Here is a 57,671-nt window from a genome sequence, read left to right on the forward strand (position 1 = left end):
TCTGGGTCTGCCGCAACGGCTCCGTCGGCGACGACCGCGACCTCGTCGACATGCGGAACCGCGAGGTGCGGATCACCGCCGACCTGGCCGAGGGCGACGCGTCCGCCGTCATCTGGGCCAACGACCTCACCGCCGACTACGTCCACGAGAACAGCGCCTACTCCTCATGAATCCGGTCATGAATCCCACACACATACCCAAGGCCCGCACCGTCATCGAGGCACTGCCCTGGCTGCGGCGCTTCCACGGGAAAACCGTCGTGATCAAGTTCGGCGGCAACGCGATGATCGACGACGAGCTCAAGGCCGCCTTCGCCGAGGACATGGTGTCCCTGCGCTACGCGGGGCTGCGCCCGGTCGTCGTCCACGGCGGCGGCCCGCAGATCAGCGCGGAGCTCGACCGGCACGGCATCGCCTCCGAGTTCAAGGCCGGGCTCCGCGTCACCACGCCCGAGGCGATGCAGGTGGTCCGCATGGTGCTCGCGGGGCAGGTGCAGCGTGAGCTCGTCGGACTGATCAACCGGCACGGGCCGTTCGCCGTCGGCATGACCGGTGAGGACGCGCACACCATGACGGCCGTGCGGCGCATGGCCGAGGTGGACGGCGAGCCGGTGGACATCGGGCTGGTGGGGGACATCGTCTCCGTCGACACCTCCACCGTCGAGGCCCTGCTCGACTGCGGCCGCATCCCCGTCGTCTCGCCCGTGGCGCGCGGCGCCGACGGCGAGATCTACAACATCAACGCCGACCTCGCCGCCGCCGCCCTCGCCGGGGCGCTGGGCGCGGAGAAGCTCGTCGTACTCACCGACGTCGAGGGCCTCTACGCGGACTGGCCCCGGAGCGACGACGTCATCCGCCGCCTGACCGTCAGCGAACTGGAGGCGATGCTGCCGGGGCTGGCGAGCGGCATGGTGCCCAAGATGGAGGGCTGCCTGCGGGCGGTCCGGGGCGGGGTGGGCACGGCCCACGTCCTGGACGGCCGGGTTCCGCACTCGCTGCTGCTGGAGGTCTTCACGGACGAGACCGTGGGGACGGCGGTCGTGCCCGACCCGGTGCTCCCGTCCCCCGAGGAGGTGCTCGCGTGAGCGCGAACGCACAGGAGCTGACCGCGCGTTGGCGCGGCGCCATGATGGACACCTACGGCACGCCGCCGCTGGCGCTGGTGAGCGGGTCCGGGGCGACGGTCCGGGACGCGGACGGCCGCGAGTACACCGACTTCGTCGCCGGTATCGCCGTCAACTCCCTCGGGCACGCCCACCCGGCGGTGGTGCGGGCGGTCGGCGAGCAGATCGCCCGGCTCGGCCACGTCTCCAACCTCTACGTGGCCGAGCCGCCCGTGGCGCTTGCCGAGCGGCTGCTGGGGCTGGCGGGCCGGGAGGGCAGGGTGTTCCTGTCCAACTCCGGCGCCGAGGCCGTGGAGGCGGCCTTCAAGATCGCCCGGCGGACCGGGCGTCCGCACGTCGTCGCGGCACAGGGCGGCTTCCACGGACGCACCATGGGCGCCCTGGCCCTCACCGGACAGCCCGCGAAACAGGAGCCCTTCCTGCCGCTGCCCGGGGACGTGACGCACGTGCCGTACGGGGACGCCGAGGCGCTGCGCGCCGCGGTGACCGAGCGGACGGCGGCCGTGGTGCTGGAGCCGGTCCAGGGCGAGAACGGCGTGGTGCCGGCCCCGGCCGGCTACCTCCGCGCCGCCCGGGAGATCACCGCGGCCACCGGGACGCTTCTCGTGCTGGACGAGATCCAGACCGGCATCGGGCGCACCGGGCACTGGTTCGCCCACCAGGCCGAGGGCGTGGAGCCGGACGTGATGACGCTGGCGAAGGGACTGGGCGGCGGCCTGCCGATCGGGGCCACGGTCGCCTTCGGGGCGGCCGCGCGGCTGCTGACCCCCGGTCAGCACGGCTCCACCTTCGGCGGCAACCCCGTCGCCTGCGCCGCCGCCCTCGCCGTCCTCGACACCATCGAGAAGGACGACCTGCTGTCCCACGTCCGGCGCGTGGGGGAGCGGCTCCGGGCGGGCGCCGCGGCGTGCGGGCACCCGTTGCTGCGCGAGGTGCGCGGTGCCGGGCTGCTGCTCGGGCTCGTCCTCGGCCGGCCGGTGGCGCGGGAGGTGCAGCAGGCCGCGCTGGAGGCCGGCTTCCTGGTGAACGCGGCGGCCCCGGACGTGGTCCGGCTGGCGCCCCCGCTCGTCGTCACCGAGGAGCAAGTGGACGCTTTTGTCCGGGTATTGCCGGACGTTCTGGGCGTCTGAGCGGGCCGGGTCGCAGGGCCGGGTGGAGCGCGGGAACGCGTGCCGCCCGGCCCTCGCGTCGTCCTCGAAGGGTGTCGGCAGGTCGTCGAGGGGGTGTCGGCAGGCCGTCAGAAGTGTCCGGTGGGACGGAAACCGACTCCCCGGACTTGCCACTGACCTGGCGAGATAGTTAGGTTAGGCATACCTAAGCATTGTGGTCCTGGGTCGCCTCCCGGCCCGGGGCCCGGGCCTACAGGTTCCCATGGCCCGCCCGGAAGGCGGAAGGGCCGGCGGGGACCGAGCGGCACAACGAGAGGACGAGCATGTCGGCACGGCGCGGGGAGACCGCGAACACGGCGGGTGGACCCATCGAGGATCTGGTCGGCATAGGCTTCGGCCCCGCCAACCTCGCCCTCGCCATCGCGGTCGAGGACCACAACCGCCGCAACCCCGGCAGCGCGATCCAGGCGGGCTTCCTGGAGCGGCAGGAGTCCTTCGGCTGGCACCGCGGCATGCTCCTCGAGGGCGCCACCATGCAGGTGTCGTTCCTCAAGGACCTGGTCACCATGCGGGACCCCGGCAGCCGCTTCTCCTTCCTGCACTACCTGCAGGACCGCGGCCGGCTCGCCGACTTCATCAACCAGAAGTCCTTCTTCCCCACCCGCGTCGAGTTCCACGACTACTTCGAGTGGTGCGCGGCCGAGTTCGCCTCCGCCGTCGACTACGGCCGCACCGCCGTCACGGTGCGCGCGGACGCGGGCGACGGCCCGGTGGAGAGCGTCGAGGTCGTCTCCCGCTCCGTCGCCGACCCGGCCGACGAGACCGTGCGCCGCACCCGCAACCTCTCCCTGGGCACCGGCCTCACCCCCGCCGTCCCGGACGGCGTCCGCCTCGGCGACCGCGTCTGGCACAACCGCGACCTGCTCTTCCGCGCCGGCGAGCTCACCGTCCGGCCGCACCGCCGGTTCGTCGTCGTGGGTGCCGGCCAGTCCGCCGCCGAGACCGCCGAGTACCTGCACCGCACCTTCCCCGACGCCGAGGTCTGCGCCGTCTTCTCCCGCTACGGCTACAGCCCCGCCGACGACAGCCCCTTCGCCAACCGCATCTTCGACCCCGCCGCGGTGGACCACTACTTCGACGCCCCCGAGGACGTCAAGCAGGGGCTGCTGGGCTACCACGCCAACACCAACTACTCGGTCGTGGACGGCGAGCTGATCGAGCAGCTCTACCGCACCACCTACCAGGAGAAGGTCCAGGGCCGCGAGCGGCTGCGCATCCTCAACACCACCCGCCTCACCGGTGTCGAGGAGATCCCGGGCGGTGCCCGCGCCGTCGTCCGCTCCCTGACCGACGGGGAGACCTTCACCCTCGACTGCGACGCGGTCGTCCTCGCCACCGGCTACCGCCCGGCCGACCCCCGCGAGCTCCTCGGCGACCTCGCCTCCGAGTGCCTCACCGACGAGCAGGGCCGGCTGCGCGTGGACCGCGACCACCGGGTGATGACCACCGACCGCGTCCGCGTCGGCATCTACGTCCAGGGCAGCACCGAGCACACCCACGGGATCACCTCGTCGCTGCTGTCGACCCTGGCCGTACGATCCGGGGAGATCTGCGACTCGCTGCTGCTGCGCCGCACCGAACGGGACGTCCTGGCCGACGGCATGGCCGCGACGGTCTGACCGGTCCGCACCTTTTCCCGAAGGAACGTTTCGATGCCCTCCACCACGCCCTCCACCACACTCGACGACCTGCGCGCCGACATCGCCGACGTCCTCGGCGAGGACCCCGCCGACCTTCCCGACGACGAGGACCTGCGCGACCTCGGACTCGACTCGATCCGTCTGATGACCCTCGTGGAGCGCTGGCGCGCCCGTGGGCTCACCGCCGACTTCACCGAACTGGCCGAGGCCGAGCCCACCCTGACGGGCTGGCACGCGCTGCTGACCGCCTGACCCGTCCCCTCACCGCACCACCCAAGGAGAACCATGAACACCCGTGCCGTCGCCCGGCGTTCCCGCCGCGCCGTCGCGGCCGCCCTCGCCGCCGCCGCCCTGCTGACCGCTGCCGCGTGCGGCAACGAGAAGTCCGACGACGCCAAGCCCGCGGCCGGTGACGCCAAGGACAAGCGGGTGATCGAGGCGACCAACGGCAAGATCACCGTCCCGGCGGACGCCAAGCGCATCGTCAGCCTCTCCTACGCCACCGGCGCCCTGCTGGACCTCGGCGTCGAGCCGGTCGGCACCAGCGCCCTCGACGCGAACAACCCGATGGAGCTGCTGCCCTCGCAGGTCGAGAAGGGCAAGAAGATCACCTCGATAGGCTCCGGCATCGAGACCAACATCGAGAAGGTCGCCTCCCTCAAGCCCGACCTCATCATCGTCGAGGGCGCCAGCGCCTTCGACTGGAACATCAAGCGGCTCCAGGGCATCGCCCCCACCCTCTACTTCGGCATCAAGACCCCGGGCGACCTCTACGCCGCCCAGGAGAAGATCGCCAAGGCCGTCGGCAAGGAGGACGCCTTCGACAAGCTGAAGGCGGACTACAAGAACAAGGCCGACAAGATCAAGGCCACCTACGGGGACAAGCTCAAGTCCAAGAAGTGGGCGCTGGCCACCTCCTACGGCAACGGCGAGTTCATGGTCGACACCCGCACCTCGTGGGTCGGCCGCATCCTGGCCGACGTCGGCGTCTCCTTCGCCAAGGCCGCCGACGACGGCAAGGAGCACGAGGTGACGTACTCCCAGGAGAAGATCAACGTCCTCTCCGACGCCGACGTCATCCTCGTCCCGAAGAACTTCGCCACCGGCGAGGTCTCCAAGGAGGTCAAGGACCTCCAGGACAAGCCCTCCTGGAAGCTGCTGAAGGCCGCCAAGGACGACCACGTGCTGCCCGTCACCTACGCCACCAGCGACCGCTACGGCACCTCCCTCGACGTCCTCGACCAGATCGAGAAGATCGCCAAGGGCCTCTAGGCCCCCTCGGTCGCCCCGGCCCGTCGGAACCCCCGCCGGGCGGGCCGGGGTCGCACCACCCCTGATGCTTCCTCGCCGCCGCGCGCACCGCCGCGGCGGTTTCTCCCGCACCACGAACGACCCGGAAGGCGCCATGCCAGAGGTGACCAGCGACGCAGGACGGACCCTGGAGCTCACGCGAGCCCAGGAGGGTGTGCTGTCGGCGCAGCGGATCGACCCCGAGAACCCCGGCTACAACGTCGGCCAGTACGTGGAGCTCAGGGGCGAACTCGACGTCGCCGCCCTGGAGGAGGCCCTCCGCCGCACCCTCGCCGAGGCCGGTGGCCTGCACGTCCGCCTCGCCGAGGAGGACGGCCGCACCGTTCAGGTCCCCGTCCCCTTCGACGCCGCCGCCTGGCACCTGCCCCGCCTCGACACCACCGGCGCCGCCTCCCCGGTCGACGCCGCCGTCGAGCTCGTCCGCGCCCAGCTCAACTGCCCGCCCCGGCTGGACGCCGCCGACGGCGAGGCGCCCGCGCTCACCGGCTCGCTGCTGGTGACCGTCGCCCCCGGCCACCACCTGTGGTTCCAGTACTTCCACCACCTCGTCGTCGACGGCTACAGCGTCGCCCTGTTCACCCGCCGCGTCGCCGCCGTCTACACCGCCCTGGTGCGCGGCGAGGACGTCCCCGACAGCCCGTTCGAGCCGCTGGCGACCCTCGTCGGGGCCGACCGCGCCTACCTCGCCTCCGACAAGCCCGCCGCCGACCGCGCCTACTGGGCCGGACGGCACGCCGGCCGGCCGCGCGTCGCCGGCCTCACCGAGCAGACCGCGCAGGCCTCCTGGACCTTCCTGCGGCACCGCACCAGCCTCTCCGCCGAGCGCTCCGCCGCCGTCCTGGCCCTCGCCGAGTCCGTCCGCTGCACCTGGGCCGAGGCCGCCACCGCCGCCGTCGCCGGCTACCTGCACCGGATGACCGGCACCACCGACGCCGTCCTCGGCATGCACTTCATGGCCCGCAGCGCCCGCGGCACCCTGCGCGTGCCCGGCATGGCCGTCAACGTGCTGCCCGTCCGCCTCGCCGTCCAGGGCACCGACACCTTCCCCGAACTGATCCGGCGCGCCGCCGGCGAACTCAAGGACGCCCGCCGCCACCAGCACTACCGCGGCGAGGACATCCGCCGCGACCTGGGCCTCGTCGGCAGCGACGAGCGGCTGTACGGGCCGATGCTCAACCTCAAGCCCTTCGACCTCGACCTGGACTTCGCGGGCATACCCGGACACACCGTCAACCTCGCCTCCGGGCCCGTCGAGGACCTCTCGGTCTCCGTCAGCAAGAGCCCCGACGGCATCCTCCACCTGGAGTTCGACGCCAACCCCGCGCTCTACGACGCCGCAGCCCTCGCCGGCCACGCCGAGCGCTGCGCCGGCCTGCTGGCCCGCCTCGCCGCCGACCCCGCCCTCACCCTCGATACGGCCCAGCTCCTCGCCGACGCCGAGCGCGAGACGGTCCTCGGCACCTGGAACGCCACCGACCGCGCCGTGCCCGCCTCCACCCTCGTCGAGCGCATCGCCGCACGCGCCGCCGCCACACCCGACGCCACCGCCGTCGTCTTCGAGGGCACCACCCTCACCTACCGCGAACTCGACGCCCGCGCCGAGGCGTTGGCCCGCACCCTCACCGCCGCCGGGGCCGGCCGCGACGCGATCGTCGCCGTCGCCGTGCCGCGCTCCGCCGAGCTGATGGTCGCGCTGCTCGGCGTCCTGAAGTCCGGCGCCGCCTACCTGCCGCTGGACACCGACTACCCGGCCGACCGGCTCGCCGCCATGGCCGAGGACGCCGCCCCCGTGCGCGTCGTCACCGTCGCCTCCGTCGCCGACCGGCTCCCGGCCGCCGCCCGCGAGGTCGCGCTGCTGCTGGAGAACGTGGAGGACGCTGAGGACGTGGCCGGGGCGGACGCCGAACCCACCGCCCCCCGGCCCGACGACGCCGCCTACGTCATCTACACCTCCGGCTCCACCGGCCGCCCCAAGGGCGTCGTCGTCACCCACCGCGCCATCGTCAACCGCCTGGCCTGGATGCAGCACGCCTACCGGCTGCGCCAGGACGACCGGGTGCTGCAGAAGACCCCCGCCAGCTTCGACGTCTCCGTCTGGGAGTTCTTCTGGGCCCTGTGCGAGGGTGCCACCGTCGTCCTCGCCCGCCCCGAGGGCCACAAGGACCCCGCCTACCTCGCCCGGCTCATCGCCGCGCAGAAGATCACCACCGTCCACTTCGTGCCGTCCATGCTCCGCGCCTTCCTGGAGGAGCCCGCCACCGCCGGCTCCTGCGCCGGACTGCGCCGGGCCTTCTGCTCCGGCGAGGCCCTGCCCGGCGACGTCGTCGAGCGCTGGCACGAGGCGCTGCCCGGCGTCCCGCTGCACAACCTCTACGGCCCCACCGAGGCCGCCGTCGACGTCACGTACCACCGCACCGGCCCCGGCGCCGGCGTCGTCCCCATCGGCCGCCCGGTGTGGAACACCCGGCTGTACGTCCTGGACGCGGCCCTGCGCCCGGTCCCGGTCGGCGTCCCCGGCGAGCTCTACCTCGCCGGCGTCCAGCTCGCCCGCGGCTACCTGCGCCGCCCCGGCCTGACCGCCGGCCGCTTCGTCGCCGACCCGTTCGGCGGCGCCGGCGAGCGCCTCTACCGCACCGGCGACCTCGTCCGCTGGGGCGCCGACGGCTCCGTCGAATACCTCGGCCGCACCGACGACCAGGTCAAGGTGCGCGGCTTCCGCATCGAACTCGGCGAGATCGAGGCCGCGTTGGAGGCCCTGCCCGGCGTCGCGCAGGCCGCCGTCACCGCCCGCGAGATCACCCCCGGCGGCGCCCGCCGCCTCATCGGCTACACCGTGCCCGCCGCCGGCGCCGCCCTCGACCCCGAGGAGCTGCGCACCGGACTGGCCGCCACGCTGCCCGAGCACATGGTGCCGCCGGCCCTGGTCGTCCTCGACGCCCTCCCGCTCAGCCTCAACGGCAAGCTGGACCGCAAGGCCCTGCCCGACCCCGAGCCCGCCGCCGCCACCGCCTCGCGCGCCCCGCGCACCGAGGCCGAGCGCGTGCTCGCCGGCGTCGTCGCCGAGATCCTCGGCCTGGACACCGTCGGCGCCGACGACAACTTCTTCTCCCTCGGCGGCGACAGCATCTCCGCCATCCAGCTCGGCAGCCGCGCCCGCCAGGCGGGCTGGGGCATCACGCCCCGCGTGGTCTTCGAGCGCAAGACGATCGCGGCCGTGGCCGCGGTCGCCGAACGCCTGGACGCCTCCGGCGCGGTGGAGGACGCCCGCGACGATGCCGACGGGCCTCTCCCCGCGATGCCCATCACCGAGTGGCTGCGCGAACGCGGCGGGCCGATACGGCGCTTCGCGCAGACCACGGTCCTCACCGTGCCGGCGGACCTGGACCCCGGGCGCCTGACCGCGGCCCTCGACACCCTGACGGGGCGTCACGACGCGCTGCGCCTGCGGCTGATACCCGGCGAGGGCGACGGTCCGTCGTCCGCTGCCGACCGCGCTTCCGCGCCGTCGTCCGGCGGCTACGGCGCGACAAGGGGCGGCGCCGGGTCCGACTCCTGGACCACCGAGATACGCCCCGCCGCCACCGTCCCCGGCCACACCCTCCACCGCGCCGACCTCACCGGCCTCACCGGCGACGCCCTCGACGCCGCCGTACAGCGCGAACGCGACGCCGCCGCCGACCGGCTCGACCCCGCCGCCGGCACCGTCCTCGCCGCCACCTGGTGCGACCTCGGCCCCGGCACCCCCGGCCGGCTCGCCCTCGCCGTGCACCACCTCGCCGTCGACGGCGTCTCCTGGCGCATCCTCCTGCCCGACCTGCGCGCCGCCTACGAGGGCCACGACCTCGCCCCCGCGAGCACCCCGCTGCGCCGCTGGGCCCGCGGCCTGCACGACGCCGCCGCGAGCGACGCCGTCCGCGCCCAACTCCCGCTCTGGCGCGAGATCCTGGCCCCCGGCACCGGCCCGCTGCTGGGCGAGCGGCCCGTCGACCCGGCCCGCGACACCGCCGCCACCGGCCGCACCCTGCGCCTGACCCTGCCCGCCGACCGCACCGCCCCGCTGCTCACCGACGTGCCCGCGCTGCGCCGCGCCGGCGTCGACCACGTCCTGCTCACCGGCCTCGCCCTGGCCGTCGCCGCCCGCCGCCGCGACCGGCAGGGCAGCGGCGCCCGCGCCGACCTGCTGCTGCGCCTGGAGGGCCACGGCCGCCAGGACCACCTCGTGCCCGGCGCCGACACCGCCCGCACCGTCGGCTGGCTCACCAGCGAATTCCCCGTCCGCCTCGACCTGGACGGCATCGACCTCGACGACGCCGCGTCCGGCGGCCACGCCGCGGGCCGCGCGCTCGGCCTCGTCAAGGAAGCACTGCGCGCCCTGCCCGACGACGGCACCGGCTACGGCCTGCTCCGCCACCTCGACGCGCAGGCCCGCGCCGAACTGGCCGCCGCGCCCGCGCCCGAGCTGCTCTTCAACTACCTCGGCCGGTTCAGCCCCGACGAGGGCGAGTGGACCACCACCGGCGACGCCTTCGCCGCCGCCACCGACCCCGGGCAGCCCGCCCTCCACGCCCTGGAGATCGGCGCCTTCGTCCACGAGCGGCCCGCCGGGCCGGAGTTGACCTGTGTGCTCACCTGGCCGGAGGGCGTCCTCACCGAGGAGGCCGTCCGCGACCTCGCCGACCGCTGGTTCACCGCCCTGGACGCGCTCGCCGCCCACGCCGCCGGCGCCGGCACCGCACGCCTGACCCCGTCCGACGTCCCGCTCGCCGGACTCGGCCGCGACGCGCTGGACCGCGTCCTGGACGCCCGCCCCGGCACCGAGGACGTCCTGCCGCTCTCCCCGCTCCAGGACGGACTGCTCTTCCACTCCCTCTACGAGACCGGCGCCGACGACCTCTACACCTCGCTGACCGGCCTGGACCTGACCGGGCCGCTCGACGAGGAGGCGCTGCGCCGCGCCGTCGACGCCGTCGTGCACCGCCACCCGGCCCTGCGCGCCGGATTCGACCACACCAGCACCGACCGGCCCGTCCAGACGATCGCCGCCCGGGCCTGTGTCCCGTGGACCCTGCACGACCTCACCGGCACCCCGCAGGCCTCCCTCGACGAGGCCGTGGACGCCATCGAGACCGCCGAGGCCACCCGGCCGTTCGACCTCGCCCGGCCGCCGCTGCTGCGCTGCGCCCTGCTGCGCATCGCCGACGAACGCCACCGTCTGGTGCTGACCCGCCACCACATCGTCATGGACGGCTGGTCCACCCCGGTCATGCTGCGCGAGATCCTCGCCGCCTACGCGGCCGGCGGCGACGCCTCCGCCCTGCCGCCCGCCGCCTCCTACGCCGACCACCTCGCGTGGCTCGGCCGCCAGGACGCCGACGACCGCGCCGCCGCCTGGCGCACCGCGCTCGACGGCCTGACCGCGCCGACCCTGCTCGCCGACGCCCTCCCCGGCGACGGGGCCGACGGGACGCGGGCCGGCGAGGTGGACCTCCCGCTGCCCGCGGCCACCGCCGACGGCCTGACCGCGCTGGCCCGCAGCCACGGCCTGACCCTCAACACCCTCGTCCAGGGCGCCTGGGCGATCCTGCTCGCCCGCCTGACCGGCCGCACCGACGTCGTCTTCGGCGCCACCGTCTCCGGCCGCCCGGCCGACATCCCCGGCGTCGAGTCCATCGTCGGCCTCTTCAGCAACACCATCCCCGTCCGCTTCACCGTGGACGAGGACGAGACCGTCGCCGACGCCCTGGCCCGCCTCCAGGACCACCAGTCGCGCCTCCTGGACCACCAGTACGCCTCGCTCGCCGACATCCAGGCCCGGGCCGGGCTCGGCACGCTCTTCGACACCCTGCTGGTCTTCGAGAACTACCCCATGGACGCCGACGAGCTGACGGCCGGCGGCCTGCGCGTCACCGGCATCGGCAACCGCGGCGCCACCCACTACCCGCTCACCGTCCTGACCCTGCCCGGCGACGCCCCGCAGATCACCGTCGAGTACCGGCCCGACTCCTTCAGCGGCGAACAGGCCGCCGAACTGGGCGGCCGGCTGCTGCGCCTGCTCACCGCCATGGCCGAGCGGCCGCAGGCCACCGTCGCCTCCCTCGACGTCCTCGCCCCGGCCGAGCGCGACACCCTGCTGCACGTCTGGAACGCCACCGACCGCCCGGTCCCGGACGGCACCGTCGTCGACGCCTTCGAGCGGCAGGCGGCCGCCACCCCCGACGCCACCGCCGTCGTCTGCGGCGCCGAGCGCCTGACGTACGCCGAACTGGACGCCCGCGCCGACGCGATGGCCGCCCGCCTCGCCGGACTCGGCGCCGGCCCCGGCGCGATCGTCGCCCTCGCCCTGCCCCGCTCCGCCGACCTGGTCGCCGCCGTGCTCGGCACCCTCAAGTCCGGCGCCGCCTACCTGCCGGTGGACCTCGACCACCCGGACGGGCGCGTCGCCCTCATGCTGGAGGACGCCGCACCGCTCGTGGTGCTGACGACCCGTCAGGTCGCCCAGGACCGGCCCGCACTGGGTGCCGACCCCCTGTTCCTGGAGGACGTGCCGCAGGCCGCCGCCCGCCCGGCGGGCATCCGCCGCCCGGCTCCCGACGACCTCGCCTACGTCATCCACACCTCCGGCTCCACCGGCCGCCCCAAGGGCGTCCAGGTGCCGCACCGCGGCCTGGTCAACATGCTCGACCACCACCGCACCACCGTCTTCGCCCGCGCCGTCGAGGCCGCCGGCGGCCGCCGCCTGCGCGCCGCCCACACCGCCTCGTTCTCCTTCGACTCCTCCTGGGAACAGCTCCTGTGGCTCATCTGCGGCCACGAACTCCACGTCTACACCGAGGAGTTCCGCCGCGACCCGCAGGCGCTCGCCGCCCGGCTGCGCGCCGACCGCATCGACACCCTCGACGTCACCCCGTCCTTCGGCCGTCAGCTCGTGGAGTGGGGGCTGCTGGACGGCGACGGTCACCGGCCCGTCCTCTTCCTCCTCGGCGGCGAGGCCGTGGACGAGGCCCTGTGGACCCGCATCCGCGAGACCGACGGCGTCATCGGCCACAACTTCTACGGCCCCACCGAGTACACCGTCGACACCCTCGGCGCCGCCCTCGACGACAGCACCACCCCGTTCGTCGGCCGCCCCATCGCCAACACCCGCGTGTACGTGCTCGATTCGCGGCTGCGCCCGGTCCCGGCCGGCGTCGCCGGCGAGCTCTGCATCGCCGGCCCCGGCCTCGCCCGCGGCTACGGCAACCGCCCCGGCCTGACCGCCTCCCGCTTCGTCGCCGACCCTTACGGTGATGCCGGCACCCGCATGTACCGCACCGGCGACGTCGTCCGGTGGCGCGCCGACGGCACCCTCGACTACCTCGGCCGCGACGACGACCAGGTCAAGATCCGCGGCTTCCGTGTCGAGACCGGCGAGATCGAGGCCGCGCTGGCCGACCTGCCCTCCGTCGCCCAGGCCGCCGTCCTCGTCCGCGCCGCCGCGGCCGGCGTCAAGCGCATCGTCGCCTACGCCGCCCCCGCGCCCGGCGCAGCCCTCGACGCCGCCGCGCTGCGCACGGCCCTGGCCGCGCGGCTGCCCGAGTACATGGTCCCGTCCGCGATCGTCGTCCTGGACGCGCTGCCGCTGAGCGTCAACGGCAAGCTCGACCGCCAGGCCCTGCCCGAGCCGGACGCCGCCCACTTCACCGCCACCGGCGGCGGCCGCGCCCCGCGCGACGAGCGCGAGGCCCTGGTGTGCGGCGTGTTCGCCGACGTCCTCGGCCTGCCCGAGGTCGGCGCCGACGACGACTTCTTCGCCCTCGGCGGCCACTCGCTGCTCGCCACCCGCCTCGTCGGCCGCGTCCGCGCCGCCCTCGGCCACCCGGTCACCGTCCGCGACCTCTTCGAGGCCCGCACCCCGGCCGCCGTCGCCCGCCGCCTCGACGCCACCGGCGCCGACCGGCCCGGGCCCACGGCCCGCCCGCGCCCGGAGGAGGTGCCGCTGTCGCCCGCCCAGGCCCGGCTGTGGTTCCTCCACCAGCTCGGCGGCCCCGGCACCGCCTACACCATCCCCTGCTCCCTGCGCATCGACGGCGAGCTCGACACCGCCGCGCTGCGCGCCGCGTTCACCGACGTCGTCGCCCGCCACGAGGCGCTGCGCACCGTCTTCCCCGACCGCGACGGCCGCCCGCACCAGAAGGTGCTCGACCCCGCCGAGGCCCACGTCCCCTTCGAGGAACGGCACGTCACGCCCGAGCAGCTGGACGGAGCCGTCGCCGAGGCCGGCGCCCGCGCCTTCGACCTGTCCTCGGCGCCCCCGGTCCATGCCACGCTGATCGGCTGTGGCACCGACGTCCACGTCCTGGTGGTGGCCCTGCACCACATCGTCGGCGACGAGTGGTCCGAGGGCGTGCTGCTGCGCGACCTCGACACCGCCTACGCCGCCCGCCGCCGGGGCGAGAAGACCGACTGGGCGGCTCTGCCCGTGCAGTTCGCCGACCACACCCTGTGGCAGCGCGAGCTGCTCGGCTCCGGCTCGGCCGACGGCGAACGCCTCACCGCCTACTGGACCGAGCGCCTCGCCGGCCTGCCCGACGAGCTCGCCCTGCCCACCGACCGCCCCCGCCCGGCCGAGCCGAGCGGACGCGGCAGCGCCGTCCGCCTGACCCTGCCCGACACCCTCCACCGGGCCCTGCGCGACTACGCGCACCGCACCGGCGTCACCCCCTTCATGGTCACCCAGGCCGCCGGCGCCCTGCTGCTCGGTTCCCTGGCCGGGGCGCGGGACGTCGCCCTCGGCACCCCGGTCGCCGGACGGGCCGACGAGGCCGTGGAGAACGTCGTCGGCTTCTTCGTCAACACCCTCGTGATGCGGCACGATCTGAGCGCCCCCGAGGGGGCCGCCGCGCCCACCTTCGACCAGCTCGTCGAGCGGGCCCGCGAGACCGTGCTCGGCGCCCTCGCCCACCAGGACCTGCCCTTCGACCGCCTGGTGGAGATCGTCAGCCCCGAGCGCTCGCTCGGCCGCCACCCGCTGTTCCAGGTCATGGTCCAGCACCGCAAGGAGGCCGCCGGACTGGACGCCCTGCTGGGCGCCCGCACCGAGCTGCTGCCCGACCCGCTGCACGCCGCCCGCTTCGACCTGGCCTTCACCTTCGTCGAGTCCGCCGACGGCGACCGCACCGACCTGACCGTCATCCACTCCGCTGACCTCTACGACCGCGCCACCGCCGAGCTGTTCGCCGACCGGCTGCTGCACGTCCTGTCGCAGGCGCTCGCCGCCCCCGGCCGCACCGTCGACCGGATCGGGACCATGAGCCCGGGCGAGAGCCGGGCCCTGGCGGAGGAGTGGAACGCCACGGAGCACCCGGTGGCCGAGTCTGGGTCTGCCGCAACGGCTCCGTCGGCGACGACCGCGACCTCGTCGACATGCGCTACCGCGAGGTGCGGATCACCGCCGACCTGGCCGAGGGCGACGCGTCCGCCGTCATCTGGGCCAACGACCTCACCGCCGACTACGTCCACGAGAACAGCGCCTACTCCTCATGAGCACCCCCGCCCGCAAGCACACCGCCCTCCCCAAGGCCCGCATCCTCGTCGAGGCGCTGCCCTGGCTCACCCGGCACCACGGGAAGACCGTCGTCATCAAGTTCGGCGGCAACGCGATGGTGGACGACGAGCTGAAGGCCGCCTTCGCCCAGGACGTCGTCTTCCTCCGGCACGCCGGACTGCGCCCGGTCGTCGTCCACGGCGGCGGCCCGCAGATCAGCGCCCAGCTCGACCGGCTCGGTATCGCCTCCGAGTTCAAGGCCGGGCTCCGCGTCACCACGCCCGAGGCCATGGACGTCGTCCGCATGGTCCTCGCGGGGCAGGTGCAGCGCGAACTGGTCGGGCTGCTCAACCGGCACGGCCCCCTCGCCGTCGGCATGACCGGCGAGGACGCCCACACCATGACCGCCAGCAAGCGCTACGCCCATGTCGACGGCGAGCGGGTGGACATCGGCCGCGTCGGCGAGGTCACCGCGACCGACACCGGCGCGATCGAAGCCCTGCTGGCGGACGGGCGCATCCCCGTCGTCTCCTCCGTCGCCCGCAGCGCCGAGGACGGCCACGTCTACAACGTCAACGCCGACACCGCCGCCGCCGCCCTCGCCGCCGCACTCGGCGCGGAGACGCTGATGGTCCTCACCGACGTCGAGGGGCTCTACGCGGACTGGCCCGAGAGCGACGAGGTCATCAGCCGCCTCACCGCGAGCGAGTTGGAGGCCCTGCTGCCCGACCTGGCCAGCGGCATGGTCCCCAAGATGGAGGGCTGCCTGCACGCCGTCCGCAACGGCGTCGGCACGGCGCGCGTGATAGACGGCCGCGTCCAGCACTCGATCCTGCTGGAGATCTTCACGGACGAAGGAATAGGGACGATGGTCGTCCCGGACGCGGAGGGGGATTCCCGGTGAACAACGCCGAACTGACCAAGCGCTGGCAGGGCGCCCTGATGGACAACTACGGCACCCCGCGCATCCCCCTCGTGCGCGGCGAGGGCAGCACCGTCTGGGACGCCGACGGCACGCCGTACCTCGACTTCGTCGGCGGCATCGCCGTCAACGCGCTCGGCCACGCCCACCCGGCCGTGGTCCGCGCCGTCTCCGACCAGATCGCCACCCTCGGCCACGTCTCGAACCTGTACGTCGCCGAGCCGCCGGTGGCGCTCGCCGAGCGCCTGCTCGCCCTGGCCGGCGGCCGCCCCGGCCGCGTCTACTTCGGCAACTCCGGCGCCGAGGCGATCGAGGCCGCGTACAAGATCGGACGGCGGACCGGCCGTCCGCACATGGTCGCCGCGCAGGGTGGCTTCCACGGCCGCACGATGGGCGCGTTGGCGTTGACCGGGCAGCCCGCGAAACAAGATCCCTTCCTCCCCCTCCCCGGCGACGTCACCCACGTCCCGTACGGCGACGCCGACGCACTGCGCGCAGCCGTCACGACGGACACGGCGCTCGTGGTCCTGGAGCCGATCCAGGGCGAGAACGGCGTCGTCGTCCCGCCCGACGGCTACCTCGCCGCCGCCCGCGAGATCACCCGCGCGACTGGAACGCTCCTCGTCCTGGACGAGATCCAGACAGGTATCGGGCGCACCGGCCACTGGTTCGAGTACCTTGCGCAACGGGTCGAACCCGACATCGTCACCCTCGCCAAGGGCCTCGGCGGCGGCCTCCCCATCGGCGCCACCCTCGCCTTCGGCGACGCCGCCGGCCTGCTGACCCCCGGTCAGCACGGCTCCACCTTCGGCGGCAACCCCGTCGCCTGCGCCGCCGCCCTCGCCGTCCTCGACACCCTCGCCGCCGACGGCGTCCTCGACCACGTCCGGCGGACGGGCGCACTCCTGCGTGACGGGATCGCTGCGCTCCGCCACCCCCTGGTCGACCGCATCCGTGGCGCGGGCCTGCTGCTGGGTATTGTCCTTTCCGAGCCCCTCGCACCGGACGTGCAGCGGGCAGCGCAGGAAGCCGGCCTCCTGGTGAACGCGGTCGCACCCGACGTGGTGCGGCTGGCTCCACCGCTGATCATCACGGAAGATGAGGTGGACGCGTTCCTCCGGGCGCTGCCCGGCGTCCTCGACGCCGCCACCGCAGTCACGGAGTGAGGGGTGCGTGGGACGAAGACGTCCCAGCAGAACAACGATCCGGAGACTGACGAGACGATGACCGAGGCGCAGGAGACCGAGCCCGTTCACAGCGGACAGGCCGTGCCGCAGACCCGCACCGCGCGCCACCGCCGGATCGTGGACATCCTCGGCCGGCAGGCCGTCCGCTCACAGAGCCAGCTGGCCCGGCTGCTGGCGGACGACGGCCTGACCGTCACCCAGGCCACCCTCTCCCGCGACCTCGACGAACTCGGCGCGGTCAAGATCCGCAACACGGGCGGCGAGTTGATCTACGCCGTCCCGTCCGAGGGCGGCGACCGCACGCCGCGCGCGCCGCTCGGCGAGTCCGCGACGGAGGCGCGCATGGCGCGGCTCGCGGGCGAGTTGCTGATCTCGGCCGAGGCGTCGGCCAACCTGGTCGTGCTGCGTACGCCGCCGGGCGCCGCGCAGTTCTTCGCCTCGGCGATCGACCAGGCCGGGGTGCACGAGATCATCGGCACGATCGCCGGCGACGACACCGTGCTGCTCATCAGCCGCGACCCGATGGGCGGCCAGGCGCTGGCGGACCATCTGCTGCGGCTCGCGCAGAAGGAACGCTGAGCCGCCCGGATTCCGGCCCCCCGGAATTCAGACCATAGTTGCGGCATCGTCGACCATCGGCGCTGTCCGCCGGCCGGGCGGCGACGGGACCCTTGGGACATGGCGGTCTCCTCCCCGAAGCCCCGGACCCACCTGGCCCCGGCCGCAGGACTCTTCGTCCTCGCCCCGCTGATCGGCGAGTGCCTGCTGGGCAATCTGACCGTGCCCGAGATGGCGTTGCTCCTGCCGCTGCTCGCCCCGATGTACGGGGCGGGAGCGCTCCTGGTGAGGGAGGCGGCGCGGCGGGCAGGGCGCGGGCACACGTCGATGCTGGTGCTGGGGATCGCGTACGGCCTGGTCGAGGAGGGCCTGGCCGACCAGATGCTCTTCAACCGTCACTATGCCGGTCACGACCTCATGGGCGATACGTACATTCCGGCGCTCGGCATGGGCGGTTGGCTGACCGTCGCCGTGGTGACGATGCACGCGGTGTGGAGCACGAATGTGGGCATCGTCCTCGTCGAGTCCCTCGTGGCCGGTGAACGGGCGGGCGAGCCGTGGCTGGGGAAGGTGGGGCTGGCCGTGACGGCTGTGGTGTTCGCGGGCGGATCGGCCCTGGTGGGGTACGGGAACTACGTCGACGAACGCTTCGTCGCCTCTCCTTGGCAGTTGGGTGGTACGGCTTTTGTGGTCGTGGTGTTGGTGGTCTGCGCCTTGCGCGTCGATGCCACCGCTTTGTTGCGGCTTCGTACGGCCGAAGTGCCCGCGCCGTGGGCGGTGGGCGCTGCGGCGCTGATCGCGGGCGGTCTTTTTCTCGGTACGGAGTCGTTTCCCGGCTGGTGGGCGGCGGGGGCGGTGGTTGGGCTGGTCGCCCTGGCCGCGGTGGCGGGCCATTGGTACGTGTGGGGCCCGCGGCATCGACTGGCCCTGGCGGGCGGGGCGTTGCTGGCGTATGCGGGGGCCGGGTTCTTCACGGAGCCGGAGTCGGCGGCCAAGGGGGTGGCGGACTATGTGGCGAATGGGGTGCTGGGGGTGGGGGCGGTGGGTTTGCTGGTGGTGGCGGGGCGGAGGGTTGGGTGGGGGTAGGGGGGTTTTGCCCCGGTCCCGCCCTTTCGCCGTTTCTTCCGGGGCTAGCCCCGGACCCAGGCGAGGGTGCCGCCGCGCAGGGCGGAAAGGAAGGTGGTCCAAGGGACGGTTCCAGAGACGATCGCCGGGCCTACGCCTGTGCCGGGCCGTTTGCTGTCACGTATCCGTATGGGGCCGGGTAGGTTGTCGGCGACCTCCACACAGTCATGCGGGGTGTTTCCGCTGTACGAGCTCTTACGCCAAGTCATGAGTATCTGTCCTCAAGCACCCTTTGGACGAAGGACAAGGATGCATCTGCACTCAAGGCGTCAACGTGAAGCTGGTCGTAGAGGCTGACCAGCAGCTCGACCTTCTTGGGGTCAGTGATGAAATGCCCGTTGTCGGTGTCTTGCTCGTGAGCCAGGATGCTTCCATCCGTGAGTGTCCACAGAATGACCATGCTGGTGTCCAGTACGAACAAGCGGTTTTCCTTGAACGGCAGTACCTGAAAAGTAATACGGGGGCGCTCGCATGCCTTCAGCAGGTGCAGGAGCTGGTCGCGCATGGCGTCGGGCGGGCAGACGGCCCGATATAGGGCTGACTCGTCCACGATGCACCGCAACCACGGGTGGTTGGGGCCCTCAAGGACATCCTGAATCGTCATACGAGCTTCGATCTTCTCGTTGAGATCCCCGCTGAAGAACGGGGTCCCCGAACTCAGGATCCCCGCAGCGTACTCCCGGGTCTGGAGAAATCCCGGGATGACGAACGTGTACGTCTGGATCTTCTTCGCTCGCGACTCGATGTCGGCCAAGTCCTCCGGCCACTTCTGATGCCAAGGGCGCTTGAGGAACGGGTGCATCTCCACCAGGAGGCCGCCAGCGCCCAACGCCTTGTCCAACAACTCCGTGATGTCCCTGGGCGGTACGTCCTCCGCCCGCTCGAACTGGGCGATCCGGCTTCCAGAGAGGTTCACCTCCTCGCCCAGCCGGGCCTGGGTCCAGCCACGCGCGATGCGCAAGTCGCGGATCTTGCGTGCGAACCACTCGTTGAGATTGGTCGGTTCAATCCGCTTTGGTGCGGGCACGTTCGTTCGCCCCTCCGTTGAAGCCGGGCATCCCTGAAACCAGCCCGGCTCTTCTACAGCAGTTACTCCTGGTCACGCTACCGCCGCGCACAGATGCTTGGAAGGCGATCCGGAACGATCGATCCCACCGAGAGGAACAGCGCATGACCATGCCCTCGCCACCCCAGCGCACCCCCGCCGTAGGGGAGTTGGTCCACGACGCCCGCCGCGACCGCATCGGCGAGGTCACCGCCAACGGCAACGGCAGGCTGCACCTCCGCGCGCTCGCCGGGGACGAGACATGGGAGGCGCTGCCCTGCGACGTACAGCCCACGACCCCCGCCCCGTGGCCCTTCCGCTGCGAGCGCTGCCAGGAGATCCGCCGGGAGCGGTCCGTCGCGCTCCAGGGCGGCGACCTGCGACTGGCGGTGGCGCTCACCGAGAAGATGGGCGTTCACCTGCGCCAGGTGCACACCTGACGGTCAGCTGCTCCGGCACTTCGTCCGGGGCGGACAGCAACACCCGGACTGGTGACGGGAGATCGCGTCCGCCGAGTGGTGCAGCCGTCGGGGTGCGGTAGCGGGCGATTTGGTCATGCGTGGGCGGCGGACGGCCGGTTCATCACGACCAAAACGCCCGCAATTCAAAGGTCAACGACCACACAGGCACCTCGACGCCCTGGGGGCACGGCTTGCCGACGTGCGGCAGATCACGGACCCGCACCCGGCTCCCGGATGACCACAACCCGGCACCCGGCCCCCGATACCGTCTCCAGAGCGCCCCGCTCGGCCCACGTGCCCCACGGGCATCCGCCGGGGGCCACCCGCGCGCGGCCACGCGGGGCAACCCGGCCGCCCCCTTCGCCGCAGCCCGCCGCTTTGGGCCCGGAGGGCCCGAGACGAAACGGCCGGCCGGCCATGCACCATGCCGCCCCACGGGGCCGGGCCGCCAGAGTTGCGCGATGGCCGCCCCATGAACAGGGGCTATGCGGAGATCGCTGCTGCACCGCTCGGCGGGACGCCATCGACGGGAATTCAGGAGAAGGCGACCGTGAGGAGAAGGCGACCGCGAGGGGAAGTGCTACCGAGCCGTTATCGGATCGCGCGGCCGGAGCGGGATCCGATAACGGCTCGGCAGCATCGGGGAGACCGTGCGCTCCCAGCGGAAACACCGTGGAGTGGACGTCTTCGGGCCGGCAGCACGCTGTCCGGGCGGAGCGGACGAAGGACGAAGGGCGGGGAGCAGGGCGCGAGGAGCGGGGAACGGGTCGTCACCGAGACGTCGTCGGGCCGGTACTTCTCCGGGCCGGTGGGCTGAGCCGAGTGGGCGTTGCCAGGGCGGGGGGCGAGGCGGACTCTCGGAGTCGGAGTCGGAGTCGAGAGAAACTCGGAGTCGAGAGAAACTCGGAGTCGAGAGAAACTCGGAGTCGAGAGAAACACTGAAGGGCCCCTGCCCTACGGCAGAGGCCCTTCATGAACCGTCGGGACGGCGGGATTTGAACCCACGACCCCTTGACCCCCAGTCAAGTGCGCTACCAAGCTGCGCCACGTCCCGGTTTGCCCGCTCCCTCCGGTTTTCTTCCCGGTGGGGCGTGCAGAAAGAAAATATCCTGTTCCGGGCCGTGATCCAAATCCGGGGTCAGCGGGAGGCTCCGAAGAGCCGGCGGAACAGCCCCACGGGCTGAGTGCCCGGCTCGCCGCGCTCGGCATCCGGCGGGGTCTCGTGGGCGGGGCCGTGGGCGGCGAGGGCGGTCAGGGCCCGGACGCGGAGCTTCGGGTCGGGGTCGTCGACGAGGCGGCGGAGGCAGCGAAGCCTGGCCGCGGGGCGGTGGGCGGTCAGCAGGCGGAAGGCGGAGACGCGGACGTGCCGGGGGCGGTCGTCCGCCAGCCGCTCGTACAGCCACTCCTCGGGGAGCCGGGCGGCGACGGGTTCGAGCGCGGTGGTGGCCTCGCGGACGACGGAGGCCGACGGGTCGTCCAGCAGGGGCGTGAATCGTTCCTGCTCGCTCGTGCCCAGCGCGCGCAGCGCCGCGACGGCGTTGGCGCGCACGGCCGGGCGCGGATGGTCCAGCAGCGGCCACAGCAGCGCGGTGTCCGCCCGCGTCCCGCATTCGCCCAGGCCGGTGGGGGCGCCGGGGAGGACGTCGGGGCCGGTGCAGGCTGCCCGGTGCAGGGGCAGTGGGTCGATGCCGTGCTGCCGCAGCACCCAGCGGGCGCAGGCCCGGACCAGGCCGGAGCGGTCGGTGAGGAAACGGGCCGCCTCGTCCGTGTCCCCGGTCCGCTTGAGCGCCGTCACCCCGGCGGCGCGGACACGCGGGTGCCGGGTGGCCAGCAGCGGCCGTAGGACCTCGCCGTCCTGGGCGCGGGCGAGCGCGGCGTCCGCGCAGAGGTCCTGCACCACGGCATCCCGGTCGGTCGCGGCGATGCGGACGAGACGGGCGGGGGAGAGGTGGTCCTGCTCGATGGCGGCCCGGTGGCCGAACCGGCGCGCGTCCCGGTCCGGGCTCGCCAGCAGCGCGTCGATCAGCCCGGGGGAGCGGACGTGCTCCGCGAGCAGGTCACGGGCATGCGCGCCGTGCTTGCGCCCCGCCGCGCGCAGGGCGACGGCCGTGCCCAGCGCCACGGTCTCCGGCGCGGCCGCCGGCAGCGCGCGGTCCAGCAGCGTCCGCGCCCGCTCCCGCACCGGCCCGGCCCAGTCCGCGCAGCGCAGGATGACCAGCGACAGGAGGGCGGCGGCCCCGGGGTGCCGGAGCGCGGCCTCGCGGACGTGCCCGCTGGCGTGGCAGAGGGCGATCGCGAACGCCGCGTCGCCCGGCGCCGGTTCCCCGGCGTGCAGCCAGGCCGTGGGCAGCTCCTCCCGCATCAGGTGCAGCCGCACGCCGGAGTCGAGGGCGGCCCACTCGCGCGGATCGGCGGCGTCGAGCGGCACGGGTGCCCCTGCCCGGGCGGCTTGGAGGGTGGTGCGGGCCAGCTCGCGCTCGCGGCTCATGGGGGAGTACCCCGGTTTCGGTTGGTTCGATCGTTCGGGTGGTGATCCTAGAGCTGGGGCGGGTGGGGAATCGAACGGGTTCCGCTCAGCGCCTGCGCTCGAAGGTGTCTGTCGGGATCTCGACCGTGTTGCCGTCGGCCAGCTGGAGGCGGATGGTATCGCCGTACTTGGACAACTCGCGGGTGGCATACGTGCCGTCCATGGGGCGGGTCAACAGATCGCACTCGCCTCGGAAAGGGTCGATGATCAGGTACATGGGCACGCCGAAGCGGGCGTACTGCTCCGTCTTGATCACGTAGTCGTTCTTGTCGTGCTTCGAGGAGACGACCTCGATGGCGGCGAGCAGGTCCTCGTGAGAGTAGGGCTCCTGTGCCCCTGCTTCGACGATGGCCACATCAGGGCAGCGTTCGGTTTCGCCCGGAAAGTTGACGATGACGTCCGAGTACGCGCGCTTCCTGCCGAGAGTGGCCCTCGCCGCCTCGATCACGTCGGCGATCGTCTCGCTCTGAACGCTGCTCTGTGGCGTCATGACGATCCGGTCCCCCACTGCCTCGATCTTGAAGCCCTCTATCACCGACGACGCACGCTCGATGGCGTTGTGCAGGGACTCCATCCGCGCGTTGTGCAGGGACTCCATTCGCGTAGCCATGATCTGCCTCCCCTACTCGGGCCTCTCGATGCTCGCATCGTAGAACGCCCCGCCGACATCCACTCCCGACCGATTCACCCTCCCGGGTCATTGACGAAACATACGACGGACTGCATAGTTATACCCATCACCGCATGCACGTAAGGAGAACCCCGTGACCGAGCGCGTCGTACTCGCCTACTCGGGCGGCCTGGACACCTCCGTCGCCATCGGCTGGATCGCCGAGGAGACGGGCGCCGAGGTCATCGCCGTTGCCGTGGACGTCGGCCAGGGCGGCGAGGACCTGGACGTCATCCGCAAGCGCGCGCTCGCCTGCGGTGCGGTGGAGGCGGAGGTCGCCGACGCCAAGGACGAGTTCGCCGAGGAGTACTGCCTCCCGGCGATCAAGGCCAACGCCCTGTACATGGACCGGTACCCGCTGGTCTCGGCCCTCTCGCGGCCCACGATCGTCAAGCACCTCGTCGCCGCCGCGCACAAGCACGGCGCGACCACCGTCGCCCACGGCTGCACCGGCAAGGGCAACGACCAGGTGCGGTTCGAGGCCGGGATCGCCTCGCTCGCGCCGGAGCTCAAGTGCATCGCCCCCGTCCGGGACTACGCGATGACGCGCGACAAGGCCATCGCCTTCTGCGAGGCCAAGGGCCTGCCGATCGCGACCACCAAGAAGTCGCCGTACTCCATCGACCAGAACGTCTTCGGCCGGGCCGTCGAGACCGGCTTCCTGGAGGACATCTGGAACGCCCCGGTCGAGGACGTCTACGACTACACCGCCAACCCGGCCACCCCCCGCGACCCCGACGAGGTGATCGTCACCTTCGAGAAGGGCGTCCCGGTGGCGATCGACGGCCAGGCCGTCACCGTCCTCCAGGCGATCCAGCAGCTCAACGAGCGGGCCGGCGCCCAGGGCATCGGCCGGATCGACATGGTCGAGGACCGGCTGGTGGGCATCAAGTCCCGCGAGATCTACGAGGCGCCCGGCGCCATCGCGCTGATCACCGCCCACCAGGAGCTGGAGAACGTCACCGTCGAGCGCGAACTGGCCCGCTACAAGCGGCAGGTCGAGCAGCGGTGGAGCGAGCTGGTCTACGACGGCCAGTGGTTCTCCCCGCTCAAGCGGGCGCTGGACGGCTTCATCGCCGAGGCCAACGAGCACGTCAACGGCGACATCCGGATGACCCTGCACGGCGGCCGGGCCGTCGTCACCGGCCGGAAGTCCGCCACGTCGCTCTACGACTTCAACCTCGCCACCTACGACACGGGTGACTCGTTCGACCAGTCGGCGGCGAAGGGCTTCATCGACATCTTCAGCCTGTCATCGAAGATCGCCGCCAAGCGGGACCTGGCCTGACGGTCCCGTCCGCCCGCAGCGGCACCCCACCACCCACGAGGAGCACGCAAGTGAGCAACGGCACCACCGACGACGTCCGGCTCTGGGGCGGCCGTTTCGCCGACGGCCCCGCCGAAGCCCTGGCCAAGCTGTCCGCGTCGGTCCACTTCGACTGGCGCCTGGCCCCGTACGACATCGCCGGCTCCCGCGCCCACGCCCGCGTGCTCCACAAGGCGGGCCTGCTGACCGCCGACGAGCTGGAGAAGATGCTCGACGGCCTCGGCCGGCTGGAGAAGGACGTCGCGGACGGCACGTTCACCGGCACCGTCGCCGACGAGGACGTGCACACCGCCCTGGAGCGCGGCCTGCTGGAGCGGCTCGGCCCCGAGCTCGGCGGCAAGCTGCGCGCCGGCCGCTCGCGCAACGACCAGGTGGCCACGCTCTTCCGGATGTATCTGCGCGACCACGCGCGGATCATCGGCGGGCTGGTCACCGACCTCCAGGAGGCGCTCGTCGGCCTCGCCGAGGCGCACGCGGACGTGGCGATGCCCGGCCGCACCCACCTCCAGCACGCCCAGCCGGTGCTCTTCGCGCACCACGTCCTCGCGCACGTCCAGGCGCTGTCGCGGGATGCGGAGCGGCTGCGGCAGTGGGACGGGCGGACGGCGGTCTCGCCGTACGGCTCGGGCGCCCTGGCCGGCAGCAGCCTCGGCCTCGACCCGGAGGCCGTCGCCGCCGACCTCGGCTTCGAGCGCGGCTCGGCCGCCAACTCCATCGACGGCACGGCCGCGCGGGACTTCGTCGCGGAGTTCGCCTTCATCACGGCGATGATCGGCGTCGACCTGTCGAGGATCGCCGAGGAGGTGATCATCTGGAACACGAAGGAGTTCTCCTTCGTGACCCTCCACGACGCCTTCTCCACCGGCTCGTCGATCATGCCGCAGAAGAAGAACCCGGACATCGCCGAGCTGGCGCGCGGCAAGTCCGGCCGGCTGATCGGCAACCTCACCGGCCTGCTGGCCACCCTCAAGGCCCTCCCGCTCGCCTACAACCGGGACCTCCAGGAGGACAAGGAGCCCGTCTTCGACTCCTGCGACCAGCTGGAGGTCCTGCTGCCGGCCTTCACCGGGATGATGGCGACGCTCACCGTCCACCGCGAGCGGCTGGAGGAGCTGGCCCCGGCCGGGTTCTCGCTGGCCACCGACATCGCCGAGTGGCTGGTGCGGCGCGGCGTGCCGTTCCGCGTCGCCCACGAGGTGGCGGGGGAGTGCGTCAAGGAGTGCGAGCGGCACGGCATCGAGCTCGACGGGCTGACCGACGAGCAGTTCGCCGCGATCTCCCCGCACCTGACCCCCGAGGTCCGCACCGTCCTGGACGTGCCCGGCGCGCTCGCCTCCCGCAGCGGACGCGGCGGCACCGCCCCCTCGGCGGTGGCCGTCCAGCTCACGGAGGTCAAGGCCGATCTGGCCGTCCAGCGTGAGTGGGCGGCCGCGCGACGCGGCTGACGCGTACGCGACACGGATAACCCGAATGAGACATCACTGTCTCATTCGGGTTATCGTCGTCTCATGAGCCTCGACCGTGAACACGTACTGAGAGCCGCCGCGGCCCTGCTCACCCGCAAGGCGACGGCGTCCATGGACGAGATCGCCAAGGCGGCCGGCGTCAGCCGTGCCACCCTCCACCGGCACTTCTCCGGCCGCGACGCGCTGGTGCGCGCCCTGGAGGACCACGGCATCGCCGAGTTCGGGCGGGCGCTCGACGAGGCCCGTACGGAGGAGGGCGACGCCGCCGAGGCCGTGCGCCGGCTGATCGCGCGCTCCGAGCCCGTCGCCGGTTTCCTCGCGTTCCTCTTCACCGAGAACCAGCTCTACGAGGCCGGCGTCAACGAGGGCTGGAACCGGCTCGACGTCCGCGTCCAGGGGCTCTTCCAGCGCGGTCAGGAGGAGGGCGTCTTCCGCCTCGACCTCTCGCCCGCCTGGCTCACCGAGGCGCTCTACGGACTCATCGGCGCCGGCGCCTGGGCCGTGCAGGACGGCCGGGTGGCCGCCAAGGACCACACCCGGATGGTCTCCGAGCTGCTGCTCGGCGGCGCGCAGCGGAGGATGGAGCGGTGAGCAGCGAGACGATCACACGGGAGCCGGGGGCCAAGGGGCCGGACGCACCGGGCCGGGGGCGCTGGCTGGCGCTCGCCGTCCTGGTCCTGGCCGTCCTGCTGGTGGCCGTGGACGCCACCGTCCTCGGTCTGGCGACGCCGTTCCTCAGCGAGGACCTGCGTCCCTCGGGCACCCAGCTGCTGTGGATCGGTGACGTCTACTCCTTCGTCATCGCCGGTCTGCTGGTCTCCATGGGCAGCCTGGGCGACCGCATCGGGCGGAAGAAGCTGCTGCTGAGCGGCGCTGTGGCCTTCGGCGCGGTCTCGGTGCTCAACGCCTACGCCTCCAGCCCGGAGATGATGATCGCGGCCCGGGCGCTGCTGGGCGTGGCGGGCGCGACGCTGATGCCCTCGACGCTGGCGCTGATCCGCAACCTCTTCCACGACCCGCGTGAGCGCAGCCTCGCCATCGGCATCTGGGGCGCGATGGCCTCGGCGGGCGCGGCGGTGGGCCCGGTGGTCGGCGGGTTCCTGCTGGAGAACTTCTGGTGGGGCTCGGTCTTCCTGATCAACCTGCCGGTGATGGCCGTGCTGGTGCTGGTGGGCATCAAGCTGCTGCCCGAGTCGCGCGACCCGTCGCCCGGCCCCTGGGACCTGCTGAGCGTCGTCCTGTCGATGGCCGGCATCATCGCCGTCGTCTACGCGATCAAGGAGGGCGCGACGATCGGCGCGAGCCCGGAGGTCGTCGTCGGTGCGGTGGTCGGCGTGGTGGCGCTCGCCTGGTTCGTCCGGCGTCAGCTGCGGCTGCCCGCGCCCCTGCTGGACATGCGGCTCTTCCGCAACCGGGGCTTCTCCGGCGCGGTGCTGGCCGACCTGCTGACCGTGCTCGGCCTGTCCGGGCTGGTCTTCTTCCTCTCGCAGTTCCTGCAACTGGTCCAGGACCGCAGCCCGTTGGAGGCGGGCCTGGCCGAACTCCCGGCCGCCATCGGCGCGGTCACGGCCGGTCTGCTCGCCGGGCAGGCCGCCCGTCGCTGGTCGGTACGGGGCGTGGTGGCCGGCGGTCTCGCGGCGATCGGCGTCGCGCTGGCGGTGGTCGGCTGGCTCTCCACCGACACCGCCTACCCGCTGCTGGGCGCGGTGCTGCTGGTCGTCGGCGTCGGTGCCGGTTTCTCCTTCACCGTCACGGCCGACGTCATCCTCTCCAGCGTGCCCAAGGAGCAGGCGGGCGCCGCCTCGGCGGTCTCCGAGACGGCGTACGAACTGGGCGCGGCGCTCGGCATCGCGCTCCTCGGCTCGATCGTCACCGGCGTCTACCGGGGCTTCACGGTGCCCGCCGGCGTCCCGGACGGGCCCGCGTCCGCCGCGCACGAGTCGCTGGGCGGTGCCGTCGAGGCGGCCGTGACGCTGCCCGCCGACACCGGCGCGGTGCTGCTCTCCTCGGCGCAGCACGCCTTCGTGGACGGGCTGCGGATCGCCTCCGGCGTGGGCGCGGTGGTGCTGCTGGGCACGGCGGTGGCCGCGTGGTTCCTGCTGCGCGGGCAGCGGCTGGAAGAGGGCGCGGCCGAGCACTGAAGCCGAGCGCCGAGCACTGAAACAGAGCACGGAAAGAGTGCTGAGCAGCGCAGGGCTCAGATGAGCCAACCGCACATGGGCCGGGGCGGCAAGCCCCGGCCCATGTGACATTTGCCGACTGCAAGTTCTCTTGACGGCATCTTTACCCGCGCGCAAATATCGCCGCTACCGGTCGGTATTGCCGAACACGGTTCGAGATTCCTCGTGCGGAAGGACCCCCCCGATGCGTCTGCGCGCCAAAATCAGAATGCTGCTCGCCGCCGCGGCCACCGCCGCCGTCACCTTCACCGGCATATCGGCGGCACCGGCCTCCGCCTCGGTCCTCGACATCCCGCCCAAGGGCGCCAACGACTGGTCCTGCAAGCCCGATTCGGCCCACCCCGAACCGGTCGTGCTGGTCAACGGCACCTTCAAGCTGATGGCCGAGAACTGGTCCAAGCTCTCCCCGAAGCTGAAGGAGAAGGGCTACTGCGTCTTCGCCCTCAACTACGGCAACCTGGAGACCGACACCGTCCCGAAGTCGGCGGCCGAACTGCGCGACTTCGTCGAGGCGGTGCGCGGCGCGACCGGCGCGGCCAAGGTCGACATCGTCGGCCACAGCCAGGGCGGCATGCTCCCCCGCTACTACGTCAAGTTCCTCGGCGGCGCCGACAAGGTGGACGACCTCGTCGGCATCGTCCCCTCCAACCACGGCACCAAGAACCCGCTGGCCATCGCGGCCGGCTACACCATCTGCCCGTCCTGCCTCGACCAGCGCGCCGGTTCCGACCTGCTGAAGAAGCTCAACGAGGGCGAGGAGACCCCGGCCGGGCCGGACTACACCGTCATCACCACCCGGTACGACGAGGTCGTCATCCCCTACACCAGCGCCCTGCTGACCGGCCCGAAGGAGCGCCTGACCAACGTCGTGCTCCAGGACAAGTGCCCGCTCGACCTGTTCATGCACGACCAGGCCACCAAGGACCCGGTCGTCCACCAGTGGGTCCTCAACGCCCTGGGACGCAAAGGCCCCGCCGACCCGGGCTTCCAGCCGCGGTGCTTCGGCGGGGCGTGATACCTGAGGAGGCTCGCCGGCGTCAGGCGGCCTTGGACTCCCGCGCCTTGGTGGCGTAGACGTCCACGTACTCCTGGCCCGACAGCCGCATCACCTGGCTCATCACCTCGTCGGTGACGGCGCGCAGCACATAGCGGTCGCGGTCCATGCCCTCGTAACGGGAGAAGTCCAGCCGCTCGCCGAAGCGCACCGTCACCGGCGCGATGCGCGGCAGGCCCTTGCCGGACGGCTGCACCTTGTCGGTGCCGACCATCGCGAACGGGACCACGGGCGCGCCCGTCATCAGCGCGAGGCGGGCGATGCCGGTGCGGCCGCGGTACAGCCGGCCGTCGGGGGAGCGGGTGCCCTCGGGGTAGATGGCGAAGATGTTGCCCTCGTCCAGCACCCGGCGGCCCGTCATCAGGGCCGCGACGCCGCCGTGCCCGCCGTCCCGGTCGACCGGGATCATCCCGGACGCCCCGAAGAACCAGGCCATCAGCCGCCCCTTGAGCCCCTTGCCCGTGACGTACTCGTCCTTGCCGATGAAGAACACCTGCCGTTTGACCACGAGCGCGAGGAAGAGCGAGTCGATGAACGTGACGTGGTTCCCGGCGAGGATGACCGGCCCGTTGCCGGGAATGCGCTCCATGCCCTCGACCGTGGGGCGGTACAGGACGCGCATGAGCAGTCCGAGGAACGCCTTGAGCAGGATGCGGGACAACGGATCCTCCGGGTCGTGGTCTGGACGGTCGGGCCGGGTGGCGCTTGAGGACGATACTCGCGGGTACGAGAGCCCCGCACACCGGGTTAACCGACTCGATACGCAGTGTTGACGTGAGTTTTCACTCCGTTTCGAGCGAAGCCTTCTGTACGAAAGACGGACGCACCTACGATCTGCGCGTCCGAACAGGAACCGCCCACACCGGTTCCACAGCACAAGGAGCGACATCACATGCAGCAGGAGCAGCGGCCGGGCAGACGGATGGTGCTGGGGGCGGCGGCCGCCCTCGGCGCGGGGGCCGTCGCCCTCGGCGGCGCCGGTACGGCGGCGGCAGCCCCGGCGGCCACCTCCGCCACGGGCCGGCGCGGCCACGGCGGTCACCTCCGCGACCTGCCGGTGCCCACCGTCATCGGCCACCGCGGCGCCAGCGGCTACCGCCCCGAACACACCCTCGGCTCCTACCAGTTCGCCCTGGACAACGGCGCGGACGTCATCGAGCAGGACGTCGTCCCCACCAAGGACGGCCACCTCGTCTGCCGCCACGAGAACGACATCACCGGTACCACCGACGTCGCCTCCCGCCCCGAGTTCGCCTCCCGCAAGACCACCAAGACCGTGGACGGCGAGGCCCACACCGGCTGGTTCACCGAGGACTTCACCCTCGCCGAGCTGAAGACCCTGCGCGCCAAGGAGCGCCTGCCGCAGGTCCGCCGGCACAACACCCTCTACGACGGCCGCTGGTCCGTGCCCACCTTCGAAGAGGTCCTCAAGTGGGCCGACCAGCAGGGCCGCAAGCGGGGCCGGCGCATCTGGCTGCACATCGAGACCAAGCACCCCACCTACTTCCGCAAGCTGGGCCTGGGCCTGGAGGAGCGGCTGGCCAAGCTGCTGCGCCGGTACGGACGGGCCGGCCGCGACGGCCACACCTTCCTGCAGTCCTTCGAGCCGAGCAGCCTCCAGCGGCTGGGCCGCCTCGGCGTCGGAGGCCCCAAGATCCTGCTCCTGGACGACCTGCCGGTCCGCCCCTGGGACTTCGTCGAGGCCAAGGACCCGCGCACCACCGCCGACCTGATCACGCCCAAGGGCCTCAAGTGGGTCGCCGGCTTCGCCGACGGCATCGGCCCCTGGCTCGACACGATCATCCCGAGGGACAAGGACGGCCGGCTCACCAAGCCCACCACGCTGGTGCGCGACGCCCACGCCGCCGGGCTGATCCTCCACCCGTACACCATGCGCAACGAGAACAACTTCCTGCCCGCCGACTTCCGGCGTGGCACCGACCCCGGCGCGTACGGCGACGCCTTCGCCGCCTTCAAGACGTACTTCGCCACCGGGATCGACGGCATCTTCTCCGACAACTGTGATACCGCGGCACTGGCGCGGGACGCGTTCCTGGCGGGACGCAAGGGCTGACCGGTCAGCCCACGAAGGTGGCCGACACGGACGGGTGATGCCCCTCCGGGTCGGCAACCGGCGGATCACGGGCCCACGTCCCGCCGGGCATGACACCGAACGACCTCCTCACCTCGCTGCGTCCGCTGCTGGCCGCGGAATGCGCCGCGGAGGCGCCGGCGGCCGGCGTGGACGCGGCCGACCTCGAACAGGCCGTGTGGGTCCGGCTGCTGAGCGAGGGCGCGGCCGCGGCCTGTGCCGCCCCGGGGGAGCGGGACCGGGGGCGGCGGTTGCGCGCCGCGGTACGGGCCGAGGCCCGCGCCGCGCGCCGGCACACCCGGCGCGAGGTGCCCTACGACCCGGTGGCCGACGAGCCGGCCGACCCGGCCGCGGCCTCGGAGTCCGGGGTCGAACGGGCCGTGCTGGCCGCCGAGTCGGGGCGCGAACTGCGCGCCGCGGTGCGGCGGCTGCCCGGCCGCTGTCCCGGCCTGATGCGGGCGCTGTTGTCCGCCGGCGACCCGACCTACCGCGAAATCGCAGGGGAGTTGGGTATCTCACAAGGATCTCTGGGGCCCATCCGTTCCCGTTGCCTGGGATGCCTGCGCAGAATGCTCACGGCGGCGATTGCGCTTCCTGACCCCGGGGGAAAGGAGCGTTAGGCCCGTTGGGCCGTTGGGCAACACGCGCCACGGAAGGCGACCAGGGGAGGCATGCGCACATGGGCATGAGCGTGACCATCGCGACGGCGGGCGAGGACGACGCCGAACAGATCCTCAAGCTCCAGTACCTCTGCTACCAGGGGGAGGCGGAGCTCTACGGCGACTACTCCATCGCACCGCTGACCCAGAGCCTGGCCGCGCTGCGGGCCGAACTGGCCGCCGGATGCGTACTGGTGGCCCGGCTCGGGGACGAGGTCGTCGGCTCGGTCCGCGCCTCCGTCGACGGGGACGGCGTCGCGACGCTCGCGGCGCTCATCGTGCACCCGCGCCTGCGGCGGCACGGCCTGGGGGGCCGGCTGCTGGCCGCGCTCGAGGACCGCCTGGCCGCCGACCACGCGGCCCGCCGCTTCCGGCTCTCCGTCGGCCGCCGCAGCGAGGTCGCCTTGCGGCTGTGCCGGGGGAGAGGTTATGCGCGGACGGGCTCGGCGGAGGCCGGTCCGATCAAGCTGATCACGCTGGAGAAGGCGGTGGCGGAGCGGGCGTATGTGACGGCGGCGGGCTGACCGCCGGGGGTTTTGCCCCAGCCCCGCCCTTTCACCGTTTCCCGGGGAGACCCCGGACCCCATTCGCCCTTCGGGCGAAGTCCTCAAACGCCGGACGGGCTGAAACAGCCCGTCCGGCGTTTGAGGACAAACCGCGCGGAGCGCGGCGAGAAACTGGGGGCACCCCCTCTGGGGGAGAAAGGGCGGGGCCGGGGCTCAACTCCCCCTACAGCAACCCCTCCAACCGCTCCGCCAACAAATCCCACCGCCACCGCTCCTCCACCCACTCACGCCCCCGCGCACCCATCCGACGCCGCAACTCCGCGTCGAGGAGCAGCTCGACAAGCCGGTCCGCCGACTCCCCGGCGGAACCGCCGCGCACGACAAACCCCGTCTCCCCCTCCAGCACCGCATCCGGCGCCCCGCCCGAATCCCCCGCCACCACCGGCAACCCCGTCGCCGACGCCTCCAGGTACACGATCCCCAGGCCCTCCACGTCCAGCCCGCCCCGCCGCGTCCGGCACGGCATCGCGAAGACGTCGCCGGCGCCGTAGTGGGCCGGGAGCTCCTCCCACTCCACCGGTCCGGTGAAGCGGACCGCGTCCGCGACGCCCGTCTCCGCCGCCAGCCGCCGCAGGCCGGCCGCGTACGGCCCGCCCCCGACGATCAGCAGCACCGCGTCCGGCACCCGGGACAGCACCGCCGGCATGGCCCGGATCAGCGTGTCCTGTCCCTTGCGCGGGACGAGCCGGGAGACGCAGACGACCACCGGCCGGTCCGTCAGGCCCAGCCGGGCCCGGATCTCGTCCCCGCCCGAGCCGGGATGGAAGGTCTTCTCGTCGACGCCGGGCGGCAGTTGGACCATCCGGCCCGCCGCCTCGCCCGTCAGGGCGGTCGCGATGCGGGAGCGGGTGTACTCCCCCAGATAGGTGATCGTGTCCGTGCCCTCGCCGATGCGGCGCAGCAACTGCCGCGCGCCGGGCAGCTGGGCCCAGCCCGCCTCGTGGCCGTGCGTCGTGGCGACGATCCGCCGCGCCCCGGCCGCGCGCAGCGCCGGGGCCATCAGCCCCAGCGGCGCCGCGGCCCCGAACCAGACGGAGGAGCAGCCGTGTTCGCGCAGCAGCCCCACCGCGCGCCGGGTCACCCGCGGGGTGGGCAGCAGCATCGTCGTACGGTCGCGCACCACGCGGAACGGCTGCTCGGCGTCGAAGCGGGCGGTGGCCCGGACGCCCTCCTCGCTCCGCTTCCAGGTGGAGGCGTAGACGACGACCCGCTCCGGGTCCAGGCGCAGCGCCATGTTGTGCAGGAAGGCCTGGATGCCGCCCGGGCGCGGCGGGAAGTCGTTGGTGACGATCAGGGTCTTGTGCATCGCCGCCGACAGTACCCCGTGCCCCCGGACGGCGATCGGGCGGCAACCGGGCCCGTGCCCCGCCACGTCACCGCGTACCGGCCCGCCTCCCAGGCATCATGCCTTCCGTGACGGTGCACGTACGGCGAGCGACGCCCCTGACCGGACGAGGTGGACGATGCGGAATCTGATCGCGACGTGGGCCGTCACCCGCGCCTTCCTGCTGCTGTGCGTGTTCGGTGTGATCGACATGCCGGGGTCCGACGTCTCCGTCGACATCGAGGTGATCTACCAGGGCTGGTACGGCGTCCTGCGCACCGGAGTCTTCCCCTACGACGACGTGACCTGGCAGTACCCGCCCGCCGCCGCGCTCGCGGTACTCGCCCCCGGCCTGCTGCCGTTCCTGCACTACGCGGCGGCGTTCTTCCTGGTGTGCTTCGCGGCGGACGCCGCGGTCCTCGCGCTGCTGCTGTACGCGGCCCGGGACGGGCGGCGCAGCCTGCGCGGCGGGTGGGTGTGGGTGGCCGGGGTGCCGCTGCTCGGGCCGATCGTCTACGCCCGGTACGACGTGATGGTGACCGCCGTCGGGGTCGCGACGCTGCTGGCCCTGGGCCGCCGCCCGCGCGCGGCCGGGGCCCTCGCCGGCTTCGGCACGCTGCTCAAGGTCTGGCCCATGCTGCTGCTCATCGGGGTGGAACGCGGCCTGCGCACCCGGTCCGCGTGGAGCTCGGCCCTGGTCACGGCGGTGGTGCTGGCGATGCTGTTCGCGGCGGCCATGCCCGGGGCGCTGGCCTTCCTGACCTTCCAGCGCGACCGGGGCACGGAGGTCGAGTCCCTGGGCTCGCTGGTCTTCCACCTCGGCCGGCACTTCGGCTGGCATGGGCAGGCCCGGCTGCACTACGGCTCGGTGGAGTTCCTCGGCCGCCATGTGCACGCGGTCAGCGCGCTGGCGCTGGGGCTGAGCCTGCTGGCGTTCGGCTGGCTGCTGCTGTGGCGGCTGAAGGCGCGGACGTTCACGCCGTGCACCCCGTCGGACGCGGCGTTCGCGGCGGTGCTCCTGTTCACCACGACGAGCCGGGTGATCAGCCCGCAGTACATGGTGTGGCTGATCGGGCTGGCGGCGGTGTGCGCGTCGGCCCGGGCGTCCCGGCAGGCGGGCCTGCCGGTGACGCTGGTGCTCGTGGTCGCGGCGCTGACGCAGCTGGAGTTCCCGACGTGGTTCTCGCACGTGGTCGCCAGCGACAAGCTGGGCGTGGCGACGCTGACGCTGCGCAACGCGCTGCTGGTGACGGCGACGGTGGTGGCGTGCCGCCGCCTGTGGCGGGCGACGGTGCCGGTGCCCCCGCGGGCGGGCGAGCCGGATCCTCCGACGGAGCGGGCGTCGCAGCTGGCGTCCCGTTAGGGCGTTTCTCTCCCCCACCCCGCCCCTTCCCGGAACCGGGGCTCCGCCCCGGACCCCGCAAAGCGGCTCCACCGCTTTGTCCTCGGACGCCGGACGGGCCGATTACCCCGCCCGAGCACGCGATCCAGCCCGTCCGGCGTCCGAGGACACCCGCGCGGAGCGCGAAGAAACGGCGAAAGCGGGGGTGCCCCCTCCGGGGGAGGGTCCGGGGCACAACTCCCGCGAAGCGGCTACCCCCGCAGTACCTTCCCCGCATACGCCCGCCACCGCTCCGTGAACTCCTGAACGCTCACCCCGAGCACATCGCTCAGCCCCCGCTCCACAGAACCCCTCTTCGCACCAACCGCCCGGTAGAAGTCGACCAACCGCCCCTCCCCCCACCGCTCCGCCACCATCCGGCACGCCAGCCATCCCCCTTCGTACGCCCGCGCCAGCCGCCCCGGCTCCCCCGTGAAGCCGAAGTCCGCGTCCGCGGGCAGCCCCCTGGGCGCCCCCGAGGAGGCGACCGAGCGGGCGAGCTCCGGGGCGACCTGACGCGGCGTACGCCGGGAACCCCGGTACGCGACCCAGTCCGCGAACCCCTCCGAGAGCCACATCGGCATCGCCCGCGGCGTACTGTCCCGCGTCGCGACGTGCGTGGCCTCGTGCGTGAGCACGGTCCGCCGGCCGAAGTCCCCGAGCGCCCCGTACGCCTCGGGGTTGACCACGATCCGCGCGGGCGTCCCGGTCCCGTCCCCGGTGGTGACGGCCGCGATGCCCCGGTAGTCGGAGGCCGGCGCCCCGAGCAGGGCGCCCATCCGCTCCAGCGAGGCGGGCATCTCGACCACGACCCGGTCGAAGGGGCCGTCCTTCCAGGCCGCGCCCACCGCCGGCACCGCCGCGTCCACGAGCGCGGCCACGGACCGCAGCAGGTCCGCCTGCTGCCCCGCCCCCAGGACGAGGCCGTGGGCGCCCCGCACCACCGTGACCCGGCCCTGCTCCCACAGCTGCCGGTCGCCGGACGCCGTGTCGTCGCCGGCCACGTACCACCGTCCGTCCCGCCGCACCGCGGTCAGCCGCACGGGCACGGTGACCGGCGCCGCGTCGTACCCGGCGAGGCGGTAGCGGAGTCGGGCCTCGACGGCCACCCGGTGGCCGGACCCGGCGGCGGGGGCGAAGCCGCCCAGGCGCGCCACCCGGTAGTCCCAGGAGGCGAACGGGACGTCCGCGAGGTTCTCGTAGACCTGCCGCCGCCGGTCGCGGTAGGCCCCCGCCTCCGGGGCGGGGTCCACGGCGTCGGCGTAGGCCCGCTCGTCGTGCCCGCGGACGGCCGCCGCCCAGCGGTCCAGCAACTGCTGCACGGCAACGGAATCGGCCCGGCCGCCGCCGTCGGGACCGACGGTCTCACAGCCGGCCAGGGCGGCCTGGAGCACAAGCAGCAGAGCGGCCAGGCGGCACACCGCCCGGCGCCCGATCCACCGCGTGCGGCCGTCCATGGCCATGCATCGTACGAGCCGGCCGGCCGGATGCCGGTGACCGGGCGGCGGTCAGGGCCGCGGAAGCACGCTCACGGCCGGGTGATGGAGGAGATCGGCATCATGTTGGCGGGGTCGTAGCGCACCCGTGCCCCGGGGTAGGGGGCGTGCACGACCTGCCCGTTGCCCACGTACATGCCCACGTGGCTCGCGTCGTCCCGGTAGATGACCAGGTCCCCGGGCCTGGCGTCGGAGAGCGAGACGTGCCGGCCCGCGTTGCGCTGGGCCTGCGAGGTGCGCGGCAGGCCCACCCCGGCCCGCCCGTAGGCCCACTGCATCAGCCCGGAGCAGTCGAAGGCGGACGGGCCGGTCGCCCCCCAGGCGTAGGGCGTGCCGACCGCCGAGCGGGCGGCCATCGCCGCGGCGGCGCCGCGCGAGGACGAGGCGCCGACGGCCGCGGCGGCATCGCCGCCGCCCGGGAGCGAGGCGGCGAGCCGGGAGAGCGGCGGCAGGGAGCCGGGGCGCTCCGCCCCGCCGCCGGAGCGCGAGGCGCGGGCGTAGTCCTGCCGTTCCTGGTCCGGCAGGGAGTTGAGCAGCCGGCGCGCCGCGGCGAGCTTGCCCTCGACCTCGCGCTTGTGCCGCGCGACGGCCCTGCGGCCCTCCTCCAGCTCGGCGAGGGTGCGGCCGGCCTCGGCCCGCTCCTGGGTCAGGGCCCGCTGGGCGGCCAGCAGGGCGTGCAGCTGCCCGGCCTGACGGCCCGTGACGCGGTCGAGGACGGAGGCCCGGTCGAGGTAGCGCTCGGGGTCGGAGGAGAGGAGCAGCCGCAGGGCCGGGTCCACCGCTCCGGCGCGGTACTGGGCGGAGGCGACCATGCCGAGGGCGGTGCGCATCGCGTTGACCTTCTCCTGGCCGCGGGCGACCCGGTCGGCGGCCTGTTCGACCTTCCGCCGCAGGGCGCCGGCCCGTTCGTCGGCGGCGTTGAACTTCTCGGTGGCCCGCTCGGCCTGTTCGTAGAGCCGGTCGATCTGCTCCTTGACCGTCCCGGTGGCGTCGCCGGCGGGCCCGGGACGGGCGCTGGCGGGTGCCGCCGAGAGGGCGGCCGCCGCGGTGGCCACGGCGGCGGACAGGACGGTGACCCGGACGGTCCGGTTGCAACCGGGGTGTGCGGGCCGGCGATGGGACGCCACGTGCTGCCGTACTCCCTTCACTGCGCGGGCCCCTCGCGCCCGGACGGGCGATCGCTGGCCGGGGCACCGCGCGGCAGACAGTAGCGGCGCGTTCACCCCCGGTTCAAAGACCTCGCGGCGGCGCCGGGCCCCGGTACGCCGGACGCCCCGCCCAAGACGCAGGTCATGGGCGGGGCGTCACGTCCCCGCAAGTCGCCGCGGGGGCGACCCGATTCGCCCGAACGGGCGGATGGGCGCGGGCGGCGGGGGACGTCAGCCGACGCGCACGCCGAACTGGAACGGCATGTTGCTCATCGCCTCGTAGCGGACCACGGTGCCGGTGCGCGGGGCGTGCAGGACCTGGCCGTTGCCGGCGTAGAGGCCGACGTGGTGCTGGTCGCCGTAGAAGATCACCAGGTCGCCGGGCTGGAGCTGGCTCTGGTCGTAGATGCGGGTGCCGTTGTTGGCCTGGGCCTGGGAGGTGCGGTCCAGGGTGACGCCCGCCTGCGCGTACGCCCAGGAGGTCAGGCCGGAGCAGTCGAAGGAGCTCGGGCCGGTCGCGCCCCACACGTACGGCGAACCGATCTTGGAGGCGGCGGCGTTGAGCGCGGCGCCGGCGCGGCCCGAGGCGGGCACGTGCTTGCCGGAGGACGAGGAGGAGCCGCTGTCCCCGCTCTTGGACGAGCCCTCCTGGGCGGAGGAGTCGTCCTTGGCCTGCTCCTTGGCCTCGGCCGCGGACTTGGCGGCCTCGGCCTTCTCCTGGGCCTCCAGCTCCGCGCGCTCCTTCTCGGTGAGCTGGTTGAGGACGTCGCGGGCCTCGGCCAGCTTGCCCTGCACCGCGGACTTCTGCTCGCCGAGCGCCTTGCGCGTGGCCTCCAGGTCGGCGAGCTTGCCGGCGGCCTCCTCGCGCTGCTGCTTGAGGACGCGCTGCTTGACGGATATCTGCTTGAGGGTCTCCGCCTGCTTGGCGCTGACCTGGTTGAGGGTGGACGCCCTCTGAAGGTAGCTGTCCGGGTCGGAGGAGAGCAGCAGTTGGAGCGAGGGGTCCACGGAGCCGGAGCGGTACTGGGCGGTGGCCACCGAACCGAGGCCGTCGCGCAGCTTGTTGACGTCCTCCTGGCCGCGGGCGACGCGGTCCTGGAGCTCGCCGACCTCCTTCTCCAGCTTCTCCTGCTTCTGCTTGGCCCCGTTGAACTTCTCGGTGGCCTGCTCGGCCTCCTCGTAGAACTTGTCGACCTTCTCCTTGGCCTCGCTCTTGGTGGGCTTGGCGCCGGGATCGGCGTGGGCCGCCTGGGCGGAGAGGGCGACGGCAGCGGCGGCGGTCGCGGTGAGGACGGTCACCCGAGTGCGGCTCGGCTGCTTGGGACGACGGTGGGACGCCACGGAGTCGAGCTCCTTCGATTCCTCGGCCGCCGCCCGCGCTCGCGATGGCCGGGCCCGGCGGGAACTTCACCGTCATCCCGAATGGATGATCGCCGGGTGAAGGTTCGAGGACCGACCTTAGTGACCCTCACATGATCGGTTCAAATCCCCTTGCGGAAATTCTCCCCCGGCCGCCCCATCCTTTACCAGGGTTTGCCTCGCATTGCCGGTCCGGCGTGCCCCCTTGGGCCTGCGGTTCCGGCCGGGGGTCCGGGGGTTGTCCCCCGGGAAAATGCAGCACCGGGGGAAACACAAGCCGTAACGAACTTCTGACACGACGATACCTCCCGGACACCTCTCAGGTGCGCGCAAGTCGCTTGAGCAGCAAGGCCGATGCGACCGGCCGCGCCCCCGCCTTGGCGACCCCGTCCGCCACCTCGCGGTCCGTGGAGACCACCACCACCGGCCGGCCCGGCGGCTCCGCCCGCACCAGCTGGCGGATCAGCTCGTCCGCCGTGACGCCCGGCTTGCTGAACAGCACCCGTACCCCGCGCGGCGGCGCCAGCAGCACCGGCGCGGCCAGCTCCGCGCCGTCGAAGACGCACGTCATCTCGGCGCCGGTCTGCGCGGCCAGCATCGCCAGCCCGCCCAGCAGCCGCAGCCGCTGCTTGTCCAACGGCATCGTCGGATAGCCGGTCTTGGTGACGTTGTAGCCGTCCACCACCAGGTGCGCCTGCGGCAGCGCCAGCAGTTGGTCGAGCAGCGCCGGGTCGGTCTCCGACAGGGCGCGCGCCGCGATGTCCTTGGGCGTCATCTGCCCCGGCTGCACGGCGTCCACCAGGTCCGCGGGGTGCACCGAGGCGGGCGGCAGGGCCAGTTCGCGGCGCAGCCCCTGGGCGGCGTCCAGCACCGTGTCCAGCAGCAGCCGCAGCCGCATGTCCTCCACGCTGCGTCCCTCGCGCACCGCCCGGCGGCTCGCCTCCAGCGCCGCCTCGGCCTCCGCGAGGCGGGCCTTGGTCCGCCGCGTCTCGCCCAGCGCCGCCGCCAGTTCGGCCGCGGACGACTGGCGCAGCGCCTCCAGCTCGCCCTGGAGCTTGCGCAGCGCGGCCTCGCCGCGCCGTACGTCGCTCTGCGCGCTGCGCAGCTTGCGCTGGAGGGTCTCGCCCTCCTTGCGGGCCGCGTCCAGGTCCGCGCGGAAGCGCTCGGACTCCGCGCGCGCGTCGCCGCGCGCCTGCTCCAGTTCCCCGCGCAGCCTGCCCAGTTCGCGCCGGGCCTCCTCGCCGGCCCGCTCGGCGCCGGCCCGCTGGGCCTCCTCGCCGGCCGCGGTGACGAGCTTGACCCAGCCCGGCGGGCGCAGCACGAAGGCCATCGCCGCCACGTCCTCCGGGTCGGCGGCGGCCGGCGGCGACCCGGCCTCCACGGCCTGGGCCAGCTCGGAGCCGCCCTCGCGCAGCCGGGCGGAGATCCGCTGCCGGAAGGCGGGGTCGCCCTCGACGGCGGCCGCCATCGCGTTGCCCGCGAACCGGGCCCGGCGAACGGGGGTGAAACGGGCGTACTGCCGCAGCTGCGGCGGGAGTTCGGAGAGGGTCAGCCCGCCGAACGCCTCGGCCACCAGGCCGATGACCCGGCGCCGGATCCCCTCCGGCAACGGGCGGTCGAGCACCTCGCTGACGTCCTCGGCCCGACCGTCCTCACCGGCCGTCCCCTCGTCGTCCGTGTGCTCCACCACCGCTGCGTCGCTCCCGTTCCTCAGCCGCTCGTATCCGGCCTGTCCACCACTTCGATCCGGTCGGTCGCGTTGCACCAACGGCAACGCACGGACTCGATCGTCTCACTGACCACGTCCCGCTCCTCCACAGTGGGTTCTCCCGCGAGATCGAGGTGGACATATTCCACGGCCTTGACCGTGCGCGTCACGTCGAACCGTGTGAGGTTTCCGCACAGAGTGCAGCGCCACCGCGTCGCGGCGGTCGGCAGGGGAACGCCCATGATGTCGTCCGTCCTCCGGAGGTGTGGCCTTTGTCGTAACCCTACGGCCTGCCGGTCCCGCGGCGGGCCGGAGCCGGTGCGCGCCGGGCCGCCCGGCGGGGCACTGCGTACGGCTTGTCCCGGTACGCCATGATCTGGACATGATCGTAAGGCAAGCGCGACGGGATCCGGCCGGCCGCCGGCCCTGGGTCACCCGCACCCTGATCGCCGCCTGCTGCGCGCTCTTCCTCCTCGGCCCCGCCTCCGGCCTCGACCCGGCGTACGGCACCGGCGGCGAGCTGCTCGCCGCGCAGACCTCCTACTTCGAGCGCTGGGGCGTGGTCCCGGACGAGCTGTGGCACTCCCCTCCCGCGGCGCTGCTCACCCCGCTGACCGCGCTGTTCGTCCACGGCAACTGGCTGCATCTGCTGGGCAACATGCTCTTCCTCCACGTCTTCGGGGCGATGGCCGAGGAACGGCTGGGCCGCCTCTCCTTCGCCCTGTGCTACTTGGTCACCGGCTACCTGGCCCTGCTCGGCTACGCGGCGGCGCACCCGCACTCCGGCCAGTCCCTCGTGGGCGCCTCCGGGGCCATCTCCGGAGTGCTCGGCGCGTTCCTCCATCTCTTCCCCCGGGCCAGGGTCACCAGCCTCTTCCCCTTCCTCTTCTTCCTGCCGCTGCGCTTCCCGGCCTGGGCGGTGCTGCTGTTCTGGTTCGCGCTCCAGTGGCCGGGCGCCGGCGCCGCGGGCGACCGGCCGGGGGTGGCCTATCTGGCCCACGTCCTGGGCTTCGCCCTCGGCTTCGGCTTCGCATGGGTGAGCGGACGGCGTCCGGTTAGAGTGAAGGACGACGCCGGGTCCACCGAAGGAGACAGAACGACGTGATCACCTCGATCGTGCTCATCAAGACGGACGTGGACCGCATCCCCGAGATCGCCGAGCGGATCGCGGCCCTGGAGGGCGTCAGCGAGGTCTTCTCCGTCACCGGCGCCTACGACCTGATCGCGATGGTGCGGGTGGCCCGCCACGACGACCTGGCGGACGTCATCCCGGGCCGGATCAGCAAGATCCCCGGCGTGGCCTCGACGGAGACGCACATCGCGTTCCGCACGTACTCGCAGCACGACCTGGAGGCGGCGTTCGCGATCGGCCTCGACAGCTAGGCCACCGGCCGGTCCGCCGGCTTCTCCGGCACGCAACGTCCGCCTTCCGTACGGTACGTCCACCGCGCGCCGTCCGTCGCCAGCTCCCGGGCCGCCCGGACGAAGCGGTCGACATGCTCCTCGGGCGTCCCCACCCCGAAGCTGACCCGGATCGCGCTCGCCGCCGGCGCCTCGTCCGCCGCCCCGCACTCGCCCGCGGTGCCGCCGTTCTCCGCGAGCAGCGCCCGCACCAGCGGATGGGCGCAGAAGAGCCCGTCGCGCACCCCGATCCCGTACTCGGCGGACAGCGCCGCCGCGAAGTGCGAGCTGTTCCACCCGTCCACGACGAAGGACACCACGCCCACGCGCGGCGCCTCGTCGCCGAACAGCGACACCACCCGCACCCCCGGCACCTCCGCGAGCCCCGCGCGCAGCCGGCCCAGCAGCGCCTGCTCCCGACCGGCCAGCCGCTCGAAGCCGGCCGCGGTCAGCGCCCGGCAGGCGGAGGCGATGGCGTAGGCACCGATCACATTGGGCGAACCGGCCTCGTGCCGGGCCACGGTGTCGTGCCACTCCACCACCGGCTCGCCCGCCGCGCCGCGCGTCACCCGGCGCGTGGCGCCGCCGCCGGCCAGGTACGGCTCGGCCCGGCGCAGCCAGTCCGCGCGCCCGGCCAGCACGCCGGCGCCGAACGGCGCGTACAGCTTGTGCCCGGAGAAGGCCACCCAGTCCACGTCCAGTTCGGCCACGTCCACCGCCTGGTGCGGCACGAGCTGCGCGGCGTCGAGGACGATCCGCGCCCCGTGCGCGTGCGCGGCCGCCGCCAACTCCCTTACGGGCCACAGCTCTCCGGTCACGTTCGACGCGCCCGTCACACAGACGAGGGCGGGCCCGTGCGGATCCCGGGCGGCAAGCGCCCGCTCCAGGGCATCGACCGCCTGCCCCGGGCTGCGGGGCGCGTCCAGCCAGGTCACGGCAGTATCCGCGCGACGCCCCCAGGGCAGCAGCGCGGCGTGGTGCTCGCTCTCGAACGCGAACACCCTTGTGCCGGGCGGGAGTACGGCCGCGAGGAGGTTGAGCGAATCGGTCGTCGAGCGGGTGAACACCACGTCGTCGCCCGGGCGGCAGCCGAGGAACTCCGCGACGGTGGCCCGGCTGTTCTCGAACAGGTCGGTGGACAGCTGCGACAGGTGACCCGCGCCGCGGTGCACGCTGCCGTAGTACGGCGCGTAGGCGGCGACGTCGTCCCACACCCGCTGCAGGGCGGGGGCGCTGGCCGCGTAGTCGAGGGCGGCGTACGGGACTTCGCCGCCGGTGACGAGGGGGACGCGGACGTCGTGGCCGAGGACGGGGAGGGGGGCACTGATGGTCTCGACGGTTGCAGGCATGGCGAACTCCCGTGGGGCGCGTGAAGGATGAACGTGCGGAGAAGGGGCCCTGGGCCCTAGCGCATTCGCTGCATCACGGAAGGTCTCCCTCGACGACCAGGATCCCTGGTGGAGGGATCCGCGCTTGCCGCAGACCTCGCTGCCTGCGACCCGGTCATCACCCGGGGCACCCCGCCACGGACGGAGGGTTGCCGGACAGCGGGCCGGGGCCGTATCGCTGTCGCTCGTGACCTGCGGGGAGTATGGCACAGCGGATCGCCATGGTGGAAGGGGGTTTTCCCCGGCCCTCCCCCGGAGGGGGCACCCCCAGTCCTCGAACTCCCCGGAGGGGGCAACCCCCAGACGGGCTGGATTGGCGCGCCGAATCAGCCCGTCTGGGGGTTGCCCCCTCCGGGGAGTTCGAGGACGAGCGGCGGAGCCGCGAACCCCGCCACCCCGCGGGTGGCGCACCCCCCCCCCCCCCCCGGGTTGGGGGCCCGGGGGGGCCCCCCCTAACGGGGGCGCGGGGGGCCACCCCCCCGCACCCCCGCGCGGCGCAGCCGCGCACCGGGCCCCGGGGCAGAGCCCCGGAAGAAATGGTGAAAGGGCGGGCCTGGGGCAGACCTCACACCACCGCCGACTTCAACGGAACCCCGGCATCCGCCACCTTCCCCCGATCCAGCACCGCCCCCCGCTCGATCAGCTTCCGCCCCTGCGCAAGATCCCGCGGGCGCCCCACCGCCAGCAGCGCCACCAGCACACCGCCCCGCAGCCAGCACACCGTCCACGCCGCCCCGGCCGGATCCCCGCGCCAGACCAGCTCATCCGCGGCGGAGTGGTGCCCGGCGTACTGCACGAAGCGGCCGAACTGTTCGGACCAGAAGTAGGGGACCGGGTCGTAGACGCCCTCGCCCTCCTCCACGCCCTCCCCGTGGACGATGTTCGCGGCCACCGTCTTCGGCCCCTGGAGCGCGTTGTCCCAGTGGTGGACGAGGAGCCGCTCCCCATAGCGGGCGGACGGGAAGGACGCGCAGTCGCCGACCGCGTAGACGTCGGGCAGGGACGTCCGCAGCCGCTCGTCGGTGACGATGGAGCGGTCGGGCGCGAGCTCGGCCCCCGAGCCGGTCAGCCAGCCGGTCGCCGGCCGCGCGCCGATGCCGACGACGATCGCGTCGGCGGGCAGCCGCGTCCCGTCGGCCAGCACGACCGCGCCCTCCTCCAGCGCCGCCACCCGCGCCCCGGTGAGCAGCCGGGCGCCGGCGTCGGCGTACCAGCCGGCCATGTGCGCGGCCACCTCCGCCGGGACCGCGCCGGCCAGCGGGCGGTCCGCGGCCTCGACGACCGTCACCTCGCACCCCGCCTCCCGCGCGGCGGTCGCGAGTTCCGCGCCGATCCAGCCGGCCCCGACGGCGACGATCTCGCGCTGCTCGACCAGCAGCGGGCGCAGCCGCTGCGCGTCGTCCAGGGTGCGCAGCAGGTGCACGCCGGGCACGTCCTCGCTGCCGGGCAGCCGGACGGGCTCGGCGCCGGTGGCGATGACGAGCACGTCGTAGTCCACCGGGCCGCGCATGGTGTCCAGTTGGTGGTCGGCGGCCCGCAGCCCGGTGGCCTCGACGCCGAGCTCGACCTCGATGTCCAGGGACGCGAAGTCGACCTCGAAGGCGGAGCCCTCCGCCTTGCCGAGCAGCACGGCCTTGGAGAGGGGCGGCCGGTCGTACGGGGGATGGGGCTCGGCGCCCAGCAGCCGGATGCGGCCGTGCCGGCCCTGTTCGCGCAGGGCGACGGCGGTCTGCACCCCGGCCATTCCGGCGCCGACGATGACGACGCCGAAGTCTCCCGGGGCGGAGCCGCTGCGGGTGTTCGTCCACTCACTCACCCGATCACTGTAGGTCGGCCGGCCGCCTCCCGCCGGGGTCCGCGACGGTGACCCCCGACACGCCATCAGCTAGTGTGGCCGGTGCACAAGCACTCGCGGGAGCCCGGACGGACCGGGCTGAGAGGGAGGCTGGACGGCCTCCGACCGTACGAACCTGATCCGGGTCATGCCGGCGAAGGGAGGGGCTGGACGCCCATGCACGCGTCTACTCGCACCAGCGCCACCGACGTCCCCGACGTCCTCGTGGTCGGCGGCGGTGTCATCGGTCTGGTCACGGCCTGGCGGGCGGCCCAGCGCGGCCTGGCCACCGCGGTCGCCGACCCGGCACCCGGCGGCGGCGCCGCGCGGGCGGCGGCCGGAATGCTGGCCCCCGTCACCGAACTGCACCACGGCGAGCAGGAGCTGCTCGCCCTCAACCTGGCCTCGGCGCGCCGCTATCCGCGCTTCACCGCCGAACTGGAGGAGGCGAGCGGGCGGGAGACCGGCTACCGCGCCTGCGGCACGCTGGCCGTCGCCCTCGACGCCGACGACCGTGCGCACCTGCGCGAGCTGCACCTCCTCCAGCAGCGCTGCGGCCTGGACGCGCAGTGGCTGACCGGGCGCGAGTGCCGCCGCCTGGAGCCGATGCTGGCGCCCGGGGTCCAGGGCGGGCTGCGGGTGGACGGCGACCACCAGACCGACCCCCGGCGGCTGGCCGCGGCGCTGCTGACGGCCTGTGAGCGGGCCGGGGTGGCCTTCCACCACGCCGAGGCCGTGCGGATCCTGCGCGCCGGGGACCGGGTCACCGGCGCGGAGCTCGCCGACGGCACCCGGCTGACGGCGGGCCAGACCGTACTCGCGGCGGGCAGCTTCAGCGGCCGGCTGGCCGGGCTGCCCCAGGAGGTGCTGCCTCCGGTCCGGCCGGTCAAGGGCCAGATACTGCGGCTGCGCGTCCCGGACGCGTACCGCCCCTTCCTCTCCCGCACCGTGCGGGCGGTGGTGCGCGGCGGGCAGGTCTACCTGGTGCCGCGCGAGAACGGCGAACTGGTCGTCGGCGCGACGACGGAGGAGCTCGGCTGGGACACCACCGTGACCGCGGGCGGGGTCTACGAGCTGCTGCGCGACGCGCACGAGCTGGTGCCCGGCATCACCGAGCTGCCGCTCGTCGAGACCTCGGCCGGGCTGCGCCCCGGCTCGCCGGACAACGCGCCGCTGCTCGGCCCGACCGCCCTGCCCGGTCTGCACGTCGCCACCGGCCACCACCGCAACGGCGTCCTGCTGACGCCGCTCACCGGGGACGTCATGGCCGAGGTGCTCACCAGCGGGCGGCCGCCCGCGGAGGCCCGTCCCTTCTCCCCCCTGCGCTTCTCCCACTCCCTCCAGGAGCAGTCCGCATGACCGGCACCATGAGCCTCACTCTTTCCGTCTCCGTCAACGGGGAGCGGCGCGCCGTCGCGCGCGGCACCACCCTGGCCGCGCTGGTGGCCGAACTCACCGGCGCGCGCGGCGGAGTCGCCGCCGCCGTCAACGAGAACGTCGTCCCGCGCGGGCAGTGGGCCGCCACCGAGCTCGGCGAGGGCGACCGCGTCGAGGTCCTCACCGCCGTGCAGGGGGGCTGAACGATGGCCGACGACGTCCTCACCATCGCCGGGACCGCCTTCACCTCCCGGCTGATCATGGGCACGGGCGGGGCGCCCAGCCTGGACGTGCTGGAGCGGGCGCTGCTGGCCTCCGGCACCGAGCTGACCACGGTCGCGATGCGCCGGCTCGACCCGGCGGTGCGCGGCTCCGTACTTTCGGTCCTGGAGCGGCACGGCATTCAGGTGCTGCCCAACACAGCCGGCTGCTACACCGCCGGCGAGGCCGTGCTCACCGCGCGGCTGGCCCGGGAGGCGCTCGGCACCGACTGGGTCAAGCTGGAGGTGATCGCCGACGAGCGGACCCTGCTGCCCGACCCGATAGAGCTGCTGGACGCGGCCGAGATCCTGGTGGACGACGGCTTCACGGTGCTCCCCTACACCAACGACGACCCGGTGCTGGCCCGCCGCCTGGAGGACGCGGGCTGTGCCGCGATCATGCCGCTGGGCTCGCCCATCGGCTCCGGCCTGGGCATCCGCAACCCGCACAACTTCCAGCTCATCACGGAGCGGGCGGGCGTCCCGGTGATCCTGGACGCGGGCGCCGGCACGGCCTCCGACGCGGCACAGGCGATGGAGCTGGGCTGCTCGGCGGTGATGCTCGCCTCGGCGGTGACCCGGGCCCAGGAGCCGGTGCTGATGGCGGAGGCGATGCGGCACGCGGTGGAGGCGGGGCGGCTGGCGCACCGCGCGGGAAGGATCCCGCGCCGCCACTTCGCGGAGGCGTCGTCGCCGGTGGCGGGACGGGCGGCCCTGGACCCGGAGCGCCCCGCCTTCAGCGGATTCAGCCCGTCCGGCGTTTGAGGACAGCGCGCGCAGCGTGCTGCTGCGGAAACGGTGAAAGGGCGGGGCTGGGGCAAAACCCCCGGCGCGGGCTACCGCGCCGTACCCGCCGCCCTCCGCAACCACACCATCGCCGTCACCGGCAGGATCACGGGGATGAACAAATACCCCATGCCGAAGTCCGACCACACCGTCGCATCGGGGAACGCCGACGGCGAAACCAGCGTCCACGTGCCAACCGTCAGCACCCCCACCAACTCCAGCACGCAGCACACCAACGCCGCCCGCCGAGCCGTCTCCCCACCCCGCACCAGCGAGTACGTGATGAACGCGTAGACGACGGCCGCGACGGCCGACAACGAATACGCCAGCGGCGCCCGCCCGAAGTGCAAAGCCATCTGCACGATCGACCGCGACGCCGCCGCCACCGTGAACACCCCGTACACCCACACCAACAGCCGCCCCGGGCCCTGCCCCAGGCCGCCACCGCGGTCAACGGACTCGGTCACGCTCACCCTCCCCAGATGTCGTAGAGCCGCACCTGCAGTACGGCGAGCACCACCGCCCCGGCCGCCACCGTGGCCGAACCCCAGCGGGTCCGCTCGGTCAGCGACACGAAGCCGGCGCCCGGAATGCAGGCCGCCGCGCCCAGCAGATAGGCGACGAAGATGGCCGTGCCCTTGGCCGGCCGCTCGCCGCGGCTCAGCTGCACCACGCCGATGACCAGCTGCGCGAGGGCGAGTACGGTGACGACGGCCATGCCGATGAAGTGCCAGTCCTTGGTGGACTGGTCGCGGTAGAAGGCGTGACCGCACCAGACGGCGAGCGCCAGGGCGGTCAGACCGACCACGAGCGTCAAGGCGTCGATCACCGCGACCCCCGGGCACGTGCGGACGAGACAAGCATGGGACGACTGTAGTCGGCGGCCGGAACCGGGCGGCGCGTGGGCCGGACCGTCCACATTCCAGCCATCGATGTCCACTATTCGGACAATCTTTACTCATCCGCTCGCACGTCTGTTTTACTTGCCGCATGACCACGACGAGCACCCGCATTCTTGCGACCGAGGCGATGACAACGCCCGGTGCTGCTCGTTGCATGTGTCGAATGTGTGACCGCTGAGGGCCCCCGTTCTGAGCCTCGCGCCCCGAAGCGAGACCCGAAGAGCCCGCGTCCGGAGAAGGACGGCGCGCTCTCCTCCCTCCGCGACACCCGGAGCCCCGAGCCGCGCCGTACCGGCGCCCGCCGGGGATCCCATGCCGCGTTTCCGCAATGAATTCCCGTGCGCGGGCACCCCACTGCCGCGCACTCGACAGTGACGGAATCCCTGTGATCACCACCAAGGGCCTGACAAAGGTCTACCGCTCACGCGGCCGCGAGGTCATCGCCCTCGACGGCGTCGATCTGCACGTGCGCGAAGGCGAGGTGTACGGCGTCGTCGGACAGAGCGGCGCCGGCAAATCGACCCTCATCCGCTGCGTCAACCTCCTGGAGCGACCCACCTCCGGCACGGTCACCGTCGCCGGTCAGGACCTCACGGCGCTCGCCGGCCGGGGACCGCGCGCCGGCGCCGAGCTCCGCCGGGCGCGCAGCAGCATCGGCATGATCTTCCAGCACTTCAACCTGCTGTCCTCGCGGACCGTCCAGTCCAACGTCGAGCTGCCGCTGGAGATCCTCGGGCTCTCCGGCAAGGAGCGCTCCCGCAAGGCCCTGGAACTCCTCGACCTCGTCGGCCTCGCCGACAAGGCCAAGGCCTACCCGGGCCAGCTCTCCGGCGGCCAGAAGCAGCGCGTCGGCATCGCCCGCGCCCTGGCCGGCGACCCCAAGGTGCTGCTCTCCGACGAGTCGACCTCCGCGCTGGACCCGGAGACCACCCGCTCGATCCTCCAGCTGCTGCGCGACCTCAACCAGCAGCTCGGCCTGACCGTCCTCCTCATCACGCACCAGATGGAGGTCGTCAAGACCATCTGCGACTCCGCGGCCCTGATGAAGGGCGGCCGCGTGGTGGAGTCCGGCACCGTCGCCGAACTCCTCGCCCAGCCCGGCTCCGAGCTGGCGGCCGAACTCTTCCCCGTCGGCGGCGAGCCCTCCGGCCCCGACCGCACCGTCGTGGACGTCACCTTCCACGGCGACGCGGCCACCCAGCCGGTCATCTCGCAGCTGTCGCGCACGTACAACATCGACATCTCGATCCTGGGCGCCGCCATGGACACCGTCGGCGGCAAGCAGGTCGGCCGGATGCGCATCGAGCTGCCCGGCCGCTTCGAGGAGAACGTCGTCCCCATCGGCTTCCTGCGCGAACAGGGTCTCCAGGTCGAGGTGGCGCCCGTGCACACCGGCGAGGCGGCCACCGCCCACGCCCTCCTCAAGGAAGGTGCCAAGTGACCTGGAACGAGATGCAGCCCCTGCTGCGCGACGGCTGTCTCGACACCCTGTTCATGGTGTGGTGGTCGGCCGTGTGGACCGTCATCGGCGGCCTGCCGCTGGGCGTCCTGCTCTACCTCACCGACCGCGGCGGCCTGCTGCAGAACATCGTGGTCAACAAGGTCGTCGGCACCGTCGTCAACATCGCCCGGTCCGTGCCCTTCATCATCCTGATCGTCTGGCTGATCCCCTTCAGCCGCACGGTGATCGGCACCTCCATCGGCCCCAGCGCCGCCGCCGTGGCCCTCACCGTCGGTGCCATCCCGTTCTTCGCCCGGCTGGTGGAGACCTCGCTCCGCGAGGTCGACCACGGACTGATCGAGGCCGTACAGGCCATGGGCGGCGGCACCTGGACCGTGATCTTCAAGGTCCTGCTCCCGCAGGCCCTGGCCTCCCTGGTCGCCGGCCTCACCACCACCGTCATCGCCCTCATCGGCTACTCCGCGATGGCCGGCGCCGTCGGCGGCGGCGGACTCGGCCAGGTCGCCATCAACTACGGCTACCAGCGCCAGGAGCACGAGCTGATGAACATCACCATCGTGCTGCTCGTCGTCATCGTCTCCGTCGTCCAGATCGCCGGCGACCTGACCGTACGCCGCCTCGCCCGCCGCACCGGCCGCCAGGCCGCGCCCGTCGGACTGCGGCGCCTGCGCCCCGCGAAGGCCGCCGTGCCCGCGCAGCGGAGCGCCGACGAGCCCAAGGCGGCCGTCGAAACCCCCTGAACCCGCCGGGGCCCGTGACGGCCCCGAGGAAACACCACGAGCCCGGACCCTTTGCCGGGTGGCAACACCTCGTGAGAACAAGAAAGGCACTCTTCGTGCGTACCACCGTCAAGCTCTCCGCCGCCCTCGCGGCCGCCGCCGCGCTCACCCTCGGCCTGAGCGCCTGCAGCGCCCCCTCCGACTCCTCCGCGTCCTCCACCAAGAAGGGCAAGGACGCCGACCCCGCCGCCAAGCTCCTCATCGCGGCCAGCCCCACCCCGCACGGCGACATCCTCAACTTCGTGCGCGACCATCTCGCGGAGAAGAACGGCCTGAAGCTGGAGGTGAAGGAGTTCAACGACTACAACGCGCCCAACACCGCCACCCAGAACGGCGAGGTCGACGGCAATTTCTTCCAGCACAAGCCCTACCTCGACGAGTTCAACAAGAAGAACAAGACCGATATCGTCCCGGTCGTCAACGTCGAGATCGAGCCGCTCGGCTTCTACTCCAAGAAGGTCAAGAAGGTGAGCGACCTCGGCGAGGGCTCCACCATCGCTGTGCCCAACGACGCCACCAACGAGGGCCGGGCCCTCAAGCTGCTGGCCGACAACAAGGTCATCGAGCTCAAGGACGGCATCGGGTCCTCTGCCACCCGTGAGGACGTCAAGGACGCCAAAGGTGTGAAGCTCGTCGAGCTGGAGGCTGCCCAGATTCCCGCACGCCTCGGCGACGTGGACGCCGCGGTCATCAACGGCAACTTCGCCATCAGTGCCAAGCTCAACCCGTCCAAGGACTCCCTCGCCCTGGAGAAGGCCGACGGCAACCCCTACGCCAACTTCCTCGCCGTCAAGAAGGGCAACGAGGAGGACCCGCGCATCGTCAAGCTCGCCAAGCTCCTCAACTCCGACGAGGTCAAGAAGTTCATCGAGGAGAAGTTCAGCAACGGCGCCGTCATCCCGGCGTTCGGTGCCGTCAAGAGCTGACACCTTGTAACCTCAGCCGTCTCGGCGGCCGCAGGCCCCGCATACGCCACGCGCGCGTGTGCGGGGCCGCCGCGCTGGGCACACTCGCGAGGTCATAGGGCATGCTGGTGCGGCCGAGACCGGCGCGACCGCCGAACCGGTACCGAGCCCATTCAGCCCCCCGGCGTTGGAGCAGCGCATGACTTCCACCTTTCCGGACATCTCCATCAGTACGGACCGGCTGGTGCTGCGCCCGTTCGACGCGACGGACGTGCCCGCGCTCACCGAGATGATGAACGACGAGCTCATCACCGCCTGGACCTCCGCCCCCCACCCCTTCACGACCGCCGACGCCCGCGACTGGGCCTTGCGCACCGCCCCCGCGGAACGCCTCTCGGGACGCGGAATCGTCTTTGCGGTCACCGAGTTCCTCACCCACCGCCTCGTCGGCACCGTGCGCCTCCACCGCACCGACTGGCGCACCCTCTCCACCGAGATCGCCTACGCCACCGCCCCCTGGGCCCGCGGCGAGGGCTACGCCTGCGAGGCCGTCCTGGCCGTCGCCCGCTGGCTGTTCCGCGACCAGAAGTTCGAACGCCTCGAACTGCGCACCGCCGCCGACAACTCCGCCTCCCAGCAGGTCGCCCAGAAGATCGGCTGCATCAGCGAGGGCGTCCTGCGCAACGCCTGGATAGCCCGCAGCCGCACGGAGGACGGCGGCTGGACGGACATCCGCAGCGACCTCATCGTCTGGAGCCTGCTCCCCGAGGACCTGGACGAGGTGCGCGCACCGCAGACCGGCGCCACCGGCTACGCCGCCGCTTTCCACAGCTGGCGCTGACCCCCCCGCGCGCGCCTGTGCGCCCCGCGGCCGGACGGTGGTCCGGACCTGCCGGGGTACTCTCACCATGCCCGCCGACCGGCGGGCGCCAAGGGCCCGGGACAAGCCCGCCTCAAGCCTCAGGAGACAGACGACGATGGCCGACCGGGTCACGGTGATCGGATGGGACGGCTCACCGCTGACGGGCGCGGCCCGCTCCGCCGTGGGCGCGGCCACCCTCGTCGCCGGAGCCGCGCACCACCTGGCGCTGCCCGAGATCCCGCCCTCCGCCGAACGTGTGCGGCTGGGCAGCGTCGACCTGGCGGCCCGGCACATCGCCCGGCACCGCGGCACCGCCGTCGTCCTCGCCGACGGGGACCCCGGCTTCTTCGGCGTCGTCCGCACCCTGCGCGCCCCCGAACACGGCCTGGAGGTCGAGGTGGTGCCCGCCGTCTCCTCCGTCGCCACCGCCTTCGCCCGCGCCGGCATGCCCTGGGACGACGCCCAGGTCGTCGTCGCCCATAGCCGCGACCTGCGCCGCGCCGTCAACGTCTGCCGCGCCCACCCCAAGGTCTGCGTCCTCACCTCGCCCGGCGCCGGCCCCGCCGAACTGGCGCTGCTGCTCGGCCCGGTGCACCGCACGTTCGTCATCTGCGAGCAGCTCGGCACCGCCCGCGAGCGGGTCACCGTGCTCACCTCCGACAAGGTCGCCGACCACGCCTGGCGCGACCCCAACGTCGTCATCGTCATCGGCGGCCCCGGCGTGGAGGACCCGGCCGGCGCGCCCGGCCGGTCCGGCGGCGGCTGGATCGCCGGCCGCGACCCCGGCCGGCTCCCCGGCCCGCGCGGCTGGGCCCTGCCCGCCGACGCCTACGGCAGCGCCCCCGGCGAGGGCGAGGGCGCCGAGCTGCGCGCCGCCCAACTCGCCCGGCTCGGGCCCCGCGTCGGCGACCTCGTCTGGGACATCGGCACCGGCAGCGGTGCCGCCGCCGTCGAGGCCGCCCGGTTCGGCGCCGCCGTCATCGCCGTCGACCGCGACGCGGACGCCTGCGCGCGCGTCACCGCCGTCGCCCGCCACTACGGCGTCCAGCTCCAGGTCGTCCACGGCACCGCGCCGGTCGTCCTGGAGGACCTCCCCGAGCCCGACGTCGTCCGCGTCGGCGGGGGCGGCGCGCCCGTCGTCGCCGCCTGCGCCGACCGCCGCCCCGAGGCGATCGTCGCGCACGCCGCCACCCGGGACGAGGCCGAGGCCGTCGGCCGGGTCCTCGCCGAGCGCGGGTACGCGGTCGAGTGCACCCTGCTCCAGGCGGTGGAGCTGGACACCGCGGCCTGGGCGGAGCGCGAACGGGCCGTTACCTTCCTGCTGAGCGGCCGTCGTCCGCACCCGTGATCCCGACCGGCCGGGCGGACGGTAGGCTGGCGGATCGTTGTGCGGCGGCCCGGTGTCAAACACCACAGGCACCAATGTCCCGGACGCGCCACCTTTTTGGCGGCGCGCACGGCAGGGTGGCACCGGGACGGTACGCCAACGTGCCGCGAGACATGGACGCTCGTTCTTGCTATGGGCGTGAGCGGTTGGAAGGAGCACTACCGATGGGCGAGGGGTACGCATGACCGACACCGGCCGGTTCCCGGGTGAGGGACAGCCGGAGAACGCAGGCGCGACACCCGGGCACCCGCTCACCGCGGACGCCGCGGCTCCTGCCGACACCGGAGTCCCGACAGTTCCCACCGTCCCGCCGGCGCCCCAGGCGCCGACGACGGGACCCTCCACCTACGCCTTCCTCGCCGACGGGGACGGCACCGACGAGGACGACCTGCTGCTGATGCCGGGCGCCCAGGGCGCCTGGATGGAGCAGCCCGCCGCCCAGGGCGGCACCCACGAGACCGGCGGCCGGGACACCGGCGCGGCCGTCTTCGAGGAGGTCCGCACCGCGCCGCCGGCGCCCGCCGCGCCCCGTCGGCCCCTGCACATGGGCCCGCCCGACCCGTCCTCCAACGGCCTCGTGCGCTCGCTGGCCGACCGCGGCCCGGCCGCGCCGCAGCAGCCGGTGGGTTCCCCGGTCCCGCAGCCGCCGACGGCCGCCCCCGGACCCGAGTACCTGGACGCGCCGCGCGCCGAGGAGCTCCCGCGCCCGGACGGGCCGGTGGCGCAGCCGGGCATATGGGACGCCCAGCCGGAGACGCCCGCGGTGCCGGCGGAGGGCCCCGCCGCGGAGCCCGTCGTCGCGTTCGTCCCGCCGCAGAGCACGGGCGCGGCCCCGGCTCCGGCCGTGACCGACGGCGCGGCTGACGGCCCGTCGGGCGTGGCCCCCGCGGCCGCCCCGGCCCCCGCCGAGCCGGTTCCGGCCGTGCCGGCGCAGCTCACCCCCGCGGACCACGTCCAGCCGGAGCCCGCGCCGGAGACGGTGCCGCCGGCGCGTACGCCCGCGCCCGAGGAGACGCAGGCTCCTACGGCTCCGGTCGCTCCGGTGGCTGCGGAGCCGGTTGCCCCGGCCGCGCCCGAGCCCGCTGCTCCTGTCGCTCCTGTGGCCGCTGCTCCTGTGGCCGCCCCCGAAGCGGCCGTTCCGGTCGCGCCGGAGGCCGCCGCTGCCGTCATCGCCGAGCCCGCCGCTCCCGTTGCTCCGGAGGCCGCTACTCCGGAAGCCGTTGCTCCGGTCGTGGCCGAGCCGGTCGTCGCGGAGCCCGCCGTCGCCGAGCCGGTCGCTCCCGCCGCGGCGGAGGCCCTCGTCGCCGAGCCCGTCGCTCCGGCACCGGGCGCGCAGCCGGAGCCCGTGGTCGTGGCCGTGGAGGCGCAGCCGTCCGCGCCCGCCGAGTTGCCCGCGCCCGCTCCTGTGGTCGCGGACGCCGCGCCGGTCGTCGACGCCGTCGTGCCCGCCGGGACCCCGGCGGAGCCGGCCGCGCCGGTCCCCGCCGAGGCCGCGCCTGCCGCTGTCGCCGCGGCGCCCGCCGAGGTCCAGGCAACCGAGGCCCCCGCTGTCGCCGTCGAGGCCCCCGTGGCCGATGCGGTGCCCGCTCCCGGCCCGGAGGCCGTCCGTGCTCCCGAGCCGCAGGCCCAGGTCCCCGAGGCGCCGACGGCCGCACCCGAGGCCCCTGTTGAGCCGCAGCCCGTCGTGGCGGCCGAGCCGGCCCCGGCCCCCGTCGCCGAACCCGCGCCGCAGCAGGTCCCCGTGGCCGCCGTGGCGGAAGCCGCGCCCGTTGCGGACGCGCAGGTGTCCGACGTGCCGGCGCCCGCCGCCGTCCAGCCGGAGCCGCAGGCCCCGGCCGCCGCTCCTGTTCCCGCTCCCGCCGAGACGGAACAGCAGGCGGAACAGCAGGCCGAGCCGGCCCCCGCCGCCGGGAGCGTGCCCGAGCGGCCCGCCGCCGCGGAGCCGGCGCCGGAGGCCCCCGAGGCCGTCGCGGAGCCCGCAGCCGAGGCGGCCCCGCACCTGGCCCTCGTCGGGGACGAGCCCCCGGCCGCGGAGGCCGAGCCGGACGGGCCCGCCGCCGAGGCGCCGGCCGAGCCCGTCCTCCCCCTGGGCCCGCCCGCCGACGGCTACGCGGCCGCCGAGCGGGAGGCCGTGCACCGGGTCATGCGCGAACGCCGCGACATCCGCAACGGCTTCCGCCCCGACCCCATCCCGCACGACGTCCTGCTGCGCGTCCTGGAGGCCGCGCACACGGCGCCCAGCGTCGGGCACTCCCAGCCCTGGGACTTCGTCGTCATCCGCTCCGCCGAGACCCGGCAGACGATGCACGAACTGGCCACCCGTCAGCGCGTCGCGTACGCCGACTCGCTGCCGAAGGCACGGGCGAAGCAGTTCAAGGAAATGAAGATCGAGGCCATCCTCGACACACCCGTCAACATCGTCGTCACCGCCGACCCCACGCGGGGCGGCCGGCACACCCTGGGCCGGCACACCCAGCCGCAGATGGCCCCCTACTCGTCGGCCCTCGCCGTCGAGAACCTGTGGCTCGCCGCCCGCGCCGAGGGCCTCGGCGTCGGCTGGGTCAGCTTCTTCGACGAGCGCGAGATGGTGCGCGAACTCGGCCTCCCCGAGCACCTGGAGGTCGTCGCCTATCTGTGCGTCGGGTACGTGGACGAGTTCCCGGACGAGCCCGAGCTGATGCAGGCCGGCTGGTCCAAGCGCCGTCCGCTGTCCTGGGTGGTCCACGAGGAGACGTACGGCCGCCGCGCGCTGCCCGGCGAGGACCCGCACGACCTGCTCGCCGAGACCCTGCGTGGCATCCGCCCGCTGGACGCCAAGGCGCTCGGCGAGGCGTGGGAGCGGCAGAAGCGGATGACGAAGCCGTCGGGCGCGCTCGGCATGCTGGAGATCATCTCCGCCCAGCTGTGCGGCCTGTCGCGCAAGTGCCCGCCGCCGATCCCGGAGCCGGCCGCCGTCGCGATCTTCGCGGGGGACCACGGCGTGCACGCCCAGGGCGTCACCGCGTGGCCCCAGGAGGTCACCTCGCAGATGGTCGCCAACTTCCTGGGCGGCGGCGCGGTGTGCAACGCGTTCGCCAACCAGGTCGGTGCCGAGGTCTGCGTCGTGGACGTGGGCGTGGCCGGCGACCTGCCGAGCCGGCCCGGTCTGCTGCCGCGGAAGGTCCGCCCGGGCACGGCCGACTTCACCACCGGCCCGGCGATGACCCGCGAGGAGGCGCTGCGCGCCGTCGAGGTGGGCATCGAGACCGCGCGCGACCTGATCACCGCCGGCAACAAGGCGCTGCTGACGGGCGAGATGGGCATCGCC

General features: G+C 73.4%; 45 protein-coding genes, 1 tRNA gene, 3 pseudogenes and 2 riboswitches (1 of these 51 only partly in view). Of the genes and pseudogenes, 33 read left to right on the top strand and 16 right to left on the bottom strand.

From position 1 onward, the window contains the following. The 12 genes and pseudogenes from I5Q34_RS21160 to I5Q34_RS21235 form a co-directional block, all read left to right on the top strand. On the top strand, positions 1-170 hold a 170-nt coding region (locus I5Q34_RS21160), incomplete at its 5' end, for a bifunctional ornithine acetyltransferase/N-acetylglutamate synthase (protein ID WP_199893885.1). 8 nt (positions 171-178) lie between these two features. Further along, positions 179-1,084, top strand: coding sequence for an acetylglutamate kinase (gene argB, locus I5Q34_RS21165; protein ID WP_234429182.1), 906 nt, complete (start codon positions 179-181; stop codon positions 1,082-1,084). A 41-nt stretch (positions 1,085-1,125) separates the two neighbouring features. Beyond that, entirely contained in the window at positions 1,126-2,253 is a 1,128-nt protein-coding gene (locus I5Q34_RS21170) for an acetylornithine transaminase (protein ID WP_199894298.1), read from the top strand. Positions 2,254-2,555: 302 nt separating this feature from the next. Beyond that, positions 2,556-3,911, top strand: a complete 1,356-nt coding sequence (locus I5Q34_RS21175) for a lysine N(6)-hydroxylase/L-ornithine N(5)-oxygenase family protein (protein ID WP_199893887.1) — start codon at positions 2,556-2,558, stop codon at positions 3,909-3,911. Between the two features lie 33 nt (positions 3,912-3,944). Beyond that, on the top strand, positions 3,945-4,184 hold the full coding sequence (locus I5Q34_RS21180; RefSeq protein WP_199893888.1) for a phosphopantetheine-binding protein: 240 nt from the start codon (positions 3,945-3,947) through the stop codon (positions 4,182-4,184). 33 nt (positions 4,185-4,217) lie between these two features. Beyond that, entirely contained in the window at positions 4,218-5,204 is a 987-nt protein-coding gene (locus I5Q34_RS21185) for an ABC transporter substrate-binding protein (protein WP_199893889.1), read from the top strand. Positions 5,205-5,337: 133 nt separating this feature from the next. Further along, positions 5,338-14,544, top strand: a pseudogene (locus I5Q34_RS34910) (amino acid adenylation domain-containing protein); the annotation flags it as partial. A gap of 50 nt (positions 14,545-14,594) precedes the next feature. Then, positions 14,595-14,765 (top strand): annotated as a pseudogene (locus I5Q34_RS21215) (bifunctional ornithine acetyltransferase/N-acetylglutamate synthase); the annotation flags it as partial. Further along, complete coding sequence (gene argB, locus I5Q34_RS21220; protein ID WP_199894299.1) at positions 14,762-15,670, top strand: acetylglutamate kinase; 909 nt, start codon at positions 14,762-14,764, stop codon at positions 15,668-15,670. The pseudogene I5Q34_RS21215 and the gene argB (I5Q34_RS21220), both read left to right, overlap by 4 nt. Positions 15,671-15,681: 11 nt before the next feature. Continuing rightward, positions 15,682-16,854 (top strand): annotated as a pseudogene (locus tag I5Q34_RS21225) (acetylornithine transaminase); the annotation flags it as partial. 57 nt (positions 16,855-16,911) lie between these two features. Further along, positions 16,912-17,454 carry an arginine repressor gene (locus I5Q34_RS21230; RefSeq protein ID WP_199894301.1) on the top strand — a complete coding sequence of 181 codons (543 nt, stop codon included), beginning with the start codon at positions 16,912-16,914 and terminating at the stop codon, positions 17,452-17,454. 99 nt (positions 17,455-17,553) lie between these two features. Next, positions 17,554-18,519, top strand: coding sequence for a DUF998 domain-containing protein (locus tag I5Q34_RS21235; RefSeq protein ID WP_199893890.1), 966 nt, complete (start codon positions 17,554-17,556; stop codon positions 18,517-18,519). Between the two features lie 44 nt (positions 18,520-18,563). Here I5Q34_RS21235 and I5Q34_RS21240 read toward each other — a convergent pair whose 3' ends face one another. Further along, on the bottom strand, positions 18,564-18,767 hold the full coding sequence (locus I5Q34_RS21240; protein WP_199893891.1) for a DUF397 domain-containing protein: 204 nt from the start codon (positions 18,765-18,767) through the stop codon (positions 18,564-18,566). Next, positions 18,764-19,585 (bottom strand): helix-turn-helix transcriptional regulator, encoded by an 822-nt coding sequence (locus tag I5Q34_RS21245; RefSeq protein WP_199893892.1) that lies wholly within the window; start codon positions 19,583-19,585, stop codon positions 18,764-18,766. The genes I5Q34_RS21240 and I5Q34_RS21245 overlap by 4 nt, the downstream gene beginning before the upstream one ends. Before the next feature lie 143 nt (positions 19,586-19,728). On the opposite strand from I5Q34_RS21245, the gene I5Q34_RS21250 reads away from it, so the two are divergent. Beyond that, complete coding sequence (locus I5Q34_RS21250) at positions 19,729-20,043, top strand: hypothetical protein (protein ID WP_199893893.1); 315 nt, start codon at positions 19,729-19,731, stop codon at positions 20,041-20,043. A 1,001-nt stretch (positions 20,044-21,044) separates the two neighbouring features. On the opposite strand, the gene I5Q34_RS21255 is transcribed toward I5Q34_RS21250, so the two are convergent. From I5Q34_RS21255 to I5Q34_RS21265, 3 genes are all read right to left on the bottom strand, one after another. After that, positions 21,045-21,118 (bottom strand) — tRNA-Pro (locus I5Q34_RS21255). Between the two features lie 84 nt (positions 21,119-21,202). Next, positions 21,203-22,552 (bottom strand): HEAT repeat domain-containing protein, encoded by a 1,350-nt coding sequence (locus tag I5Q34_RS21260; protein WP_199893894.1) that lies wholly within the window; start codon positions 22,550-22,552, stop codon positions 21,203-21,205. 85 nt (positions 22,553-22,637) lie between these two features. Continuing rightward, complete coding sequence (locus I5Q34_RS21265; protein ID WP_199893895.1) at positions 22,638-23,201, bottom strand: Uma2 family endonuclease; 564 nt, start codon at positions 23,199-23,201, stop codon at positions 22,638-22,640. Between the two features lie 154 nt (positions 23,202-23,355). Here I5Q34_RS21265 and I5Q34_RS21270 point away from each other — a divergent pair, with 154 nt between their 5' ends. From I5Q34_RS21270 to I5Q34_RS21290, 5 genes are all read left to right on the top strand, one after another. Beyond that, entirely contained in the window at positions 23,356-24,549 is a 1,194-nt protein-coding gene (locus tag I5Q34_RS21270) for an argininosuccinate synthase (protein ID WP_199893896.1), read from the top strand. A gap of 50 nt (positions 24,550-24,599) precedes the next feature. Then, complete coding sequence (gene argH / locus I5Q34_RS21275) at positions 24,600-26,033, top strand: argininosuccinate lyase (protein ID WP_199893897.1); 1,434 nt, start codon at positions 24,600-24,602, stop codon at positions 26,031-26,033. A 63-nt stretch (positions 26,034-26,096) separates the two neighbouring features. Beyond that, complete coding sequence (locus I5Q34_RS21280; protein ID WP_199893898.1) at positions 26,097-26,645, top strand: TetR/AcrR family transcriptional regulator; 549 nt, start codon at positions 26,097-26,099, stop codon at positions 26,643-26,645. Next, complete coding sequence (locus I5Q34_RS21285; protein ID WP_277965382.1) at positions 26,642-28,195, top strand: MFS transporter; 1,554 nt, start codon at positions 26,642-26,644, stop codon at positions 28,193-28,195. Before I5Q34_RS21280 ends, I5Q34_RS21285 begins: the two co-directional genes overlap by 4 nt. Before the next feature lie 223 nt (positions 28,196-28,418). Continuing rightward, positions 28,419-29,249 (top strand): alpha/beta fold hydrolase, encoded by an 831-nt coding sequence (locus I5Q34_RS21290; RefSeq protein ID WP_199893899.1) that lies wholly within the window; start codon positions 28,419-28,421, stop codon positions 29,247-29,249. A 22-nt stretch (positions 29,250-29,271) separates the two neighbouring features. Here I5Q34_RS21290 and I5Q34_RS21295 read toward each other — a convergent pair whose 3' ends face one another. Further along, a complete protein-coding gene (locus tag I5Q34_RS21295) occupies positions 29,272-29,949 on the bottom strand; it encodes a 1-acyl-sn-glycerol-3-phosphate acyltransferase (RefSeq protein ID WP_199893900.1) in 678 nt (225 codons plus the stop codon). 231 nt (positions 29,950-30,180) lie between these two features. On the opposite strand from I5Q34_RS21295, the gene I5Q34_RS21300 reads away from it, so the two are divergent. From I5Q34_RS21300 to I5Q34_RS21310, 3 genes are all read left to right on the top strand, one after another. Then, complete coding sequence (locus I5Q34_RS21300; protein WP_199893901.1) at positions 30,181-31,362, top strand: glycerophosphodiester phosphodiesterase; 1,182 nt, start codon at positions 30,181-30,183, stop codon at positions 31,360-31,362. A gap of 89 nt (positions 31,363-31,451) precedes the next feature. Then, positions 31,452-32,000, top strand: a complete 549-nt coding sequence (locus I5Q34_RS21305) for an RNA polymerase sigma factor (protein ID WP_199893902.1) — start codon at positions 31,452-31,454, stop codon at positions 31,998-32,000. A gap of 59 nt (positions 32,001-32,059) precedes the next feature. Beyond that, a complete protein-coding gene (locus I5Q34_RS21310; protein WP_199893903.1) occupies positions 32,060-32,563 on the top strand; it encodes a GNAT family N-acetyltransferase in 504 nt (167 codons plus the stop codon). Between the two features lie 205 nt (positions 32,564-32,768). Here I5Q34_RS21310 and I5Q34_RS21315 read toward each other — a convergent pair whose 3' ends face one another. After that, positions 32,769-33,911, bottom strand: coding sequence for a glycosyltransferase family 4 protein (locus I5Q34_RS21315; protein WP_199893904.1), 1,143 nt, complete (start codon positions 33,909-33,911; stop codon positions 32,769-32,771). A 157-nt stretch (positions 33,912-34,068) separates the two neighbouring features. On the opposite strand from I5Q34_RS21315, the gene I5Q34_RS21320 reads away from it, so the two are divergent. Then, positions 34,069-35,292 (top strand): glycosyltransferase 87 family protein, encoded by a 1,224-nt coding sequence (locus tag I5Q34_RS21320; protein WP_199893905.1) that lies wholly within the window; start codon positions 34,069-34,071, stop codon positions 35,290-35,292. Between the two features lie 230 nt (positions 35,293-35,522). On the opposite strand, the gene I5Q34_RS21325 is transcribed toward I5Q34_RS21320, so the two are convergent. From I5Q34_RS21325 to I5Q34_RS21345, 5 genes are all read right to left on the bottom strand, one after another. Continuing rightward, positions 35,523-36,767 carry a basic secretory family protein gene (locus I5Q34_RS21325; protein WP_234429184.1) on the bottom strand — a complete coding sequence of 415 codons (1,245 nt, stop codon included), beginning with the start codon at positions 36,765-36,767 and terminating at the stop codon, positions 35,523-35,525. Positions 36,768-36,838: 71 nt separating this feature from the next. After that, positions 36,839-37,933, bottom strand: coding sequence for an NlpC/P60 family protein (locus I5Q34_RS21330; RefSeq protein ID WP_199893907.1), 1,095 nt, complete (start codon positions 37,931-37,933; stop codon positions 36,839-36,841). A gap of 252 nt (positions 37,934-38,185) precedes the next feature. Next, positions 38,186-39,295, bottom strand: coding sequence for a C40 family peptidase (locus I5Q34_RS21335; protein ID WP_199893908.1), 1,110 nt, complete (start codon positions 39,293-39,295; stop codon positions 38,186-38,188). A gap of 337 nt (positions 39,296-39,632) precedes the next feature. Next, a complete protein-coding gene (locus tag I5Q34_RS21340; protein ID WP_199893909.1) occupies positions 39,633-41,003 on the bottom strand; it encodes an NYN domain-containing protein in 1,371 nt (456 codons plus the stop codon). A gap of 20 nt (positions 41,004-41,023) precedes the next feature. Next, a complete protein-coding gene (locus tag I5Q34_RS21345) occupies positions 41,024-41,263 on the bottom strand; it encodes a hypothetical protein (RefSeq protein ID WP_199893910.1) in 240 nt (79 codons plus the stop codon). A gap of 140 nt (positions 41,264-41,403) precedes the next feature. Between I5Q34_RS21345 and I5Q34_RS21350 the strand changes: the two genes are divergently transcribed. Together I5Q34_RS21350 and I5Q34_RS21355 are read left to right on the top strand one after the other, a co-directional pair. Continuing rightward, complete coding sequence (locus tag I5Q34_RS21350) at positions 41,404-42,126, top strand: rhomboid family intramembrane serine protease (RefSeq protein ID WP_199893911.1); 723 nt, start codon at positions 41,404-41,406, stop codon at positions 42,124-42,126. Beyond that, positions 42,123-42,404 (top strand): Lrp/AsnC family transcriptional regulator, encoded by a 282-nt coding sequence (locus tag I5Q34_RS21355; RefSeq protein ID WP_049715502.1) that lies wholly within the window; start codon positions 42,123-42,125, stop codon positions 42,402-42,404. Before I5Q34_RS21350 ends, I5Q34_RS21355 begins: the two co-directional genes overlap by 4 nt. Here I5Q34_RS21355 and I5Q34_RS21360 read toward each other — a convergent pair. Continuing rightward, the gene (locus tag I5Q34_RS21360; protein WP_199893912.1) at positions 42,401-43,771 is read right to left on the bottom strand and encodes an aminotransferase class V-fold PLP-dependent enzyme; all 1,371 of its coding nucleotides are present in this window, start codon (positions 43,769-43,771) and stop codon (positions 42,401-42,403) included. The genes I5Q34_RS21355 and I5Q34_RS21360 overlap by 4 nt on opposite strands. A gap of 115 nt (positions 43,772-43,886) precedes the next feature. Beyond that, positions 43,887-44,003: riboswitch (SAM riboswitch) on the bottom strand. Positions 44,004-44,375: 372 nt separating this feature from the next. Continuing rightward, a complete protein-coding gene (locus I5Q34_RS21365) occupies positions 44,376-45,554 on the bottom strand; it encodes an NAD(P)/FAD-dependent oxidoreductase (protein WP_234429335.1) in 1,179 nt (392 codons plus the stop codon). A gap of 157 nt (positions 45,555-45,711) precedes the next feature. Beyond that, positions 45,712-45,824, top strand: a riboswitch (TPP riboswitch). Here I5Q34_RS21365 and thiO point away from each other — a divergent pair. The 3 genes from thiO to I5Q34_RS21380 all read left to right on the top strand — a co-directional run bounded on the left by thiO (position 45,822) and on the right by I5Q34_RS21380 (position 48,046). Continuing rightward, positions 45,822-47,003 (top strand): glycine oxidase ThiO, encoded by a 1,182-nt coding sequence (gene thiO, locus I5Q34_RS21370; protein ID WP_199893914.1) that lies wholly within the window; start codon positions 45,822-45,824, stop codon positions 47,001-47,003. Its footprint overlaps the riboswitch before it by 3 nt. Then, the gene (gene thiS, locus I5Q34_RS21375) at positions 47,000-47,224 is read left to right on the top strand and encodes a sulfur carrier protein ThiS (RefSeq protein WP_199893915.1); all 225 of its coding nucleotides are present in this window, start codon (positions 47,000-47,002) and stop codon (positions 47,222-47,224) included. The genes thiO and thiS overlap by 4 nt, the downstream gene beginning before the upstream one ends. A 3-nt stretch (positions 47,225-47,227) precedes the next feature. Next, on the top strand, positions 47,228-48,046 hold the full coding sequence (locus I5Q34_RS21380) for a thiazole synthase (protein WP_199893916.1): 819 nt from the start codon (positions 47,228-47,230) through the stop codon (positions 48,044-48,046). Between the two features lie 71 nt (positions 48,047-48,117). Here I5Q34_RS21380 and I5Q34_RS21385 read toward each other — a convergent pair whose 3' ends face one another. After that, positions 48,118-48,534: a hypothetical protein gene (locus I5Q34_RS21385; protein WP_277965383.1), complete on the bottom strand. Its 417-nt coding sequence runs from the start codon at positions 48,532-48,534 to the stop codon at positions 48,118-48,120. A gap of 2 nt (positions 48,535-48,536) precedes the next feature. Next, positions 48,537-48,896, bottom strand: a complete 360-nt coding sequence (locus I5Q34_RS21390; RefSeq protein WP_199894304.1) for a hypothetical protein — start codon at positions 48,894-48,896, stop codon at positions 48,537-48,539. A gap of 458 nt (positions 48,897-49,354) precedes the next feature. Here I5Q34_RS21390 and I5Q34_RS21395 point away from each other — a divergent pair, with 458 nt between their 5' ends. From I5Q34_RS21395 to cobT, 6 genes are all read left to right on the top strand, one after another. After that, positions 49,355-50,410: a methionine ABC transporter ATP-binding protein gene (locus I5Q34_RS21395; protein WP_277965384.1), complete on the top strand. Its 1,056-nt coding sequence runs from the start codon at positions 49,355-49,357 to the stop codon at positions 50,408-50,410. Next, positions 50,407-51,171 (top strand): methionine ABC transporter permease, encoded by a 765-nt coding sequence (locus I5Q34_RS21400; protein ID WP_199893918.1) that lies wholly within the window; start codon positions 50,407-50,409, stop codon positions 51,169-51,171. The genes I5Q34_RS21395 and I5Q34_RS21400 overlap by 4 nt, the downstream gene beginning before the upstream one ends. Positions 51,172-51,266: 95 nt before the next feature. Next, on the top strand, positions 51,267-52,136 hold the full coding sequence (locus I5Q34_RS21405) for a MetQ/NlpA family ABC transporter substrate-binding protein (RefSeq protein ID WP_199893919.1): 870 nt from the start codon (positions 51,267-51,269) through the stop codon (positions 52,134-52,136). Positions 52,137-52,314: 178 nt separating this feature from the next. Beyond that, a complete protein-coding gene (locus I5Q34_RS21410) occupies positions 52,315-52,956 on the top strand; it encodes a GNAT family N-acetyltransferase (RefSeq protein WP_199893920.1) in 642 nt (213 codons plus the stop codon). 136 nt (positions 52,957-53,092) lie between these two features. Continuing rightward, positions 53,093-54,325 carry a precorrin-6y C5,15-methyltransferase (decarboxylating) subunit CbiE gene (cbiE, locus tag I5Q34_RS21415; protein ID WP_199893921.1) on the top strand — a complete coding sequence of 411 codons (1,233 nt, stop codon included), beginning with the start codon at positions 53,093-53,095 and terminating at the stop codon, positions 54,323-54,325. Positions 54,326-54,545: 220 nt separating this feature from the next. Beyond that, positions 54,546-57,671: the 5' portion of a nicotinate-nucleotide--dimethylbenzimidazole phosphoribosyltransferase gene (gene cobT, locus I5Q34_RS21420; protein ID WP_199893922.1), read on the top strand. Its footprint extends 519 nt past the window's final position; only the first 3,126 of its 3,645 coding nucleotides appear in the window; its start codon is at positions 54,546-54,548; the stop codon falls past the right edge of the window.

The sequence above is a fragment of the Streptomyces sp. AV19 genome (assembly GCF_015999245.1).
GTDB lineage: Bacteria > Actinomycetota > Actinomycetes > Streptomycetales > Streptomycetaceae > Streptomyces.

Coding starts and splice junctions, on each gene's coding strand:
- argB (WP_234429182.1), top strand. CDS start 179: ATGAATCCCACACACATACCCAAGGCCCGCACCGTCATCGAGGCACTG.
- I5Q34_RS21240 (WP_199893891.1), bottom strand. CDS start 18,767: ATGACTTGGCGTAAGAGCTCGTACAGCGGAAACACCCCGCATGACTGT.
- I5Q34_RS21310 (WP_199893903.1), top strand. CDS start 32,060: ATGGGCATGAGCGTGACCATCGCGACGGCGGGCGAGGACGACGCCGAA.
- I5Q34_RS21305 (WP_199893902.1), top strand. CDS start 31,452: ATGACACCGAACGACCTCCTCACCTCGCTGCGTCCGCTGCTGGCCGCG.
- I5Q34_RS21175 (WP_199893887.1), top strand. CDS start 2,556: ATGTCGGCACGGCGCGGGGAGACCGCGAACACGGCGGGTGGACCCATC.
- I5Q34_RS21350 (WP_199893911.1), top strand. CDS start 41,404: ATGATCGTAAGGCAAGCGCGACGGGATCCGGCCGGCCGCCGGCCCTGG.
- I5Q34_RS21170 (WP_199894298.1), top strand. CDS start 1,126: ATGATGGACACCTACGGCACGCCGCCGCTGGCGCTGGTGAGCGGGTCC.
- I5Q34_RS21290 (WP_199893899.1), top strand. CDS start 28,419: ATGCGTCTGCGCGCCAAAATCAGAATGCTGCTCGCCGCCGCGGCCACC.
- I5Q34_RS21185 (WP_199893889.1), top strand. CDS start 4,218: ATGAACACCCGTGCCGTCGCCCGGCGTTCCCGCCGCGCCGTCGCGGCC.
- argB (WP_199894299.1), top strand. CDS start 14,762: ATGAGCACCCCCGCCCGCAAGCACACCGCCCTCCCCAAGGCCCGCATC.
- I5Q34_RS21250 (WP_199893893.1), top strand. CDS start 19,729: ATGACCATGCCCTCGCCACCCCAGCGCACCCCCGCCGTAGGGGAGTTG.
- cbiE (WP_199893921.1), top strand. CDS start 53,093: ATGGCCGACCGGGTCACGGTGATCGGATGGGACGGCTCACCGCTGACG.
- I5Q34_RS21180 (WP_199893888.1), top strand. CDS start 3,945: ATGCCCTCCACCACGCCCTCCACCACACTCGACGACCTGCGCGCCGAC.
- I5Q34_RS21365 (WP_234429335.1), bottom strand. CDS start 45,554: ATGGCCGGGGTGCAGACCGCCGTCGCCCTGCGCGAACAGGGCCGGCAC.
- thiO (WP_199893914.1), top strand. CDS start 45,822: ATGCACGCGTCTACTCGCACCAGCGCCACCGACGTCCCCGACGTCCTC.
- I5Q34_RS21360 (WP_199893912.1), bottom strand. CDS start 43,771: ATGCCTGCAACCGTCGAGACCATCAGTGCCCCCCTCCCCGTCCTCGGC.
- I5Q34_RS21280 (WP_199893898.1), top strand. CDS start 26,097: ATGAGCCTCGACCGTGAACACGTACTGAGAGCCGCCGCGGCCCTGCTC.
- thiS (WP_199893915.1), top strand. CDS start 47,000: ATGACCGGCACCATGAGCCTCACTCTTTCCGTCTCCGTCAACGGGGAG.
- I5Q34_RS21300 (WP_199893901.1), top strand. CDS start 30,181: ATGCAGCAGGAGCAGCGGCCGGGCAGACGGATGGTGCTGGGGGCGGCG.
- I5Q34_RS21410 (WP_199893920.1), top strand. CDS start 52,315: ATGACTTCCACCTTTCCGGACATCTCCATCAGTACGGACCGGCTGGTG.
- I5Q34_RS21230 (WP_199894301.1), top strand. CDS start 16,912: ATGACCGAGGCGCAGGAGACCGAGCCCGTTCACAGCGGACAGGCCGTG.
- I5Q34_RS21345 (WP_199893910.1), bottom strand. CDS start 41,263: ATGGGCGTTCCCCTGCCGACCGCCGCGACGCGGTGGCGCTGCACTCTG.
- I5Q34_RS21265 (WP_199893895.1), bottom strand. CDS start 23,201: ATGGCTACGCGAATGGAGTCCCTGCACAACGCGCGGATGGAGTCCCTG.
- I5Q34_RS21325 (WP_234429184.1), bottom strand. CDS start 36,767: ATGGACGGCCGCACGCGGTGGATCGGGCGCCGGGCGGTGTGCCGCCTG.
- I5Q34_RS21320 (WP_199893905.1), top strand. CDS start 34,069: ATGCGGAATCTGATCGCGACGTGGGCCGTCACCCGCGCCTTCCTGCTG.
- I5Q34_RS21315 (WP_199893904.1), bottom strand. CDS start 33,911: ATGCACAAGACCCTGATCGTCACCAACGACTTCCCGCCGCGCCCGGGC.
- I5Q34_RS21235 (WP_199893890.1), top strand. CDS start 17,554: ATGGCGGTCTCCTCCCCGAAGCCCCGGACCCACCTGGCCCCGGCCGCA.
- I5Q34_RS21260 (WP_199893894.1), bottom strand. CDS start 22,552: ATGAGCCGCGAGCGCGAGCTGGCCCGCACCACCCTCCAAGCCGCCCGG.
- I5Q34_RS21380 (WP_199893916.1), top strand. CDS start 47,228: ATGGCCGACGACGTCCTCACCATCGCCGGGACCGCCTTCACCTCCCGG.